We start from the raw sequence: 57671 nt of genomic DNA, 5'->3' as shown, positions 1-57671 counted from the left end.
CAATAGGCCAACCGACAAGAAAGCCGACGGCATAGATCAATCCGTCATAACCGACGCTCATGACCATAGCCGAAATTCCAAGAAAGGAAGCGGCAGACATAAAGTCACCGGCAATAGCCAAACCGTTCTGAAAACCGGTTATACCGCCGCCAGCGGTATAGAAGTCCGCTCGTGACCGGGTTCTGTTTGCAGCCCATTTGGTAATCCACAGGGTCAGAGCGACAAACACGAAAAACATGATAATTGCCGACCAGTTCGTGGCTTGTTTAGGAAGTTCTCCGCCAATGGCATCGGCTTTCGCATTGATGTTGTTCGAGAGAAAAATGAGGAAAGTACCTATCCCGAAGACGGGCTGCCTTTTTAAAAAACAAAAGAGGTTCATTGCTTAACCTCCTTTTTAATCTCGTCGATATAATGGTCGTAACTGCTATTTGCGATCAGAATATAGATTGCAGTTAAAAGCACCATGACAACAATCACACCTATACCAATCGGGATGGCTATCGTTGTGACGCCGGTACCAATGCGTAAACTCAGGAACTGCTTGTCAAAGGCAATGAGTGCAATCCAGCCATAATAAACAATAAGGGCAATAACGGTAAGAATGCCGCCCAACCTGTTGCGCTTTTTTCTCAACGTAATATAGGCAGGGCTTGCCTCTATCCGGGCAATAGTTTCTTTATCCATGACGGCTCCTCCTCCGCGACAGGAATGATTTTCAAATTCAGTCAGATATTGTTACTTGTAATCCGTGTCACTCATGGGGGGCAGAAGGCGCGAAACGGTTGCTCTCCTCTGATGCCGTTCCAATTTCAGGCCAATAGCTATCCCTGCCGTTCCAGACGTAGTAAAATACTCATATTTCACTTGATTTACTCTGAATTAAAGTAACTAACATGACTATCTTAGGTTTAAAAAATGATTTTTATTTGACACCTCCATAAAATAAATTTCATTCGATTTAAAATAATCATGCAAGTGATATGTTATGTCAATATTGTCAAAATTTAAATTATGTTTTTTGATGATTTTCGTATTCAATTTTTCGTATATATAAATTAAAATCTTTGCTTTGGATGTTTTGTCGCTTTTATGAAAAGCAGTAAGAGATGTGCCGCTGTGTCTAATGTGAGGGAAAATTGCGCAATTCCAATGGCTCTTAATAAGCCGATTCAACTGTGCTGTCGGTCGAGAAAAATCCAGGAAAAATTCTAGTAGGGGAATATCATTAAGCGTCTTATAATATTTAAAGCTTTTGATCTTTTTGAAGATGCACTATTTTGAATAATGGTATTCAAAACACTACCGGAATAAAACAGAATGAAGATAACTATCAAACGGATTTATGAACCATATTCGGAAAATGATGGTTGGCGGGTTTTGATTGATCGCCTCTGGCCAAGGGGGCTTTCCAAGGAGAAAGCCCATATTGATGATTGGCAAAAGGAATTGGCACCGAGCAATGAGTTGCGTCATTGGTTCAACCATGACGTTGCCAAATGGGAAGAATTCAAAAGCCGATATATTTCCGAGCTCGATGGTCAATTGGAAGCGATCGAACTTTTTCTTTCTTCCCTGAAGAAACATCCGCAAGTAACGTTATTGTATGCCGCGCATGATGAAGAACACAACAACGCGGTAGTACTTCTCAATTATCTGGAAAACCGTATTTCCCGGGATTGAGAATATTGTCAGGATCGAGAGCCTGTTTAATTGTCCACATGAAGTCGACAGCATCTCCAAGTTCCATACGCAAATATTTTATCTTGCGTTGTCCTATACCATGTTCACCTGTGCAAGTGCCCCTCATTGATATGGCCCGTTCCGACAGCCTCTCGGTAAATTCATAGATGCGTTTTTCTTCCCTCTCGTTGTCTTTCGGGTAACCGACAAAAACATGAAAGTTGCCGTCACCAACGTGACCGATGATGGGGCCGATCAGATTATGTTCTTTCAGGTCTTTTTGCGTTTCGGTGACGCAATCGGCAAGACGCGAAATAGGCACACAGGCATCTGTAGAAAATACATCGCATTCGGGCAAGCTTGCCTCGGCAGCCCATAAAGCACTATGGCGGGCTTTCCAAAGTTGGGCCCGTTTTTCCGGGTCGGTAGATTGCTGAAAATTGCTCGAACCATGGGCAGAGGCAATTTCGCTAAACGTGGCAGCCTGACTTGCAACACTTGCCTCGTCGCCATGGAACTCGACGCAAAGCGTCGGGCGTGGCTCCAAAGTTAAACCGGAATAGGCGTTGCACGCCTTGACCATGAACTCGTCCATCAGTTCGACACGTGCAAAGGGTATAGCACACTGGATGGATTCGATGACAGTATTACAAGCGTCTCCAATTGTTGCAAAAGTGCAAATGCCACTCGAAACGACTTCGGGTATCGGATGCAGCCTTATTGTGAGTTCGGTAAAAAGCCCGAGTGTGCCTTCCGAGCCAACGAGGAGGCGTGTCAGATCATAACCGGCGGCAGATTTTTTGGCTCTGCTTGCTGTGCGGATGAGGCGTCCATCGGCCATGACCGCCTCTGCACATAAAACCGCCTCTCTCATTGTTCCATAACGAACGGCGCTGGTACCTGATGCGCGTGTGGCCGCCATACCTCCGATTGAGGCATTCGCGCCGGGGTCAATTGGAAAAAACAAACCGCTATCACGCAACCAGCTGTTCAATTTTTCTCGCGTAATACCCGGTTGCACGGTGATTGTCATATCTTCCGGCGAAAAAGATACAACCTGATCCATTTTTGAAAAATCGATACTGATACCCCCATAAGGAGCATTCAACTGCCCTTCAAGCGAGCTTCCCACGCCAAAACCGATAATCGGCATTTTATGACAGGCGCAAATTTTGGCTGTCTTGACCACATCATCTTTTGACAAAGCATAAACAACGCCATCAGGCACTTCGTGCCGCAATTTTGTTTCATTGTGCGAGTGGGTATCTCGAACTGAAAGATTATCGCTGAAACGATTGCCGAAGGCCGTTTCCAATTCTTTACACACGTGATCTACGGTCTTCTTATCTAATTTAGCCATTCTCTACACTCCTCTCCCTGTATTGGATAGCTAATTTAAAATGTTGGCACGATCGAGAGATATTTTTCAATAAAATTATTCATAAAACAAATGTATTATATCAATTATGTATAATATATGTTTTCTTTTATTTGTATATGAGAACGATTTTATAAAAAAACGAAAAATGTATAAGATCAATATTGCAAGAAAAATAGTCTTGCTAACAAAAACGGAAATCAACAGCCTCCATCAGCACATGTTTTCCGAAAGGTTGTAGAATCATGTTCCACTGACAAACACTCGTTTTGTTATCATTTAAAAAAATGAAAAAGCAAAAATTACTTAATAAATTAAACGCAGTCATAAGTTTTAAAAGACGATTATGATATTCTGTTATGCGGATTGTAAGTTTTAATAAAATAAATAAACCCGAATAAAATCCCGAAAATAAAATAAGATCAGAAAATAAAAGAAAGCTGCCTATTTACTCAAAAACAGGCAGCCGATGATAAGTCAATTTTTATCAAATACACCGGAATGAAGCGAAGCTGAAAATTATTGTTTTGAATTCATTGGTTGAAGAGCCGCTTCACTTTTGATTGTCAATAGTCTTCAAAACCATATTTTCCGGGGTTGAGAATATTGTCAGGGTCGAGAGCTTTTTTAATAGCCCGCATATAATCGACAGCATCTCCGAGTTCGAGCCGCAAATATTTTGCTTTTCTTTGCCCGATGCCATGTTCGCCTGTGCAAGTTCCATCCATAGAAATTGCCCTTTCGGACAATCTTTCGGAAAATTCGTAGACCTTCTTTTCTTCTTCTTTATTACCTTTGTGATAGCCGAGAAGAACATGGAAGTTTCCATCACCGACATGACCGACCATTGGTCCGATGAGGTGGTGCTCCTGAAGGTCTTTCTGTGTTTCACCCACGCAATCGGCAAGCCGCGAAATAGGGACACAGGCATCAGTGGAAAATACATCGCAATCGGGCAGGCTTGCCTGAGCAGCCCAAAAGGCTTCGTGGCGCGCTTTCCAGAGTTCGGCGCGTTTATCCGGATCGGTCGAATGTTTGAAATCTTTTGATCCATGGCTTGCTGCTATTTCACCAAAGAGTGAAACTTGTGCGGCAACGCTGGTTTTATCGCCATGGAATTCGACACAAAGTGTGGGAAGGGGATCAAGTTTCAATCCCGAATAAGCGTTACAGGCTTTTGTCATGAATTCATCAAGAAGTTCAACACGTGCGAAGGGAATAGCGCATTGAATTGATTCAATAACTGCATTGCAAGCATCGGTTACAGTCGGGAAAGTGCAAGCGCCGCACGAAACGACTTCCGGAACCGGATGCACGCGCAATGTAATTTCGGTAAAAATACCGAGTGTCCCTTCGGAGCCAACGAGTAGACGGGTCAGGTCATAGCCGGCGGCCGATTTTTTTGCGCGGCTTGCCGTACGAATAATTCTCCCATCTGCCATAACCGCTTCAGCACTTAAAACAGCTTCTCTCATCGTGCCATAGCGCACGGCATTGGTTCCGGATGCACGTGTCGAGGCCATGCCACCAATAGATGCATCGGCACCGGGGTCGATCGGGAAGAAAAGACCACTGTCGCGCAACCAGCTATTCAAAGTTTCGCGGGTAATTCCGGGCTGGACAGTAATGGTCATATCTTCAGGTGAAAAAGAAACAACCTGATCCATTTTTGAAAAATCAATGCTGATACCACCTTTCGGGGCATTGAGCTGTCCTTCAATGGAACTTCCGGCCCCAAAGGGAATAATCGGCATTTTGTGCTTAGCGCAAATCTTTACGATCTTTACAACATCGTCTTTGTTGGTTGCATAGACAACGCCATCAGGAGTTTGTTGATAAAGTGCGGTCACATTATGGGAATGAGCCTGACGGACAGAAAGATTGCGGCTGAACCTATCTCCGAAAGCCGCTTTCAATTCTTCACAAACACGATCTATTGTCGCTTCATCGCAGTGTTTTGCCATTCTTTTTACTCTCTCTTTGGGTGGGCAATTTTCTTTTGCCACTTTCGCGCCAAGCGCAAGAAATTGCAATGATATTTCAAAATATTATGATTGATAATGGGCTTCCGCGATAATTTTTTTAAAGGATTGAAAATTTATTCCAAAGGAATAAGCGCATTTGTTTATCCATTGTGAAATCGTTTCTGTTAATACACACTGGTTCGATGACAAAATGTTTTGGTGAATGTCAACTTCACCCGTCATTCAAGCATGATTATTTTGGCTGTTCAAAGAGGATGCAAGTGACAGACTTAATTCACGTCTGTCTCCATGCTTTTTGTGAATGCTCTCACCTCTGGTCAATCCACTTTAAAACTCTTCATTCAATATGATGAGCGGCGAAGATTGACCCGATCTTCTAATAAGGTTGGTGAGAGCACTGTTAGCCTACAAACGGGGTCTGAAACGTTTCAAACGCAATGCATTGGAAAGCACAAAGACACTTGAAATTGCCATTGCTGCGGCAGATAGCATTGGCGATAATTGTACGCCCCAGACAGGATAGAAAATTCCGGCTGCAACAGGAATAAGCAAAACATTATAACCGAATGCCCAGAACAAATTCTGCTTGATGTTGCGGATTGTTGCTTTTGAAATGGCAATCGCATTGACAACGCCTGTCGGGTCGCCCGACATCAATACAACATCGGCACTTTCAATAGCAACATCGGCACCGGTCCCGATGGCAATACCGGTATCGGCAGCGGCAAGTGCCGGCGCATCATTGATGCCATCACCGACAAAGGCGACCCGCCGTCCAGACCCGCGAATTTTTTCCACAGCATCTACTTTTCCTGCCGGAAGCACTTCGGCGACGATTTCTGAAATACCGAGTTTTGAGCCGATTGTTTTTGCTGTGTTACGATTATCTCCTGTGACGAGCGCTGTTGCGACGCCCATGTTTTGAAGTTCGGCAATCGTTTTTCCCGAATTCTGTTTGACGGGATCTTCAACGGCAAAAATTGCAGCCGCGTTATTGTCTATTGCCGCATAAAAAGGCGTCATGCCTTCATTGCCGAAAATCTCGGCATCTTTGGAAAAGCCGGAGATATCAACATTTATCTCGTTCATATAACGGTCGGCCCCGATAATGACGTCTCGTCCATTTACTTTGCCGGAAATACCAAATCCGGGTTTGGAATTGAATTCTTCAACAGCCGAAAGGGTTATTCCGGCCTTTTTTGCAGCTTCATTCAAAGCCTCGCCAATCGGGTGTTCGGAGCGTAGTTCCACCGCTGCAACATCCGCCAATGTTTGTCTTTCATCAAATCCCTTGGCTGTGATTATTTTATGTAATACCGGTTTGCCCACCGTCAGCGTGCCCGTTTTGTCAAAGGCAACAACATTAGTATCACGCAAGGTTTGTAACGCATCGCCGCGACGGAACAGAATACCAAGTGTTGCTGCCCGACCTGTGCCCACCATAATGGATGTCGGGGTTGCAAGACCCATTGCACAAGGGCAGGCGATGATGAGTACCGATACGCCGGCAATAAGCGCATGCGGAAATTGTGGAGCAGGGCCGACAAAAAACCAGATAAAAAACGTAACAATTGCGGCTGCAAAAACAGCAGGAACAAACCAGCCGGTTACCTTATCGACCAAAGCCTGTATGGGTAGTTTTGCACTTTGTGCGTCTTCGACCATTTTCTGGATTTGTGCAATAAGTGTATCGCCACCGATCTTTTCAGCACGAAATGTCAAGGAGCCATTACCGTTGACAGTTCCGCCATAAACTTTGTCGCCTTCTTTTTTGGCAACGGGCAAAGGTTCGCCCGTCATCATGGATTCATCAACATTCGAGTTACCGCTTGTGACCGCGCCGTCAACAGGGAATTTTTCTCCCGGTCGCATAACAATAATGTCCCCGACGGCAACATCATCAAGCGCAATATCTGTTTCTTCGTTATCTCTTAAAACGCGTGCTGTTTTCGGTTTCAAACCGGCAAGCATACGGATGGCTTCACTGGTGCGTCCACGTGCGCCCGCTTCAAGATAACGGCCGAGCAGGATCAAGGTAACGATAACGGCCGCTGCCTCGAAATAAACATTGTTGGTTCCCTCAGGCATATAAGTGCCTGCGAAGGTTGCAACGGTAGAATAGGACCATGCAGCAAAGGAGCCAACAGCAACAAGCGAGTTCATATCCGGAGTCGCACGAAAGAGATTGGGAATGCCGGATTTGAAAAACCGCCAACCGGGGCCGAACAGAACCAGCGTTGTCAAAATGAATTCGACGAGGCGAGAAGGGAACATGCCGATGGTTGTCATAACAAAATGATGGAAGGGCGGTATGATATGGCCGCCCATTTCAAGAACAAAAACCGGAATGGTGAGAATAAGAGCTATAACCAGAGAGCGGCCAAGTTTATGCGCCTCGACAGCTTGTCTGTCGACTTCTTCATGATTATTGATGGGCTTTGCACCATAACCGGCTTTGGTTACTGCTTTTTCCAGCGCATCAATTGTCGTCACATTTTTGAGCATCTCGACATGGGCGCGGTTTGTTGCGAGATTAACAACAGCAGTCTTCACCCCGCCTACAGAGAGAAGTGCCTTTTCAACGCGCCGCACACAAGAAGCGCAACTCATCCCATCAATATCAAGGTCAACCGGTTGGTAACCCACTTCATAACCGGCTTTCTCGACAGCATGCACAAGCTCGTCAATGCCAAGTTTATTCCGGCTCGTAACGTCAGCCTTTTCTGTTGCCAGATTGACGACAGCATTGTCTACGCCTTCAACTTTTTTTAAAGCCTTTTCAACGTGGCGAACACAAGATGCACACGTCATCCCTTCAATATCAAGCTCTATATGAAATTTGTCTTTTGCCGGAGATTGACTGTTTTCTTCCGTTTGTGAAGTTGTTGTCATGAAACGCACCTTTCACATCAAGAGATAATGGTTACCCTCATGGGAAGGTCAAGAGAAAAAGATGAAAAAGAAAAAGCCTTATCCGGAATAAACCGGATAAGGCTCATATTGATAAAGTGTGAAATGCCGAAGAGGAAAAAATCAATATGTGTCGTTGATACGTGCAACAGCATGGAAGTCGATTGCACGACCGCTGAGTTCTGCAACCCGGGAGACTTCCTGCTTTTTCTCAAGACCGGAAACAAAGACCACATTCGGCACTTTACGCAATTCCTCGTCAGGAGCAATAGAACTGGCATCCTTCACAGTAATCGGTGCTCTGTTTTCAGCAATAATATTTTTGAGGTCATCTGTCGCCGGACGATCGACCTTCGGGGCAGTTTTAGGTGTTTCGGCAGCTTTTTCCGTCTCTACTGCTGCAACCGTGGATTTATCGGGTGATTGTGCTTCATCGGCATCGGCATAATCATCATCTTCCTCATAATCATCATCCGGTACAGCTATGATCTCGTTGGCTTCAATGAGCGCTGTCAGATCATCACCGGGGACGTTATCGGTTGGTTTACCCGATCCTGCACCATTATTGGCAATAGCAAGAGCAACCTTGTCGGCTTCATCCTGACGCAAAGGTCTTGCTTCGGGTAAAGGAATATTTGCAACCTTGACAGCGCCTTCCTCTTCCTCACCTTCATCAGGCTTGAACGTCGGTACAGGCACATTGGCATAGGCCATAACCGGTGCTTCGTTTGTCTTTTCTTCCTCGGGCGCCGGTTTCAAACCATTGGCACGCAATGGTGAAGATTCAGGAAGCGGAGCATCTTTTTTGGGTAACGAAACAACTGTTGTTTGTGGTTCCTCTGCTACAGCCGGAGCCTTAGGTTGTACTCTTGACGGTTGAGAAGGAACTTGTTCGTCGGAGTTTTTACGTCCGAACAGAGAACTGAAAAACCCATGTTTTTGTGTTGAGGTTGTTGCACTGGCATAGACAACCGGTGCACCGCGACGGGCGAGCCATTCGGCCTTTGCCTGGTCGTAGCCGGCAAGCGGTTTGCCATCGCTCGGGATATACATGGTTTTTCCATCGGGGAACAAAGCCATCAATTCGCTGCGGCTCATACGTGGCCAATGGCGAACATTGCCCACATCCATATGGACAAAAGGCGAGCCTGAACGAGGATAATAGCCGACGCCGCCAACTTGCTGTTTCAAACCGATAGCACGCAATTTGGCAAGATTGACATCAGGTAGATAGAAATCCATTGCATGGCCAAGTGTATGCTGGCTGTTTTTGGCAACGCCACTATCGGGCGAGCGAGAACGCAACATATTGTTGGTAGCCGGTGAACGGTATGCTGATACGACATTGATGTATTCGCGCGATCCGCTGGTGCGGTAGACAGACCAGATAAGGTCGAACAGACGTGGATCCATATTTGTCGGCTCATTACGACGCCAATCGCGCAAGAAAACGTTCAGCCGCTTCAAACCGGCCGGATCATATTTGCCATCACGTTTGAAAACGATTTCGGCTTTTTCACCTGTATGGACGTAATAGAGTTTCAAAGACCTAGTTTCAGCCTTTGCTGCTACCGGTGCCAACATAAAGGACAAAGCTGTACCCATTGCCATAAAGGCCAATGACAAACGACGAAATGTCCAAAATGATTTTTTCAAACCGTCAACCACCATTCGTAAAACCTGCCCTGTTACCCGCGGATGAGACGCGTTAATCAAAAACGTAGTGTTCAATTAACTCGCTCCCCGACCATCTAAAATCGGCTTTATAGTTAGCAAAGCCTAACCCAGAATGGTTAACAGCAGCTTTATATGTGATCCAGCAAACAATGATGCTGATCAAATACGACTATACCATGGCAAAAATGCCACAGAAGAGAACAAATATCAAAAATTCAGTAACATTTTGTTACGATGGTTAATTTTTTCTTTTTATTGACATATTCCTGCGCAGCATCTTGCCGCTTCAAGTTGAATATTGGGATTGAATAGGCTGAAAACAAGTCTTGCACACGTTGACAGACTTGTTTTTGACAGGGCGAAGAATTTTCAACAGAATTCGGATAAAGCTTCATTGTCTTTTATCCGGTTAGCTAATAGCAGGAGAATTTCGTGGTCAAAACGAATTTTTCTTTAAAAAAAGCCAAACACTACGCGCCGTGAGTAAAAAGGGGGTTGGAATTTTGCAGATGATAAAAAATGGATGAATAAGAAATTTCAGACCATCCGATTTTATATTTTCCGAATTTCGACTTTTTAAATTCTTCAGGCTTTCTTCATTGTTAAAAAATGATCCGATCAGCTGGATTACCTATGTTCTTCATAATCGCGATAAAAATCGGCATCCAGCAATCAAATGAGAAATTGAGGCCGACTATCAATTAAAAGGCCGTGTAGACTTTCGTCAAAATTTATTTTGCTCGTCGAATGCAGGATGCATTTCGTTTTTTTCAGTCAATGAAAGAACTACGGAACTGGCGAACTGCTTCGTTTGTCAGAGAAACAGTTTTTTTCTCATGTGGGGGCAAAAGCCTGCAACTTGCTCTACTCAATACTTAGTTTGAACCGGATAGAGATATCTATTGGCTTTTCATTCCGACAACTGGACAGAAAAAATATGGCGACAGTCGATCAACTGCCGCCATACAGATAGATTATAAGTGAGGTCGTAGGATCTATAGATCAGCTCGACTCTCGTGCCCCGTTCAGCTGGCGCGACGCAGTGCTTCCGACTCCTTCTGGTTCTCGGCGTGGTATTCGTCGAGTTTCCGATAAAGAGTTGAACGACCAATGCCGAGACGCCGGGCTGCTTCACTCATCCGACCACGATAATGGTGAACTGTGCGTTCTATAATCTCGCGTTCGAGTTCGTTATAAGCACGGATTTGCCCGTTATCATCAATAAGCTGAATACTATAACGGCTATTTTTTTCGGCTGTATCAATTGGCACATTACTTCTGAAATCCGTAACCTGATTTCCCGTAAGTTGCGGAAAATCACGGATTGTCAATAACGGCCCCTGACTTAACAGGACCGCGCGAAAGAGCACATTCTCCAGCTCACCAACATTTCCCGGCCAGTCATGTTGCAGCAAAAGTGACAATGCCGAACCTGCCACGCCATGCACATGCGGTTGACCACTTTCAACAACAATATGTTCAATAGCGCGCTGGGCAATATCGGAAAAATCATCACGCCGCTCACGAAGGGGGGGCACGATAACGTGACACTCTCGCAAGAGATCATAAAACTCCTTCAAAAACAGACCGTCTTCCACCAACCCTTGCAGACGGGACGTCGAAATAACCGTCAGACGGAACTTGGGTTCGCTGTCTTTTTCCGCTTCCTTGCGTTTTTTCAGGAAATCGATCCACCGTTTCTGCTGATTGATTTCCAGACGGTCAATTTCGCAAAGACAAATTGTCCCGTGATCAATCGAATGGATGTGTGGCAGAATTTTTGTCTCCCACTTTTTACTATCTTGCGCAGGGTCGGAAATCGGCACGCATTGGATGCGAACAAATTTGCCCGTTGCATAAGGACTTTCATGGTGAATAACGCGGGCAAGTGTTTCTCTTCCGGTTCCCTTTTCACCTTCAATCAGAAGATTTTTGGTTGACAAAGCAGCTTGCTTTGCCTGCTCGAAAGGCTCTTTCATCGCTTCACTGTTTGCGTAAAGATCGGAAAAACGCAAATGGTTTTCCTGCTGGCGACGAATGTAATGCACTTCGCGTTCATAGGTATTGTTGATCGACAGATTGCCCAGTGTCACGCTGAGTCTGAGCGATGTAATCGGATAAACGAGATAATCGACAGCGCCAGCTTTCAGACTTTTCTGAAGAAGCTCTTCATTCTCGACATCCGACATAACAACGAGTGGTGCGGCAAATCCGGTAACCCGAATTGTAGAAATGAGATCGGTTCCGCCAAGGTCACTCATCATCAAATCGACCAATGCAAATGAAATGTTACGGCGTCTGCGCAACAGATCAAGTGTGCGCAGTCCGTTTTCCGCTTCAATTACACGATAACCGAGGGCGCGAAGTATGGAAGAAGTGTTGGCTCGTTTACCATAGTCTTCGGCTGCTACTAGTATAGGACCCATCATTGCTTTCATCATCTCCTTTGTGATGACGAAAACGCACGGATAGGAGTTTGGTTGCAAAACATAGGTATACCTCGTTTGCCCCGCAAGCGGAAAACTACTATCAATCTGGTGATTACATGCAACAGAAAAGAGAATTTTTTTCAAAAAAAATGGTTTTCCGTTGATTTCCATCAAAACCGACATATTGATAGAACCATAACATGTTGTTACAGCTTTTTTCAGTTGTTGTTTTTCCGCTTGGTCGCGGTTTATTGGAGCAAACCAGATGAAACGTATTGCGCCCACTCTTTGTCTCACTGCAATGGCATTTGCCCTTTCAGCTTGTAATCTTTCACAAAATTACGGTCAGCGCCCTTCGGTGCAGAACATTCCTACCGGAATAGATGGCCAATGGGTTGACAAAAACGGTATCGTATCATCGTTCAGAAACGGTATTTTCGAGACTCGTTCTTCCGATACAAAAGAAAAGCTTTCTGAAGGAAATTACCGCTTCCGCAATCCGCAACTTGTAGAAATCGAAATGCGCTCGATTGTCCGCGGCACAGTTTCCCGCGTAAACTGCGCGGTTTCGAACAGCACGATGCAACTCTTGTGTACATCAAGCAACGGTTCGCAATTCTCGCTTAATAGAAAAATTTAGACTAGTAATACAGAACTCACAGATTGAGATTTAATGGAAAATAAAAAAAGTAAAGTTGGCGTCCTCCTGATTAATCTTGGGACGCCGGAAGGTACCGATTCGACAAATGTACGCAAATATTTGCGTGAATTTTTGTCTGATCGACGGGTAATAGAATGGCCACGCATTTTATGGTACCCGATTCTTTATGGAATAGTTCTCAACGTACGTCCGAAAAAGTCTGGTGCACTTTATAAGCGTATCTGGAATTATGAATTGAATGAATCGCCTTTGCGCACTTATACGCGTGCTCAGGCTGAAAAGCTCGGTCCACTTCTTAATGAACCGAATGTCGACGTCTATTGGGCTATGCGCTATGGCAAGCCTTCGATTGATGAAGTGCTCGGCGCAATGATCGAGAAGGGGTGCGAAAAAGTTCTGTTTTTCCCGCTTTACCCCCAATATTCTGCCACAACAACGGCAACCGTGCTCGACGCGGTTTTTGCAAGCCTTGAAAAACGTCGTTATCAACCGGCTATACGCTCTGTTCCACCCTATAGCGATGATCCGGTTTATATTGACGCGCTCGCCCATTCGGTCGAGACACATTTGAAGACACTCGAATTTGTTCCGGAAAAGATCATTGCGTCCTATCACGGTATTCCTCAATCCTACGCAAAACGCGGCGATCCTTATCCGGAAGAGTGCGTGCGCACAACCGAAGCTTTGCGTAAACGCCTTGGAATGGACGAGAACAAGCTCATTATGGCATTCCAATCACGCTTTGGCCCTGAGGAATGGTTGCAGCCTTATACAGCCGCGACCGTTGAAAAACTTGCGAAAGAAGGCGTCAAATCTATCGCAGTCTTCAATCCGGGTTTTGTCGTTGATTGTTTGGAAACAGTCGATGAAATGGGCCATGAAGCGCAAAAGACTTTCAAAGAAAATGGCGGAGTGAATTTTGTCCATATTCCCTGCCTGAATGACAGTGAAGACGGCATGAAAGTCATTGCCCATCTTGTACGAAGAGAACTTCAGGGCTGGATTTGAAGTATTGCTGACATTTTGAAACACTTGCATTGATCATTAAACGGGGGAAAGCTGGCTAGCACTGCTGTTTGCAGCTTTCCTTGATCAGGTAAAACTGCAACGATACCGCCACTGTTCTTAAGATTTACCCAAGGAGAGGAATGTGGTCGGTTTTAATATCGCTTTACTGTTGTTGGTTGTGCTGGTTGTTGCAACATTGTTTGCCGGAATTAAACAGGTTCCCCAAGGCTATCAATATACAATCGAACGTTTCGGCCGTTATACAAAAACCTTGATGCCGGGACTTAATTTGATTGTTCCGTTTTTTGACCGCATAGGCGCGCGCGTCAATATGAAGGAGCAAGTGCTTGATATTCCCACTCAGGAAGTCATTACCCGCGATAACGCAACTGTTTCGGTTGATGCAGTGGCGTTTTTCCAAGTGCTGAATGCTGCCCAATCTGCCTATCAGGTATCGGATTTGAATTATGCGGTCTTAAACCTCAATATGACGAATATTCGTACTGTTGTCGGTTCAATGGATCTTGACGAGCTTTTATCCAACCGCAACACGATCAATGAAAAGCTTTTGCATGTGGTTGATGAAGCTGCCCATCCATGGGGCTTGAAGATGACTCGTATCGAAATAAAAGATATCCAGCCGCCGCGTGATCTGGTCGACGCTATGGGCCGGCAGATGAAAGCCGAACGCGACAAGCGCGCACAAGTTCTTGAAGCCGAAGGCGATCGCAATGCCAATATTTTGCGGGCGGAAGGTTTCAAACAGGCACAGATTCTGGAAGCAGAGGGAAAGCGGGAAGCCGCCTATCGGCAGGCAGAAGCGCGTGAGCGTCTGGCAGAAGCAGAGGCAAAAGCAACATTGGTTTTGTCCGAAGCCATTGCGAAGGGAAATGTTCAGGCAATCAATTATTTTGTTGCGCAAAAATATACCGATGCCCTTGCCTCTATTGGTACAGCCAATAACCAGAAGGTTGTGTTGATGCCAATGGAAGCTTCTTCGCTTATCGGCTCTCTAGGCGGCATCGGTGCCATTGCAAAAGAAGTTTTCGGCTCGGCATCGCAAAAGAAATAAGGTTTCATGCAAAACCGGAAATTGTGTTTCTATCATGGTCGTCGCATGCGACTTAAACAAGTGGTTTTGAGCAGTCGGAATATGGTAAATCCCTCAGGAGCTTGACCGTTTGTAAACGGTTGAATTTTTAAACAAGCCGGCAAGCTTCATATGGTGAGTGTTACTTCATAAAGTGAGCGTTAAAAACTGGTGTTCAGAAGGAACAAGGATGTTTGATTTATTGATGACCTTGGGAGCATGGAACTGGGTGGTTTTAGGATTTATCCTGCTCCTTCTTGAACTCATTTTCCCAGGCGTATTTTTTGTCTGGTTCGGTTTCGGTGCTCTTTTAACGGCACTTGTTTCTTTGCTTTTTTACAACCTGCCATGGATTGCACACTGGGAAGTGGAAGTCATTTTTTTCCTGATATTTTCTATCATCATGGTGTTGATAGGTCGTAATTTTTTTCGCCGCGATCGCGAAACCGACGAGCCGTTATTAAACAGGAGAACCGACCAGATCATTGGCAAAAAAGTTGTTCTTGAGGAACCCGTTCGCGATGGCAAAGGGCGCGTCCGTATTGATGATACGATATGGCGCATCAAAGGGCCTGATCTTCCTGAGGGCACAGAAGTCAAAGTGGTTGCCTTCGATAATGGTGTTTTCACAATTGAAAAGGCCTGAATTCAAGGCCACCCATGATCGCGCAATTCTTCAATGTGTTTTGCTGAAAAGTCTTATCAATGTTGGACATTTTTTGATGTGCTTCATTTTCGACCGGTCAGGCTCTCCTCTTTTCCGACAAAGCTTCCGGATTTCATTTTTTAAACTGTGATAAATAAAGCGATCAACGTGATCTTTTTTTTCGTGAACGGTTTTCCTTTTTAATAAATTCGTTTATTCCCTGTACTGGAACATCAAGCAGGAATTGAAAAAACTATGCGACTGGGTGGGCGCCTTCAGGCGGCAATTGAAGTATTGCAGGATATCAAATCGCGCCGGCGGCCGGCTGCGGAAGCACTTAAAGACTGGGGGCTTTCGCATAGATTTGCTGGCGCAGGTGACAGGGCTGCAATCGGCAATATTGTTTATGATGCCTTGCGGGAACGTTATTTGCTTGAATGGCGTATGGATAGCGATGATCCTCATGACACAGCCTTTGGTGCAATGTTGGAAGATGGCGGGCTTTCGCTTGATGAACTTGCGCGTAGTCTTGATGGAGACCGTTTTGCACCGGAACCATTGAGTGAACATAGCCGCAATATGTGGCTCACCAAAAATATTGACGAAGCACCCGATTATATCCGGGGAAATTTGCCGCAATGGTGTGTACCTCTATTTCAGGATATTTTCGGCTCCCATTGGCTTGATGAAGCTGTCGCATTGGCAAAACGCCCACCACTTGATTTACGTGTGAACCGCTTGAAGGCAAAACCCGAAAAGATTGTGCGTGAACTGGCGGGAACAGGTGCAAAACCGGTCTCATGGTTTGATTGCGCTTTACGCATTCCACCGATCGAGAAATTAAAACGGCACCCCAATGTGCAGGCAGAACCGGCCTTCCAAAAAGGCTATTTTGAAGTGCAGGATCTCGGATCACAAATCGTGGCAAGACTTGCTGAAGCAAAAGCCGGCATGCAAGTGCTCGATTATTGTGCCGGCGCTGGTGGAAAAACATTGGCTATGGCGGCAGATATGGAAAACCGTGGTCAAATTCACTGTTATGACGCGGAAAAAGCCCGTCTTGCTCCGATTTTTGATCGTCTGCGCCGCTCCGGTGTGCGCAATGTTCAACCTCACGTCAATATAAGCGAACTCGACGCATTGAGGGAGCAAATGGATATTGTGCTGCTTGATGCACCTTGCACGGGTACGGGAACATGGCGCCGCCGTCCGGATGCCAAATGGCGCTTGACAGATGGCCAGCTTGAACGCCGTATTGCTGAACAGAAAACCGTTTTAAATGCAACTTTACCTTATCTCAAAACTGGCGGTCATCTCGTCTATATTACATGTTCGCTGCTTTCTTCCGAAAATGACAAACAAATAGCGGCTTTTCTTGCCGAGAATTCGCAATTCAAAGAAATCGACATGAAAAATTTGTGGAAGCAACATTTTGGGGATAAGGCACCGAAACCGGTTTTTCCTGCACATGGGCTGGTTTTATCTCCGGCAAGTACAGATACAGACGGCTTTTTTATATCGGTTCTTGAAAAACGTTAAATATAATGACGAGGTCAAGCATGTGGGGTGAAAAATCGGTTCTTTTTTTGATGGCAACCGAACTCGAATATGGCGAGCACCTCAAAAAGCTCATTAAGCCGCACATTATCGGCGTTGGGCCGATCGAGGCTGCCATCCATACAACAAAAATTTTATGTTCTATGAAAAACGGGAGCCGCTTGCCCGATCTTGTTGTTTCGCTCGGTTCAAGTGGCTCACAAAAGCTTAAACAAACAGAAGTTTATCAGGTGTCGTCTGTGAGCTGGCGCGATATGGATGCGACGGTACTCGGGGTTGAAAAGGGGGTAACGCCTTTTGTTGATCTGCCTGCAACAGTGGACATGCCCACACTGATACCCGATTTCCCGTCTGCAAGCCTATCGACCGGCGGCAACGTAGTCTCGGGTGATGGCTATAAAAATATAAAAACCGATATGGTTGATATGGAGACCTATGCCGTATTGCGAAGCTGCCAGACATTCAATGTTCCTTTGTTCGGATTGCGCGGTATATCCGATGGTCAAAAGGAGCTGGGACGTCCAATGGATTGGCGACAATATCTTCATATTGTTGATGAAAAACTGGCAAATGCGCTGAAGCTGCTTGATAAGGTGCTGGAACAACCGGAAAAATGAAATTGACGGGCTATCAAAATAACGAGCCATTATTTCGAAAGCTTTGCGGTTTAAAAACCTGTTTTCTTGTGTGACACCCGATTGCATTTATCCAAAAGACTCTTTAAAGGCTTTCTATGAGCACAACACATCCCGACACAATTCTGATTATAGATTTCGGTTCGCAAGTGACCCAGCTTATTGCACGCCGTGTGCGTGAAGCCGGTGTCTATTCCGAAATCGTTCCGTTCCAGTCTGCGGCACAAGCTTTCAAGCGTATCAAGCCGAAAGCAGTTATTCTCTCCGGTTCTCCCCATTCAACCGTTGATATAGGCTCGCCCAGAGCACCCCAAGAAATATTCGATGCAGGGATTCCTGTTCTTGGTATCTGTTATGGCGAACAGACAATGTGCGCGCAACTTGGAGGCAAAGTCGAAGCAGGGCATGAACGCGAGTTCGGGCGCGCAGATCTTACCGTTAAAGAAGATAGTGCTCTCTTTCAAGGCATTTGGAAAAAAGGAACCCATCATCAGGTCTGGATGAGCCATGGCGACAGGGTCACTGCTTTGCCGGAAGGTTTCAAGGTTATCGGCACCTCTAAAGGTGCGCCTTTTGCTGCAATTTCCGATGAAAATCGCCATTTTTATGCCGTGCAATTCCATCCTGAAGTTGTTCATACTTTGGATGGCGCCCGTCTTTTGCAAAATTTTGTCCACAATATCGCCGGTATCAAAGGCGATTGGTCGATGAAAACCTATCGCGAACAGGCCATATCTGCCATTCGCCGGCAGGTAGGGAAGGGGCGCGTTATTTGTGGCCTTTCGGGCGGAGTTGATTCGTCTGTTGCGGCGGTGCTTATTCATGAAGCCATTGGCAATCAGTTGACATGCATTTTTGTCGATCATGGTTTGATGCGCAAAAATGAAGCTGAAGAGGTCGTCTCGATGTTTCGCGAGACTTATAATATTCCGCTTGTTCATGTTGACGCTTCCGATCTTTTTATCAATGCGCTTGAAGGGGTGAGCGACCCTGAAAAGAAGCGCAAGATTATCGGGCGCCTTTTTATCGAGGTTTTTGAAAAAGAGGCCAAAAAGCTTGGTGGTGCAGAATTTTTAGCACAGGGCACACTTTATCCGGATGTAATCGAGAGTGTGTCATTCTCGGGTGGTCCCTCGGTTACCATCAAAAGCCATCACAATGTTGGCGGTTTGCCGGAACGCATGAATATGAAACTGGTTGAACCACTACGCGAACTGTTCAAGGATGAAGTTCGCGCGTTAGGACGTGAGCTTGGCTTGCCGGAAAAATTTATCGGGCGTCATCCTTTCCCTGGTCCCGGCCTTGCTATTCGTTGCCCCGGTGGAGTGACCAGAGAAAAACTCGATATTTTGCGTGAGGCGGATGCCGTTTATCTTGATGAAATTCGCAAAGCCGGCCTTTATGATAAAATCTGGCAAGCTTTTGCTGTTCTCCTTCCGGTACAAACGGTGGGTGTCATGGGTGACGGGCGAACATATGAATATGTTTGCGCACTAAGAGCTGTGACCTCGGTCGACGGAATGACAGCCGATTTTTATCATTACGATATGGATTTTCTGGCACAAGCTGCAAACCGCATTATTAACGAGGTGCGCGGCATCAATCGCGTCGTCTATGATATTACGTCCAAACCACCGGGAACCATCGAGTGGGAATAAAATAAACCGAATATTCGAGAATATTGTAAATGCCATTGAAGAACAGGTTTCCTCAATGGCATGTTAAATCAACGACATTAAAAATGTTATATGTTTGGGAATAAAGAAAAAATATTTGCAATTTATTTTTTCGGTTCATATAAATATTCACCTGATGGAATGCCGAATACAATCATCCTTTTAAATTTTGACGCGTTTATTAAATATCGTTCTATTTTGTAATGATACTGAGTAAGATTTTCGCTCATAAAATCGTCTAATTGAGTAAATATGTTTTTTTCTGTGCAAAAACTAAAAGACTTCACCCAACCGTAATATTTCTTTCCTATTTTATCTACGACATAAGATTTAGTATAGAATTTATTTAAGTCAGTATCCTTTTGTAGATATTCACGTATGTGTTTTAACGATATATCAAATATTTCTCTTACTTCTTTTTTTAAGTTTTTGATAGATTGAGCGCTAGGAACACATCGGTTTTTTTGCAATGTACAACCGAGAAAGTTAATGCCGTTAGAACATTTTCCAGTTTCGGCTTTATTATTATTTTTGTCAGGTTCGTATAAATCGAATCCAAGATTAACAACTTGTGATTTGGCATATGAAAATGCTTTGAGTAGGTCAGATTCATTTTTGGAAACCATTAATATATCGTCAATGTATCTCACACAAGTAACATTCATTTTATTTATTTCATGATCAAAATCATATAATAAAACATTTCCTGCAAACGCGGATAAAGAAGAACCCTGAGCTACACCAATCCCATTGTGAGGAAAAAGGGAAGCGTAAGAATTTAATTCTTTTTCGTTGCTTAGTTCAACACTGAGTGCTTTTTTGAATAATTCAGATAGTTCGATATCGTTTGTTTCTGTTCTTACGATATTAACAACTGTATCGACAGGAATTTTTGTGAAAAATGCTTTTATATCTGATTTATAGAAATACTCACATCCGTTTTTAATCGCATCATTTATTAAATTAATTGCAGGGCGGACACCACCATACGGCGAGAGTAGACCACCAACACCATAAAGAGAATTATTTATTTTGTTTATCTTGCCTAATCGGACATCTTGTATCGCTGTAGAACTATTTTTAGTCAACGCCGAGTTGCGTGGTTGGAGAACTTGTAAAATTGCGCGAGCAACCACCCTATTTTTGATACTTCCAATAGCTATCGGGCGCGGATCTTTTCCTTCTCTTTGTCTTTTACGTTTGTCTTTCAAAACGCCTTTAACAGGGTCGAATTTAAATTTTTTTTGTCTCAGTTGGGTGATAATGGTCTTTAAATATCTCTGGTGGTCAGTTTCAAAATTGATCGCTTCTGCCTGAATATCATGATTGCTTGAGCGAAGCGCACTCTCTTTAACATGTCGCCATGCAGAAAACATATTACTTTCAGAACGAACTTCGTTATAAAGTGAGGTTTTCATTCTCAAATCGAGCTCTCCCTTACATACTCACCCGATCATTGAAGCAACACATCGTCTAATGAGCACGGAAATACCGAGCAGCAAGACACCGAGGCAGCACAAGCAACCTTGGCGTGTTCAACATGAAGTGTAACCTGAAAGTTTATATTCATGGTCACAACGTGAATCATGCCAAACGATATGACATGAGTATATAATTAATTAAGATAATTTTCAAGTTAAATAAAAATATTTTAAGAATTATGCTGAAACATACCGCATCAATAAAGCATAATTCAATTGCACATCTTCGGGGATGGGAATGTAGACAATATGCCCATCACCGGGTGCTACAGTAATGTCTTCGTTCTTTTTGTTTTTCAGCGATTTTATCGCAAAATTGATATTGCCATCCGGTGTCATCATTTCCACTTTATCATTCAATTCAAAGCGGTTTTTGACAGCGACTTCCGCAAGCCCGTTTACGCGTTTTCCGGTAAATTCGCCAACAAATTGCTGGCGGCCGGGAAGCGAGGAGCCGGTTGCATAATTCTGGTATTCTTTATGTTTATGGCGTTGCAAAAAGCCTTCGGTATAACCACGGTGGGCTAGGGATTCCAGAACCACCATCAAATTGTCGTCAAAGGGGCGGCCGGCCAGAGCATCATCTATTGCCTTGCGATAAACCTGTGCGGTTCGGGCAACATAATAATGCGATTTCGTGCGCCCTTCGATTTTTAACGAATTGACACCGATATTGATCAGTTTTTCGACATATTGGACAGCGCGAAGGTCTTTCGAATTCATGATATATGTACCATGCTCGTCTTCAAACGCAGTCATTTCGGCTTCCGGTCGATTTGCTTCATGAAGCACAAATACCTTGTCGGTGGTTGCCCCTTCACCAAGATCGGGTTGAATTTCCCCGCTTACCGTCTCTTCAACTTTGACAATTTCTCCAAGTTCATTCTCGACGCCTTCTTCGACACCGTATTTCCAGCGACAGGCATTCGTGCACGTTCCCTGATTGGCATCGCGGTGGTTGATATAGCCCGAAAGAAGGCAACGCCCTGAATAGGCCATGCATAACGCGCCATGAACAAAGACTTCCAATTCGATGTCGGGAACATTTTCACGGATTTCTTCAATTTCCTTCAGTGACAATTCCCTTGAGAGAATGACGCGTGTCAATCCCATACTTTTCCAGAACTTGACCGTTGCCCAATTCACTGCATTCGATTGTACCGAAAGGTGAATATCCACATCGGGAAAATTTTCCCGCACCATCATAATCAATCCGGGATCGGACATGATGAGAGCATCGGGATTCATGTCGATAACCGGTTTTAACTCGCTCACAAAGCTTTTAAGCTTGCTGTTGTGGGGGGCAATGTTGACGACAACATAGAATTTTTTGCCCTCGGAATGGGCTTCGTCAATGCCTATCTTCAAATTTTCTTCATGATTGAATTCATTATTGCGCACCCGCAAGCTATAACGGGGCTGGCCTGCATAAACCGCATCCGCGCCATAGGCAAAAGCGTAACGCATAGATTTCAATGTGCCCGCAGGACTTAACAATTCGGTTTTATGAAGTTTTGACATTGATTGAAAGAGCCTCGAAAATTGAGCTGTTGTTTAGCAGAACTGGCCTATCCGTTCAACCTGTCAGGAAACATAATTTCTCGAGATTAATCTTCATTGCCACATACGGTTCTAGTGGAATTGAAAGTTAAAGCGAGAGTAAACAGCATGCAGATTTTTAAAAAAATATAATTTAAAATATGCGGGTAAAAATACAGCGCTGAAACTGCGAGAGTAAAAGCGCGGGCAAAGAAAATATGCGTTCTAACGATCAAACTTTTTATTCAGGCAGAAATCATCATTATACGCCATAGACGGCCACGGCTTAGGTGGCCAAGTTGGTGGACACGGCTTAGACGGCCGATTTGATTGAAGCAGGATGAAAGTAAACCTCAATCACAAAAATAAGCCCATTGGAGAAGTGCCTGACGCTGGCGCGGACGACAGAAAAAATCATCGGGTTCACAGTTTTTTCTGAGCTGTGCGACATGGCGGTGCATCTGCTTCCAACGTTTGATCTGCCGCTCATCTTCGCCTTCGATACGGCGGCCCGAATAATAACGGCAATACCACTGGAACCAGCCGCGAGGGTCATTGTCATAAATCCAGCCTTTAGCCTTCCAATAGGAAAGCGGTTTTCCGGCCAATACACCATAATAATTCATGTCCGCCCGTTTGCCTTCGGGTGATAATTTTGCGTTTTCAAACCAGTTGGAAGGAAACTCGTTTCTGCAATCGGTCATATATTTACCGCCGAAAACGCCCATTTCCAACATTTGCTTAGGGGTTAACTGCGGTTCAAAATCGGCTGAAAAGTTCTTTCCCTCTTCACACACGCGTTCATAGCGATAGCCGTGTTGCATCTTATCGTTAACCTCTACCCATAAAGACATGGAATATTGCCCCATTGTTTGAACGAATAAATGAATAGTTATGTCGGAAGATAAAAAGTCCAGTGTTTGGATAAAAAGAGAATGAACGCGGAATTGTCATTCAGGGTAATTGAGGTTTTCGGTTTTTCAACCGGAACGGACTTCAAGGATTATTCCCCATCGCATGGATGAAGAACGATCCCTCTTCAAACTCAGAATTTAATTCTCAAACCTACTGTGCCGCCAAAACTGTAATTATCGCTGACGTTTTTGAACGCACCGCGTATATTTGTTTCGCCATAGAGTGACCAATTATCATTATTCCAATTATAACTGCCACCCAATCCAAGTCCGGCTTGAAAATCTTCATTTTCATTCCGGAACGAAGTGCCGGAAACATTCACTTTCGTTCCATCGAGAAATTCGTAATAAAGATTACCTATGCCATATAGAAGTGTGCGACGCCGGTCTCCGCTATCGGATATCCACGTTTTATCTCTGCTGAAAGCGATACCGGCACGGCCTTCCAGACTGTCACCATCTTTCAGAGACACTTTTGTATTCAAGCCATCACGAAAACTGTCAAAATCTATCGACGAATAAGAAAGTTGGATTTGCGGTGTTATATCCCATGTTTCTGTCAATTTTAACCGATGACCGGCCTCTGCCGAAAGAGCATAGCCGAAACCGTTTTGGTTTTCAGTATCCGAACGGGTAAAATTCTTGGAATTGAAATCGGTTTCATACCAGGTGGATTGCGATTGTAAATCGACATAGCTGCCATTGAACCCATACCAAGTCGCTGCAGCCCCTATACCATATCCGTTCGCCTCGACTTTGCCATGCCCGTCATCGGAGCGGACAGATGCTTCCGCACGACCGAAATGACCGCTCAAAGATCCAATCATGATCCCGTTGGCATTTTCTACGAGTGCACCATCAATCCCGCTTTGCATGCGCCATAGATCAAGACCGTAATTTTCATCGGTCAGCGAGCGTGAGGGGGTTACTTTGCCTGTGCTCCCTTCCATGCGGCCCCAAAAGCCGTTGTGTTCAATAAGCGTCGAGGCTTGATCGGAAAGATGAACTTCATTCACCGTATTATCGGTTCCATCCGCCCAAAAGCGGTTACCAACTCGTTGCTGCAACGTCGACAAACGATTGAGACTCGTCAGAACTTGTGGATATGCTTCATAAAGCGGGACTGACGGGCCATAATAAGGTTTCGCCTGTTCCGGTCGGTCTGTACCTGTACCACCTTGATTGCTTCCCCCGCCATGCGAGCCGTTGCTGTTGTTACCGCCGTCGCCACTGTTACCACCGGTATTGTTGTTATCGTCGTCGGAATTATTTGAATTATCTTGTCCGCTTCTAAGATACCAATCGTATGCGTATTCGTTGTCGTTATAGGCGTCGTGATCGCGCGCTTTCTTTAGAGGACCACGGGCAAGTGTATAGGCATAGGCAGTGTCGGATCCGGCAACAGCCATCACACCGTCGTCGCGCCGGTAGCCACGTCCCCAGCCGGCACCGATAACAAAGCTATCTTCCGCAGTTGTTGCGCCATTTATTGCATCAACGACTTTTATTCCTTCATATTTTGTGATTTCACTTTTCTGGTTATCGAAGAGATTGTCGATGAAAAGGGTTGTCGTACCGGAAACAGTCCCTCCATCAATAACAACCATATCGGAGGGAGCTCCATCGTTTCCAAGACTGCTATTTAGCCGGATAGAGCCATTATCACTATGGTAATTGCCTTTGATGACCAGTTTGTCGGTAATGCCGTCGGGTGTTTTGTTCCCCATATCAATGAGACCGTTATTTGTCAGTGCCAAAGTTCCGGCTTTTCGAGTGATATCTGCCTCGCTATAAAGCGTTGGCGCTTCGTCCGTACCGCGATACTTGGTGTGGTCGACGATCAATGTACTTTGCTTGCCGATTTCAAAATCAAGATCGCCGTTTGTAAAAACATTATCTGTCAAAGTTAAACGGGTGCCGTCGGTAAGAGCAATTTTATTCCAATCCGCGCCAAAATTTACGCCTTTGGATAAATCATCCTGATTGAATGAACCACCGGTTATGGTTGTGGTTTGAAGTGTCAGTTGCTTGTTATTGCCTTGGCCGGCCAATGCATGGCTGAATTTGCTTGTGTCGACGGGGCCGGAAATCGTTGCATTGTCATTATCTCCTTCTCCCATATCGAAACCGCCTTCCCAACGTCCACCCGACCAGATAAGGCTATCCGATCCTTTGCCTGCTTTAAGAAGTCCACGTACGTTTGAAGTGCTGTTTGTAAAAATGAAGGTGTCGCCAAGTTCACTTCCCCGTACTGCAACAGAAGTGGCTGATTGGGCAGTTAATTGCCCCGTATTAATGAATGTTGTTCCGGAAGAAGCGTTGGTCGGCCTATTTGCGAGGTCGACCAAAAGACCGTTGGCACTCTTCGAGTCAAGGACTCCGTCATTTTGTACTTTGGAAGCTGTACCGGCAAGCCAGGCAGTGCCGGTAGCACCTTCTTTTAACAAAACAGTTGACTGGTTGGTGACTTCGCCGCTGGTATTGGTACGCAAACCAATCGCATGATCGGATGCATTGATTGTATAAGCCGGCCCGATTACGGCATTCGACTGAAGAACCGGATCGGATAAATTTGCGTTTCTTAAATCATAACCGACACCGTTGGCGCCAACATTGATTGTGACGTTAGACACTTGCGACACATTATTCTCATCCAAATAATGCGTAACAAGACCAACGGCAGTACGAATACCGGAACCGCTACCCTCGACATTGATTGTTGCCTGTTTAAAAGCGATTTCGGCAGCGAATTCAGGGTCATTTGAAACGATGTTATTTTCTACACCATTACCATTTCCGCCAGCCGAAATAGTTATTTCATCAACGCCGAGAACAATTCCTTTTGCATCCGAATTCAGCAAAACGCCATGGGCACTTCCCGAAACTATAATCTTACCCTGACTTCCGGTCGCATTTAAAAAAGCATTCTTTTCCAGATAGATGCCGGCTTTTCCATCATTTACTGTTATAGTGCTGGCATTTGCAACATTTGCGCGCGTATCGGTGCCTATGAGGCCCTCTATATGCAGTCCGACACCGTTCGAGACAGTAATATCACCATGATTTTCCAAACGCCCACCCTCAATGACATGGATGCCGGTGGCATTCTCAGTGTTTGTCATGGTGATAACGCCATAATTGACAAGAAGACCACTATTGCGCGCAATGAATCCTGTTACATCTGGTGAATCGGTGTTGATTTTGGCGTAATTAACCAACTTTGTGTTCAGGTCTACTTCTTCGGTATAGGTCGCATCAATCCGGTGATAACGACCATCAACAATCCCTCCGATGGCACCTTCTCCTGAAAGATAAATCTGGCGTTCTGTGTTACCTTTTTCGCTAATTTCTCCATAAGCTCCGCCATTGATTAATACAGCCGCCGCACCTTTTCCGGTAACTGTGAGCTTCGCGTCCTTGGTAATTATTTGACTAGCCGTATCGGAAGCTCTTCCTGCCCCTTCCAGAATGACGCTATTTTCACCGGAAGCTGTTAACTCTTCTCCTTGTCCCAAAAAGCTTGCACCACCGTCAATACGGAAAAGATTTGATGCAGCTGTCGTTACATTCATCGCTTTTGTGCTGTTTACAATTTTGCTTTGCACACCGTAGACATAAAAACCGATCTGTTGTTTGCCGCTTACAAATTGCGGATTGGCATGTTCTGTAACATCCGCTTGGCCGCCATCCTTGACATAGACACCGACCGCGCCGTCGCCTGCCAGTTCTATCGTTCCATCAATTTTGGCGCGAGCATAATACATGTCGTTGGGGCGGCCTTCCACCCAGACGCCGTAATTTCGTATCAATGGGCCGTTCTGGGTGGGGCTGGAAATTTTTATGACGCTGTTTTTGGTAAGCGTGGCCAAGGCATCATTGGCGTTAATTGAATTACCGGATGTCGCGAGAACATAGACGCCAACACCGTTATATCCATTAAGTTCGATAAGGCCATTATTGGTAACTTCGTTATCCAAGCCGTTATTAATCGTTTTCATACCGAAGTTACGGGCACTATTTAACTGGGAACCGTTGTTGACAGCACCATTGATGATGATGGTTCCGTTATTTATCAGTTTTAAATTAATCGCTTGTTTGCCGGGATCTGTCGGAACATCGGCAGCCATAGCTGAAGCATTTTGCATTTTTGAACCGATGATGATTTTTCCGTTATTTATAGCTTCAGCTTTGTCATATGCCCTGATACCATAAAATTCGGCATTATTACTATTGCTTGTATCAGCCGTTTCTTCCGGCGTTATTGTATCATATTGTGCAGCCCGTCCGATATAAATAACTCCGGTTTCGCTATTCGTAAATTTTGAATAGTTGCTTTCGATGGCGACGCCGACATATCGACCGTTCAGGGGATCATTGTTGACGCCGATGTTTATAATACCATTGTTTGTTCCAGTGCCGACTTTATACAGATAAAAACCGTTACTATAAGCAAAGGGGGTTTCTTCTCCGCGATTGCCTGCTACATTAATGATGCCGTTATTCTCAATAGTTCCACCATAAAACGCTTCGACAGCAGTGCCATAAGAAAATTCCTGACTGTCTTGTGTGGTGTCATGTATACGGGATTCTCTGAAGCCCGAATTGACCACACCGTTATTGGTACCGAAAGTATGAGCTTTGGAAACTTCATTATCCTTACCGAGGATAATTGTGGAATTTCGTCGTGACGAGACAATGGCACCAGACTCGACCTCCACAATGCTCCCGCCTTCTGCGACGAGTGTACCTGCCATTTCCCCTTGGTCAAACTCGGTATCGATCTGGCCACCCGATTTGACAATTATCTTACCGCCATTACTGGCATACATTGCGCGCGTATTACCTGTGGGCTTAAATATTTCATCACTTTTAGGATAATCGCTTCCCGGACCTTGTATGGCTTTTTCTATGGATTTCGGATTGGCTTTGTTAAAAGCATCATTATAAGCCTGTTGGGTTTTAAAATCGGGATAATCCTTGCTTTGGAGTGCAGCTATAAGTTCTCTGTTGTAAGCTTTCAAATCATCGATAGAATTAATGGTCCGCATTTCCCCTTTGTAATCGGTAAAACTGTGCGGAAATTCCGGGACATTAATCCGGTTGATAATGTCATCATCCGGGAGGTAATAAGCTCGTGATTCAAACGAATTCTTTGAATGCCATTCTACGACACTGCCGGAACCGTCTGCCCATGTCAAATTCGAGTCTTTCAAAGCAAGATATACGGTCTTATCGTCACCGTACTTGTTGTTTCCCTTGAAATCATCAAATTTTACATCAATGTGACCGCCGTTTTCAGCTTTTCCAAATCCTGAACTTACATATTGCTGGTCTCCGACCGATTCCGTTACCAGAACTTTTTCGTTACCCCAATCAGAAACAGTAAAAGAACTGTCTGTATACACATTGACCGTATAAGATTGACCGGCGTTATCAGTCACACGAACAGCTTGCGTTCCACCTAAAACGAATTTGGTCTGGCCTTTAGTGGCTGGATCGTAATTTCCCAGATCGTCAAGTTGACTAATACCGGATTTTCCGTTGTTGATATCCGAAAGATTACCATTGATTGTCAGTGCTTCACCTGGTCCGGAAGCAAGAGCAGCGCCCCAATAATTGTCGCTATCTTCCGGATTGAAGTTTTCATTCGTTACCGTACAACTATTGTTGGTTGCAATCGTACCGGAAGTCCAGCCGCCTTGCGTTTTACAATAATTTTCAGCATAGACATTGCTTATCAAGCTTCCTGCAAAGATGGCAGAAGAGGCAGCAAGTGTGGAAAGTTTGCGTTTTAATCCCGATTTTGTGGCAAGAAAAATTCGATATCCTAGACCCTGATCGCAAAATTTTTTGTATTGTTTTTTTAACTTCGACATTACCGTCGGCCCCTTTGAATCTTGTGATTTTGCGTTCAAAATCATGGAATTACGGGTTGATCTTTGCAGTAAAACGAAAACTTCCTTCCCCCTATTTTACAAGGTAATTACGGCATAAAGAAGTATTGCATTATATATATGTAAACTATTATTAAACAACATACAGTTTAATATCAAAAAACATTTAAATACACATAAATCGTGTGTCATATTACTTGATAAATATCAATAGGTATTTAAAACCGGCGCGTGATGTCTATTTGATATCCGGCATAACCGGTTCGTCGGGATGATTTATTATTGTACCGGATCGGAAAATTATGATCCGGATTGCCTATTTTGTAGGGTAAAAATATAACTCGAAAAACGCGTAGCAATTTTGAAATTGAACGATGAAATTGGTAGGTATTTATGTAAAACTTATTAGATGGATGCCACCTCTGCCGAACTGTTCTTTTAAAAGAAAAATCAATAAATCCTATGATTGTAGTTTCAGTTTCCATAATAGCTGTTTGATAAGAATGCTGTTTAAAGAGCCGACAGACGGCCTCCTTCAAGAATGATCCATTATAACTTTATTGTTTGAATCATTTTCGGCACACCACAATTAATGCAATTAATAGGTTATTTTCATCGTCAGGATTTTTGTAAACAATGATGTGCTCAAAAATTATAAATAATTGTTGAGCTTCAGGCGACTTGACACTAAATCTTTTTTGTCAAAGAAGAGTATGACCTATCCGCTTTGTGCCGGCGCGGTTTAACATTTTTTGCTGTAAATAATCTCTTACTCGTCGGATTTTTCATTTTTATCTTCAGAATTATATTCCGGCATAGATATTCTTGAAAGGCAACGGAAAATATAGTTATCAGTCACAGCTTGATTGTTACTTCGAAGCCTCGGGAACTTCCTTCGCGTGGAGATGAATATGAGATTCCGATAGGCATCGTCTTAGCTAAAGCCTCGACTATGGATAGTCCCAATCCGGATCCTTCCTTGTGGTTCTCTCCGCGATAAAAACGTTGACTTAGCAATTCGATTTTTGATGGGGAAACAACGGGGCAATCATTGGCTATAACGATTTTATCTTTATTGATCGAAATATCGACAATTGAACCTTCAAAACTATAGTTCAATGCATTTTCTAACAGATTGCGTATGATGACGCCGAATGCATCACCATTAAGGTGTTTTTCGAGAACTGTTACATAATAGGTCGTAACAAGCCGGCCTTTCGTAATATTGGCGCGATTGAAATCCTCTATAACAGCGTCGATAAACGGAATAAGATCAACAGGTTTTTCACTTGTACCAAGTTGGGCGTCCGCGCGGGCAAGTTGCAGAAGCTTTTCGCTTAAACGACGCAAACGCTGCAAAGCATTTTCAACTTCTTTGGCTCGCGGATGATAAAGTGTCGGCGTTTCTTCAATCAAAACTTGCGTATGAGCTAATGCCGCTGCGATAGGCGTTCGTATTTCGTGTGCACTGTTGGAAGTAAACGATCGCTCCGCTTCCAATGCCGCTTTCAGCTTTGCAAGCAGGCTATTGACCGAACCGATAATAGGTTGGAATTCATCCGGCATAGATCGCGATTCAATGGCTTGCATATTGCCGGTGTCTTTTGTTCCTATTGTTTCACTTAATTTTTTGATTGGGCGCAATTGGTTGCGAACAATAAAGCCGATTGCAAGCATGCTGAGCGGAATAATCAGTAAGGCAGGAATAAGCATTGCTGTCATTGCCTCGCGAGCCGCTTCACGCCGCTCTGAAAGCCTGTCGGCAACTTGAATGAGATAATCACCATCCTGACTGACGAGCGAATAAACACGCCATTTTTTTGTTTTGAAAAATCCTGTTGTCAAAGGAACGCCATAAGGATTGGAAGGCGCATCTTCCGAACGCATCACCATTTTTCCGTTGCGGTCAAGTACCTGATAGGTTGTGTATTCTGCCGGTGTGGAGTGATTATCGGTTTTAACCAGAAGGTCGGTATCCTTGTCATTATCGCGAACATCTTGAAGGGCTAATGGAAGAAGCCGTTCTGCGGTCACCTGCAATGTGCCGTCAAAGGATTCGCCATATTCTTCATACATGACAAAAGCGGCCATGAGGCAGGCGATCACCCAAAAAACCAGATTGGCGCATGTGGCTGAAACGATGACACGCCTTGTCAGGCTTTTTTTCTTATGTCTGAAATTCAACATAAGCTATACCCGCGTCCATGATGTGTCTTGATGCGGTCCTTGCCGATTTTTTTGCGTAGACGGCTGATATAAACTTCAACTGTATTGCTTTCGACTTCCGAACCGAACGCATAGATTGTATCTTCAATTTGAGCTTTGGTGACGAGCATATTGGGATGGGTTGCCATATGTTCTATAATGGCCCATTCGCGTGAACTCAATTCGACTTCCTTGTTGTCGATGAAAAGTCTTTTGTTTTCCATGTCCAAAGTCATCGAACCAATTCTTATCTCGGATTTCGAAAGGCCGTTTGTCCGGCGTGCAACAGCGCCAATTCGGGCGGTTAGCTCATAAAGGTCGAACGGTTTTACAATATAATCGTCCGCACCGCTGTTTAATCCTTCAATCCGCTCGCTAATCTGATCATGTGCAGTGAGAATAACAACCGGTGAGCCAAGGTTTTTTGCACGGATATTTTTGAGAAATTCCAGTCCGCTTCCATCTGGAAGACGCAAGTCCAACAAGATAAAATCATAATGCGTAGTTGCAACGGCGGAATAGGCATCTTCGAGGGTCTCAGCCCAATCGACAGCATTATTCTGGTTGATCAAATGGTCGCGCACAGCACGACCAAGTGATTTGTCATCTTCAATCAGCAATACACGCATTGTTTATTTTTCCATTGCTACCTGACTGGCTTGACAAGATTTGAAAATATCAAGTCGATCATCTTTAAGCGTTGTTTTTACATTCATCATAGTCAGGACGGAAGGAAAAAGATTGTCGTGGGACATTTGTCTAATGTCGGAGTCTCTTTTCACACAGCCGAGATCCAGTTTCATCGTATTGGCAAAGGCTGGTGATATCCACAAAATAAAAGGGATATGCGTTTGTTCTTTAGGCGCTATGGAATAGGGCATTCCATGAAGATATAGGCCGTTTTCGCCTAACGATTCACCGTGATCCGACATATAAAACATGGCAGAATCGAATTTTTCTGCTCTCTCGTTAAGTGCGTCGATAATCGCACTTAGGAAATAGTCTGTGTAGAGAATGGTATTGTCATAAGCATTGCGGATTTCTTCGGGCTTGCATTCACTGAAAACGGTTTTCCGGCAATCGGGGCGAAAATGCCTGAATGCTTCCGGATAACGCTCGAAATAGGCAGGCCCATGACTGCCCAGTTGGTGGATGAACAATACACTGTCGTGATCGATGTGATCGAGCCATTCTCCCAATTGCTTGAGCATGATGCCATCCTGACATTCGCCGTCAATGCAGAATGTCGGGTTTTTCGAACCGTAAAAAGAAACAGTCTTCACGCGGTCGGCAACGCCTTTGCTCCCCGTATTGTTTTCCCACCATTCTACATTCACGCCGGCAATTTGCAAAATATCGGGAAGACTATTTGTTGAAACAGCACGCGCGATCGTAAATTCTTTTCTTGGATAGGGAGAAAACATGCAAGGAAGAGATTGGGCCGTGGCGGTGCCGCATGATGTCGTATGCGGAAAATAGATGATATCCCGTTTTTTTAGTTCCGGATTGGTTTCTTTATCATATCCTTGAAGTGAAAAATCTTCCGCTCGTGCTGTTTCACCGGCGACAACAACCATTACACGCGGGCGATGATTCTGTGGTTCTAAGGGCACGACCTTGGCATCAAGCCCCACCTGTTTGAAAACATGGGTTTTTGCGTGTTCTCTGCGGGCGACATATTTGACTGCATTACCGATTGGCAGAATGGGGTTAACAATACGAACAATTTCATTGTGTTCGCGCAAAGTCGAAATCAGTTGGCGGGATGTAATCAGCGTACAGAACACTGCAATCAACAGGCAGGGAACAATGACAGAAAGGTTGAAAAGCACTTTTTTCAGAATTGGAAAATGTTTGACCTTAACCCATAATATCAGTAGGCACGGGAGAACACCGGTCAGGAAAAGATGGGAAAAGAACATTGGCGAAAGCAGGTTGGAAGCTTCGGCCGGGGTGGTTTCTACAGCATTGGCAATCATATCGCGGTCGATTATTGTTCCGAATTCATCGGTGAACCAGCTTGCGACACTTCCCGCAAGAATAAAGATTATGAATACCGGCTTGATAAGATATTTAATCGAAACTGTGACTGTCAAAGCAATGAAGAGACAGGCGACACCAACAGCAATTGCTGTGATCGGTGCAAAATCATAGTTAAAGGCCTGAAAAACATGTTGCCAGAAGGTCCGGTTGAACACCACAAGCATATAAAGTGCAACGATGATTGACAATGTCACGCTACTGATTGCGGGGCGATATTTCATAATCGGGCGAAACATAATTTACCTCACAACATCAGCGGAGTAGTGACGGGATAAAGACATTCTGATAGAAAATGGTTTGACGTATTCGGCAGGAAATTTTTCGCATTTTGCGTTGACATCGGGCGATTTTTCCAGTTTTCCCATTTCACTTCTTGCGTTTGATAGATCATCTTGGAAAGCCGGAAGCTTTTTCAAGCGGTTAACGAGTTTTTCGGAATAATCTTCATCGACTTCGACAGCACTGACGCTGTGAACGCCGCAAATCACCCGGCTTTCAGCAAAACTGCGTGCATGTGCAAAGATTGCCGCACGACGTTCGGGAAAAAATTCAACAAGTAAACGTGCCAAGGTCCAACCTTCCATGGCATGACCGGACGGATAATCATATCCCGCCGACGTCTTACAAGAAGCACCACCATAAGCAATATAAGGACGAGGGATTTTGAATTCTTTCTTGGATTTTCGTGTTAATCTCTCTGCGTCATCATTAATTTTTGTAAAGAGCTTAACGAAATTCGGCATATTTTTCGGCTCTAACCTATATCCCGTTGCACACCCGAAACTTTGAATAAGCTCCGTTTGTGTCGCGTCAGCGTCGTTTATAGCCTGTTTCCAACGCGCACTGTCTTTATACGTACGGGTCTTTAAAAAAACTTTTTCGTCACGTTGTTGTTCAGCACTACCCACGGGGGGCGGGGTAATGTTGAGCACCATGCGTTGTTCGCCATAACGGTTAAGGTAACCGCCGCCACCCATATAATAACCGCTACAAAACAATGTTGCACAACCAAGAACAGCAATAGTGAGTTTTTTAGTTTTGCGCATTCGTGGAATCCTCGTTTGATCCCTCATCTAAATGCCAAAACTGACAGTATCCTGAACGGAAGAAATAAACTTTGAATTGATATCTAACGAAATCGGTAGCGGATTTTTGAAGCAATGCTTTGTGGTTATGCTAAAAATGCCAACGTTTACAACGAAAACGGCTTGAAAAGAAGCAATAATTTTTTGTGACGTGTTTTTTAAATTTGACAATACAAAGAGAAAGTTGCGTGTAATTTTTCACCAAAATTGCTTGTTCCTAATTCATGAAGCACCCGGTAAGAAGCCTTATTCTTTAGAAATGGATTTCATAAATCCCGAAAACTTCATAGAGAACAATTGCCAAAAAGGATGTCATTTATGAGTTAAGCCACATTAACTTGTTAGCATTGAATAATTATCGGCTTTCTTTCTTGAATATTTATAGTGATTTCACTAACACATTCGGGGTGTTGCGGCGGAGAGATAGATAATGCAGAACAGTTCGTTAAAACAAGGTCTGAACAAGCGGCACGTTTTCTTTATAGCCCTCGGTTCTGCAATCGGTACGGGATTATTTTATGGCTCGGCCGGAGCTATCAAAGTTGCCGGTCCCAGTGTTCTTCTCGCTTACTGCATCTCAGGTGTTATGGCTTTTATGGTCATGCGTGCATTGGGCGAAATGGTGCTTCATAATCCGCTTCCTGGTTCGTTCGGCCGCTATGCCTCCAATTATATGAGTCCGTTTTCCGGTTTTCTTACCGGCTGGACCTATGTTTTTGAAATGGTGCTCGTTTGTCTTGCCGACATTACCGCTTTTGCAACTTATATGGCGTTCTGGTTTCCTGAAGTTTCGCCATGGTTATGGACGCTCGGCATTACGCTCGTCATAACAGGACTGAATCTCACTGCTGTGAAAATTTATGGTGAAATGGAATTCTGGCTTTCGGTGGTAAAAATTGCGGCGATCATTGCCATGATTATCGCCGGTTTCGGCATTATGTTATTCGGCTTCGGAACAGCAACACATGAAGCAACCGGCATTCATAACCTTTGGAGCAATGGCGGTTTCATGCCGAATGGCTGGGGAGGCTTCATTGCTTCTTTCAGTGTGGTTGTTTTCGCTTTTGGAGGAATTGAAATTATCGGCCTTATGGCGGTCGAGGTTAAAGATGCCGATCGTAATATCCCAAAGGCAATCAATGCCATTCCGTTCCGGATATTGTTTTTCTATGTCGCAACTCTTGCTATTTTGATGTCGCTTTATCCTTGGAATAAAATCGGCCTTGAGGGGAGCCCGTTTGTTACAATTTTTGAAAGTCTCGGCATTAAATATGCAGCCAATATTCTCAATATTGTTGTGATCACGGCGGCAATTTCTGCAATCAACAGTGACTTATATGGGGCAGGCCGCATGTTGCATGGCCTTGCCGAAGATGGTCATGCTCCTAAAAAACTTAATTTTGTTTCCAAAAACGGAATTCCGGTTTTGTCTGTTCTGGCAATGTTTTGCGTTCTCGTCATCGGTGTGGCGCTTAATTATTTTATCCATGACAAGCTGTTTTTCCTGATTGCAGCTATGGCAACATTTGCTACCGTCTTTGTCTGGCTGATGATTTTGCTTTCACAAGTTTGCATGCGCCTTAGAATGTCAAAAGCCGAACAGAAGAACTTGCGTTATCAAATTCCGTTCTGGCCGGTTGGTCCGTTTGTTGCGATCCTTTTCATGATTTTTATCATTGTACTTCTGGGATTTTTTGAAGACACAGCACCTGCACTTGTCGTCGGTATCATATGGATCGTTTTAATGTTTGTCTGCTATTTCATTATGAAGCGGACAGGCAATGAAGCAGGGCATGCCAAATTAAAATAATCCTTAAAATGGAAGCAAGCAATTGTCGGGCATAAAGTGGTCTTGCACTTCGCAACAAGGCAAATCCAAAAATTTGACGAAATGAAAATATAGGCTGTTCAAGCACTGTTTGTCATATTTCCATTTTTTTAAGATTTTCTGCAAAATTCTAAATTGGCTGAAGCCTTGGCGGTGGAATGATTAAATCCTTCTCGTAAATCGTCGAAAGGCTCGGTCTCATTCTATTTTGGAAGTGTTCTATTGCAAAACCATATGTTGGTGACTTGCAATGTGATGACAAAACGCGCTTCGGAATAGGGCAGGTTTAGTTAAAGGCAGGGTCTGTGCACTTATCCGAAGACAGAAATTATTCGGAAGTGCAAAAACAGACATAAGCACTATAGCGAATGGTTTTAGATCAAAACCGCTACTAGATGTCAGGTGCTCTAACGGGTGCTACAAAGCGATATTATTCGTTTCAGCATATTTCACGAGCCAGTGCCGCAACGTTACGGTTGTAGTTTTATCAAGTTCGGCAAGCATCGCTTTTTGCAAATCACCGATATCAAGTCTGAGCAACATGGCCTTGATGGGCCCGATAGCTGAGGGTGTCATGGAAATGCGGGTAAAGCCAAGGCCCAAAAGTGCCAATGCCAGTAATGGTTTACCGGCCATTTCGCCACATAAGGTCACCGGTGTGTTATTGCGTTCACCGGCTTCGATGATTTTGCGTAATGCACGCAGGAACGGCGTCGAGAGCTGGTCAAACCGATAAGCAATTTCCGAATTGCCACGGTCGATCGCCATCATGAACTGAAACAGATCATTAGAGCCAACAGAAACGAAGTCTACAACTTGCATAAGTTCGTCAAGCTGGAACAAGAGAGCCGGTACTTCGACCATTGCTCCCAATTTTAACCGCGTTGGCATAACGTAACCGAAACGCGTAAGATAGGCCACCTCGCGGTCGATAAGCTTGCGCGTGTGGTATATTTCACCGACCTCTGTCACCATTGGCAGCATGACGCGCAATTCCCGCCCGCCGGATGCTTTGAGGAGCGCGCGCAATTGCGTTCTCATCAATGCCGGTTTGTCGAGCGTAAGGCGGATGGCGCGCCAGCCAAGGGCAGGGTTTTCCTCTTTGCCCTTGCTGCGGAAATAGGGCAATACCTTGTCACCACCGATATCCAACGTCCGGAAAGTGACAGGCTTGTCACCGATTTCCTTATAGACATTGCGATAAAGTTTTTCCTGTTCATGGGCGCGCGGAAATGTCGAGGCAATCATAAACTGCAATTCAGTGCGAAAAAGGCCGATGCCTTCTGCGCCCGATTCATCAAGTTGAGGTAGATCGACAAGAAGACCCGCATTGATAAGCAAGGTAATGTGGCGGCCATCTTTGGTATTGGCCGGGACATCCCGCAAATCGCGGTAGAGTTTTTGTTTACGAGCGCGAAATCTGGCTTTTTCAACGAAAGCACTTTCAACATCCGGTACAGGGCGCAGATAAACCTTGCCGTCATCGCCATCAATGATCAGCGGATCCCCGTTTTCGGATAAGGATACCGCACCTTTCACCTGTCCCACAACAGGTATAGACATAGCCCGCGCCACAATAGCAACATGGCTTGTCGATGCCCCATCTTCCAAGACGAGACCGCGGACCCGTTCGCGCGGATAGTCCAACAATTCGGCTGCTCCCATAGAGCGAGCCACAATAATTGAATCGGTGGGCAAATCGGCATTGATGGTTTCGCGCGTGCGCCCCATTAGCTGGTAAAGCAAGCGATTGGCAAGATCGTCAAAATCCGAAAGCCGCTCGCGTAAGTAGGGATCCGTCAAGTGGACCATACGTGCGCGCGTATCACTTTGTACTTTTTCAACAGCAGCCTCGGCCGTCAAACCATTTTTGATAGCCTCTTCAAGCCTTCTTATCCAACCGCGATCATTGGCGAACATACGATAGGTTTCAAGAATTTCACGGTGTTCGCCTTCGCTTGCAACATCGCTTCTCGAAAGCATGTCGTCGATTGAAAGACGTAACGAGTTGATTGCTTTCGTGAGCTTCTCTATCTCGGCACCGCTATTTTCATTGAAAAGATTGGTCACAACAAGGCGCGGTTCATGAAGAACAATATGGCCAAGGCCGATGCCTTCGTTGAGTGATTGGCCAACAAGTGTAAACGGGCGACGCATATCAACATCGACATTGGGGCGGGTAAGTCGGGGTAGATCACCTGCAGCAACCATTTCCGCAAGAACCATGGCAACCGTCTCGAGTGCTTCGACTTCCTCGTCGCTATAACCCCGTTTGTTGCGGTTCTGGACAACAAGAACACCCAGAGTGCGACCGGCGCGTAAGATTGGAACACCAAGGAATGAAGAATATATCTCTTCACCTGTTTCGGGAAGATAGGTGAAGGCAGGATGTTTTCTGGCGTCAGTCAGATTGAGCGGACGGGCCGTGGCAGCGATCGTTCCAACCAGACCTTGCCCCAACCGTAATTCGGACAAGTGCACAGCTTCCGGGTTAAGACCTTCAGTGGCATAAAGTTCCAACATATTGTCGGAACGCAAAACATAAAAGGAGCAGACCTCTGCATCCATATTGCGAGCAATCTCGCGGACGATGAGGTCAAGTCGTTCTTGTGAGTCCATGGCGCGCGCCATAAACTCGCGTAGTCGCTTCAGAATAACTTTGGGGCCTACATGGGTCTCCCGCATAATTTATCATATCTCCCATTATGATAGTTAAGTCTCATGCTCATGCTTTTAAAAGGTCAACCCGCTTTTCATTTTTCCCGAGATAAAACCGGATGTTTATACCTCAACCTTTATCCAAGCCGTAGACGGTATGTAGTGTTCTTACAGCCAATTCGGTATAGGCATTATCGATCAAAATTGAAATCTTGATTTCAGAAGTTGTGATCGCACGGATATTAATGCCTTTTTCTGCAAGCGCTTTGAAAGCAGTGGCTGCAACGCCTGCATGGCTACGCATCCCTATGCCGATGATCGAAACTTTCGCGAGGTCTGTTTCCGACTGGATAACATCAAAGCCGATTTCTTTTTTATTGGCTTCAAGCGTTGCTACGGCTTTTTCTATATCGGTCGCCGGAACAGTGAATGTCATGTCGGTTTTGGAACCATCTTCCGAAATATTCTGCACGATCATATCGACATTGACATGCTCTTCCGCGAGCGGGCCGAATATTGCTGCAGAAATTCCCGGTCGGTCGGCCAAACGGCGTAAAGAAATTTGTGCCTCTTCTTTGGCAAAAGCAATGCCTGTGACAACTTGTTGTTCCACGATTTCATCCTCGTCGCAAATGAGTGTTCCGGGTGGATTGATAGGGTCGCCCATGCCCGGAGCATCGGGATCCTCGAAACTTGAACGCACAAATGTGCGTACCTTGTGAACCATAGCAAGTTCTACAGAACGCACCTGCAAAACTTTTGCACCAAGGGAAGCCATCTCCAGCATTTCCTCGAATGCCACTTTCGGCAGACGACGTGCCTTGGGGTCAATTCGCGGGTCTGTTGTGTAAACGCCGTCAACATCGGTATAAATATCGCACCTGTCAGCTTTGACTGCTGCAGCAACGGCAACGGCACTGGTATCGGAACCGCCGCGGCCAAGTGTCGTAATACGTTTATCCGGTCCAATGCCCTGAAAACCCGCGATAACGGCAACCTGCCCGTCTTTAAAACGCTGGATTAATTGCGAACCGTCGATTTTTGTAATGCGCGCAGCACCGTGCGCATTGTCTGTCTCGATCGGAATTTGCCAACCGAGCCACGAGCGCGCATTGATTCCCATGGATTGCAGGGTGATGGCTAAAAGTCCGGCGGTTACCTGTTCACCCGAAGCAACGACCACATCATATTCCCGTGCATCATGCATTGGCGAAGCTTCACGTGTCCAGCCTACGAGCTCGTTTGTTTTACCGGCCATCGCCGAAACCACGACAGCAACTTCATTGCCGGCATCAACTTCACGTTTGACATGGCGCGCAACATTTTTGATACGCTCGATATTGGCGACTGAAGTCCCACCGAATTTCATTACTATGCGCGCCATTTAAACAACTCTCGCCTCTAAATTTTGAAATTGTTCTGAAGCCAAGCATTGCGCGCTTGGCGGCTATGCTGACATAGCCAATATTGAGAATTTAAGCAAGACTGACATATTTACTTGTTTGTCTCTTGACTTTGCCCCATTTAAGACAGAACTGATAAACGTAATCTTTTAGGAGAGACCCCATGGCAGAAGCCCACCGTACTACGATAGATCAGGCCGAAGTTGACCATTTCTCGCGTATTGCAGCTGAATGGTGGAATCCACAGGGAAAATTCCGTCCGCTTCATAAATTCAATCCGGCGCGTCTTTCCTATATCAAGGAAAAGGTTTGTGAAGCTTTTGACCGTGATCCCAACGATGCAGAACCGTTCAAGGGAATACGTTTTCTTGATATCGGCTGCGGGGGCGGGCTGTTATGCGAGCCGATGGCGCGTTTGGGGGCTGAGGTTGTGGGGGCCGATGCATCGACGACGAATATCGAAGTTGCAAAAATCCATGCGACTCAGTCCGGTTTGAATATCGATTACCGTGCAACGACTGCCGAAGAGCTCGCAAAAGCCGGTGAAAAATTCGATGTCGTTTTGAATATGGAAGTGGTTGAACATGTGTCTGATGTCGACCTTTTCATGTCGGAAAGTTCAAAAATGGTCAAACCGCAAGGATTGATGTTTGTTGCAACACTCAACCGCACTTTGAAGTGTTGGGGGCTTGCGATTATCGGAGCCGAGTATGTGTTGCGGTGGTTACCTAAAGGAACACACGATTATAACAAGTTTCTGACGCCTGATGAAATTACAGAAAAATTGAATACAGCCGGTCTCACAGTGATAGACAAACTGGGCATCACCTATAATCCGCTTAAAGATAGCTGGAACAGATCCAAAAACATGGATGTCAACTATATGCTGCTTGCCCGCCGCCTAAAATAAAGGGCTGTTTTTAAAAAGTTACCAGTGTTAGATAATATGTTTCCGGAAGATCAATTTTCATCTTCCGGCAATGTTGCAAGCGGCATGACAGGAATACCGTCATCAACGAGTGAAGAGACCTCTTCTGAACTGGCCTCGCCATAGATGGGGCGTTCTTTCACTTCCTTGAAATGAATGCGTCTTGCTTCTTCGGCAAAACGGTCACCGACATATTCCGCATTCTTGCGGACTTTTCGGGTGATTTTGCGCATTTCCTCAAGCATCTTTTTCTGCTCGCCCGTCATTCCCGTTGCTACTTTTTCCCGCTCTCTTGAAGTCGCAACAGCCGGCGCCATCAATGTTTTTTCAATCAATGTTGAATCGCAGACAGGACAGCGGATAAGTTTGGATTTTTTTTGTTCCAAAAAATCATCATTATTGCGGAACCAGCCGTCGAACTCATGAGCCTTGTCACAATGAAGCGAAAAACGGATCATTATTTGTTCCCGGAAAGCAGTGTGTCGAGCCTACCGCTGTGATCAAGCTCGTAAAGATCATCGCAACCGCCGATATGGTTTTCGCCAATAAAAATTTGCGGAAATGTATTGCGACCATGTGCACGTTTCACCATTTCTGCGCGTCTTTCACCAGATCCATCAATTTCTTCAAACTGAACGCCTTTCGATTGCAACAATTCCATGGCACTTTCGCAATAAGGGCAGTGAGGACGGGTGTAAATCGTTATATGCGGCATTTCTTTCTCCATTCTCGCTATATAAGTGTCTTTCATTTTTTCCTCAAGAGGATGGATCTTCATACATCTCCGGCAACACGCGTGAAAAAGTCAGCACATCAACGCTTTTTGCTCCCCCTCTCAGGAGCGCCTTAGTTGCCGATCGGACGGTTGAACCGGTTGTAAAAACATCATCGACAAGCAGAATATGCTTGTCTTTAATTTTTACCTTTTCCCCTTCGGGGACGATAAAAGCCCCGATCATATTTCGTTGTCGGGCTTTTTTTAGTAGTCCCACTTGCTGGCGGGTATTTTTTTGTCGCTTGAGAACAAAAGGCTGCAAAGGTTTTCCTGTCCTTTTGGCAATATTGCGGGAAAGTTCGGTTGCCTGATTGTAAGTGCGTTTTAAAAACCTGCGGTAATGGAGGGGGATCGGCACAATCATGTCGGCACTCTCGATCAGCTCTTTTCCGGCAATGGTCATCCATTCGGCCATGAATGGCGCAAGTTCGGTGCGGTCGCCATATTTAAGTCGTGTTACGAGACTTCGGGCAAGGCCAAAGTGAGCGACAACCGAACGCGCCCGGGCAAACGGAGGTGGAAATTGTATAGCTTCCCCGCTTAGAAAACCGTCTCCTGGATCATAAGTGAAAGGCGTTCCCATAACAGGGCAATAGGGCTTGGTTATGAAATGTAATTGTTTCCAGCATTCCGGACATATCGTGCCGGTTTTTTCAACAAAAACACCACATCCGGGACATGTCGGTGGAAACAGCAGATTCATGACATGTTCGCCGATTTTTAGAAAAGTTCTCTTGTCAGGATAATGTGCCTTCGACAATCTTTTCACCCTACCGATACAACTGACGGGAAAACAGAATTTTCACAGATATTGTTAAAGTCAACGGAATGGATTTAATCTTTCAATGGCAAAGAATATGCTGTAGCTTTTTAAGCTTAAACGGTTACGGTTAAAATACAATATGTTGAATGGTGACAATTTATAGCGAATGATGATTATAGCGAATGATGACAGATTCCCGGATTTTTGATCAGATTAGAATTGAGAAATTTCGAAGCCGCGCTTTTACCCGTTATGGTAAAAAGGGTGATTTTTTACTTAACCGTTTGTGTGAAGAATTGCAGGAACGGTTGCTCACGGTCGACCGGAAATTTTCTCATGCGGTTGACCTTTTCGGTCATACCGGAGCGGGAACGGAAGCGCTTGTCAACACCGGAAAAGTTGCCGTTGTCGATAGTGTCGAGAGTGACAGGCGCTATACAAGCGGTAATCATGCGTTTTTGCAGCGTGGACGCGAATTGATGGATTTACCGACCGGCTCTTATGACCTTGCTATTTCACTCATGTCCTTAAGCGTTACCAATAATGTCCCCGGAGTGCTAAACCAGATTCGCAAAAGTTTGAAACCTGATGGTCTTTTTCTCGGCGTTATGGCTGGAACAGGCACTCTTGGAGAGTTGCGGGAAAGTTTGATTGAAGCAGAAACCGAACTTTATGGCGGAGTGAGCCCCAGAGTCTACCCGTTCACTGATATTCGTGATGCCGGTAGTTTGCTGCAAAGAGCGGGGTTTGCTATGCCGGTAAGCGATGTCGAGAACTTGACCGTTCGCTATGACACGATTTTCCAACTCATTGATGACCTGCGCGCTATGGGAATGCAAAACGGGCTTACCGGAAGGTCTCGTCGCCCTGTAAGCAGAAGGTTTTTTGAACGTGCTGCGGAAATTTATGCAAAACGGTTTAGCGATCCGGACGGGCGCATCCGCGCGAGTTTTTCTTTCATCTGGCTCTCCGGTTGGGCACCGGATAAAAGCCAGCAAAAACCGGCCCGCCCGGGAACTGCAACAATATCTCTCGCTGATGTTTTAGGCGATAAATCGACCCATTAGTGCAAAATGCTGTATTGATAAACCGGGTTCATGAAGGGGGCTTGGTACTCTTCCGAGCCTTTCCGGACGAGGTCAATCAATGTGTCAATAAAGCACTATAAATCAATACCGTCCCTTAATTATGAAAAGATTTCATGAGTAAGTTGTTTGTAACGGATATCGGAACAGTCATATTCGACCAAAAATATTTTTAAAAACCTACGACATTTGTGCACAGGCACACAATGTTTTTTGGGATTTTTGATGAGAATGATTAAATCTGAAAAATAGTCGAGCTTTATAGAGCTGTAACAATTGGTTTTTAGTCAGATTTTTTTAGAAAATGACAAATGGCCAACAACGTCGGATAAGCGGGAAATCGTATGAAAAGTTTTTTATGAGAATTTATATTTTTTAAGGCAGTGTGTATTCATTATCGAAAGACATGCATTTTCTATTTTTCGGATTTTTTAAATAATGCGCTTAGTCGTCGATGATCGAGTAGATTTTATTGAGTAATTGCAAGCCGATAAAAACACTATTTTTTAAATACCCAAAAATGTGAGTTTCCACGTGGAAAGGCCGATGCGGTTGTTCAACCGACCGTGTTGTTATTCACCAACGAAAGAGGCCGGAAACACCAAATATGGTGTTCAATTTCATTCGTGTTATGCCTTTCTCGTGTTCAAGTATTGGTCAATTTCTTATCATTATCCGAGTCAAAAATCGATTTATCGGTTTCGCGTAAAATTTGGCTTGTAATTGTTGCGGCAGTCATTGCGCCGTTCACATTCAAAGCTGTGCGCCCCATGTCGATTAACGGTTCAATTGATATCAGCAATGCAACGAGTGTGACAGGCAGTCCCATCGTGGGGAGAACAATCAAGGCAGCAAATGTTGCACCGCCACCGACACCTGCAACGCCGATCGAACTTAATGTTACAATGCCAACGAGTGTCGCGATCCAGACCGGATCTAGCGGATTGATGCCAACGGTGGGGGCTACCATGGTGGCAAGCATTGCCGGATAAAGGCCGGCGCAACCATTTTGACCGATTGTCGCGCCGAAGGAGGCGGCAAATCCTGCAATCGACTGCGGAACGCCGATGCGTTCGGTCAAAGCTTCGATATTCAAAGGAATACTGGCAGCACTTGAGCGGCTGGTAAAAGCAAATGTCAGGACCGGCATAACTTTTGAAAAGAAACGGAGTGGGTTAATGCCCGAAATTCCAAGCAGAAGCCCGTGAATGCAAAACATGATTGCAAGCCCGAGATAGGATGCGACGATAAACGCCAATAATTTCAGAATATCTGCTGCATTGGAAGTTGCAGCAACTTTTGTCATGAGAGCAAAAACACCGTAAGGGGTAAGCAGGATAACAATACGGACCAATTTCATGACCCAGGCTTGTAATGTATCAATCGCAGAAATGACGCCGTTTCCTTTTTCGGGATTGTCTTTCATCAAGCGTATGGCTGCAGCACCAAGAAATGCCGCGAAAATAACGACACTTATAATAGAAGTAGGATTGGCACCGGTGAGATCGGCAAACGGATTTTTCGGTATGAAAGAAAGTATGAGTTGCGGAACACTCATGTCAGCAACTTTGGACATGTAATTGGTTTGAATAGCGCTCAGTCGGGCACTTTCGGCGCTACCCTGAACAAGACCTTCGGCCGAAAGGCCAAAGAGATTGACCATCATCACACCAACAAAAGCTGCAATTAACGTAGTAAACAACAAAATGCCTATTGTGATAGTGCTGATTTTGCCGAGCGACGAAGCCGAATGAAGACGCGCAACTGCCGAAAGGATGGATGCGAATACCAGCGGCATAACGATCATCTGTAACAGCAGAACATAGCCGTTGCCGACGATATTGAACCATTCGACCGATTTTTTCAGTTGCAGATTTTCCAAGCCGTAAATGGACTGCAATATAACCCCGAAGATGACGCCAATCACAAGTCCGATCAGAACACGGCGGGAGAGGCTCCATCCGGTTCTGGACATCTTGGCGATTGCGACGAGTAACAGAATGAATATGACGAGATTGGCAATAAATCCGATGATCATTAAAAGCTGTCCTATGGTCGGGTATAAAAACAAACCGATTGCATCAATGTACCCCAATCATGTGATATAGGGGACAGCACCCATGATCTCAAAGAAAAATATTTCAATAATAAAGATAATTAAGCGAAAATATGCTATCCAAAAACAATTATTGAGGATCTTTTACCGTGTCGACTTGAGGGATAGCAGACTGGTTCACCGAACCCGTCATAGTTGTGTAATCCACTTTATTCTGGAAAATTGATTGTGTCAGCTCGGCATCCTTACGATCACCCAACATCGGGACGAGGATGAGACCAAGCGCGATGGCAACCGAACCAAAAAGCAATACTATTCGCAAAACACCTGTCCCTGCTGATTGAGTAAGGTCGTTACGGTTTGTTTTTAAAGACTCTTGGTGGTGCATTATAATTACTCCAGAGTAACCGTCTACCAGACTAAAAGTTACCTGTTAATAAGGATTTAACGCGCGACTTGGGCGCGACACTTTTGTCAAACAACGTAAAGAAATTGTTAAAAAAGAATGTCTTTTAAAATAGGTATAAGCGGTTTATCGGCAGGCGGCATCGGATAGTGATCAAGATTGGAAGCCGAAACCCATTTAAGGTTTTGTCCTTCGGCTCCCTTTGCTATTCCCTCATAACGTCTGCAAATATAAAGCGGCATCAATAGATGGAATTTTTCGTAAGTGTGACTTGCAAAAGTCATCGGTGACAGACAAGTTTCATTTACAGTGATTTCCAACTCTTCATGAAGTTCGCGAATGAGAGCATCTTCGGGCGTTTCCCCGGGTTCGATTTTTCCTCCGGGAAATTCCCATAATCCGGCCAGTGTCTTTCCCTTCGGGCGCTCTGCCAGTAACACGCGATTGTCGGCATCAATCAACGCGCAGGCGACGACGAGAAGAATAGGTTTTGAATTGGTCAAACGCCTGGTCTCCAATATTGATAATGGTAAATTGTTTTGAAACCTGCATCGGTATAAAGGCGCCATGCTGCACTGTTCAAAGTTTCCACCTGCAACCACAGACATTCAATGGGGACTTCAGCCGACTTCCGGCTGACCGTGCTGATCAGGCTTTGCAATGCTAGTCCGCCAAGGCCGCGCCCTCGCAAACCCGGAACGATTGCAAAATCGATAAGCCCTACCTGACCGAAATCGTTTACAGCAATGATATTGCCGATCACTTGACCATCACGGTCGAGTTCAAAAAATGAAGGCTTTCCTTTGATACGTTTTAAAAGCTTGAAATAAATCTCGGCATAGCGATTTTCATGGGTGTGGTTCAGCACAGTCAATTTGCTATAAGCTTCGACATCAATGGCTTTCAGTTTGACATCCGATCCAGAAATATGGGGAAGTGGTTTAAGAGCCATCACAGCCACATCTTTGAAATTTGCCCAACCGTTTTGCTTGAGCTCGTCGAAAAGCTCGAGCGGGGCAAGTGGTGTCATACGCAATGGCCGCTTATAGACGCCGTTGTCAAAACAGAGGTGTTTGACCCGTTCCCTCATATTTTTGTTATCATCAGGATCAAGCGGGGTCACCGAATTGATGCGGTCTGATGGAAAATCCGGCGTTGACCGGCAAGCCCAGACACCATCATAAAATTCTTTCTCTGTCGGCCACGCACGGGCAGAAAGTGCTTCAAGCCGGCGTATCTCGGCCAGAGTTGTACTCCGGCGATCCAAATTATCAACTTCTGTAGTCACCATTAATCTCGACATATTCTTTGGTCAAATCGCATGACCATATCGTTGCACAGCCATTACCCAAGCCAATATCGGCTTTAATGACTATATGGGAGCCTTTCATGTAGTTCGAGGCTTCCTCTTCACTATAACGGGGATCACGTTCGCCATCAACGGCCAAGCGGTGGGTGCCAAACCAGATTGACAATCGGTCGCGGTCGGCTTCCATTCCGGCTTTACCGACTGCCATAACCACGCGTCCCCAATTGGCATCCTCACCGGCTACTGCGGTTTTTACCAGTGGCGAATTGGCAATGGAGCGGGCAATGGTCCTAGCCGCTTCATATGTCGTTGCACCTTCGACTTTAACTTCGATCAGATGATGGGCGCCTTCACCGTCAGCGACAACTTGCAAAGAAAGTTCGTGCAGAATTTCATAAATGCCATCGGCTAGAATTTTGTAACGCGGGTCATTTTTTTGATTAAGCGGTTTGATGTTTCCCTCGGCTGTACCGGTAGCAAACAAAAGAAGGGTATCTGATGTCGAAGTATCACTATCAACTGTAATCGCATTGAAGGTATCGCGCACTTTATCGGATAATATATCCTGTAAAATTGCCGGATGCACGGGAGCATCTGTCACAATAAATGAAAGCATCGTTCCCATATCGGGGGCAATCATTCCGGCACCCTTGGCAATGCCGTTAATGATGATCGGGTGACCATCAAAATCGACGGTTCGCGTTGCAAGTTTCGGATACGTATCCGTTGTCATAATGGCTTTGACGGCCTCAAGCCATTTGTCTTCTTTGGCATTTTTTGCCATTTCAGGTAGCAAACCGGTAAAGCGCGAAGCATCCATTGGTTCACCAATAACGCCGGTGGATGCAAGATAGATTTCTTCCGGAGTAGCACCCAATGCCTCGGCTGCCGCTTTCGCCGTGGCATCCGTCGTTGCTATCCCTTTTTTGCCGGTAAATGCGTTGGCATTACCGGAATTAACAACAACGCCACGCGCCACCCCATGAGAAAGAATTTTTCTGCAATGATCGACAGGGGCAGACGGACATTTTGACCGAGTGAACACTCCGGCGACACTTGTTTCATTATCGAAGACAATAAACAGGAGGTCGGTACGGCCTTTATATTTGATATGCGCTTCGGCAGTATCGAGACGGACGCCTTTTATTATCGGCATTTCGGGATAAGCCTTTGGTGCAAGGGGAGAAATTTTGCCAACCATAGCAACCTCTTGAAAAATGGAAATTTAAAAAACAATAATGCCGGACAAAGCATTTGAAAAGCTAATTGTCCGGCATTTATCATAAAATCAAAAAGAAGCTTATTGGTCTTCTTCCTCGGGCTGTTCTCCGGGAAGATCACCCGTATCGCTATCGGGCTTCTGCATCATTTTAGCGACATCTTCATCGGGATATTTGACGTCCATTTTCCCACGCAGATCACCAATCATTTTGACGTAGCGTTCGCGTGCAATCATATTACGAATACCGTCTTTGACATCGGCCAATGCAGGGGGCTGTTTTTCGCGACGGTCTTCAACCTTGATAATGTGCCAGCCGAACGGGCTTTCAACCGGTGTTTTTGTATATTCGCCAACTTTCAAAGCAAAGGCAGCGTCTTCAAACGGCTTGACCATTTGCCCACGGCTGAAGTAACCGACATCGCCACCAGTTGTAGCAGCCGATTTTTCGCTTGATTTTTCCTTGGCAACCTCGTCGAATTTCGCACCTTTATCGAGGCTTTTGATAATATCTTCAGCTTCTTTCTTGGTTTTTACCAGAATATGGCGGGCGCGAACTTCCTGTTCCTTGGGAAGACCAGCGATTTCCTTTTCGTAACGTGCTTTGACATCGTCATCGGTAATTTTATCAACAATGGAATTTTTGAAATAAAGCTGCTGAAGAACATTATCGCGCATAATAGCCATGCGTTTTTCGTATTCGGGTGTTTTGTCGAGCCCGTCTTTCAACGCTGCATCGGACAATGTCTTCATATCGACGTAAATTTTTAAAACGGTAATCCGGCGTTGTTGGTCGGGTAGACGGGCAAGTCCCGGATCAATGTCATTGGCCATGGCGTCAAGGTCGCCGGCAGTCACATTTTTGCCGTCGACGACAGCCATCACATGTGACGGATCAACCGGTTTTTCAGGCTGTGCTGCGGGTGCTCCTGAAGGATCCGGCAATTTGGGCTGGGCCGGAGCGGCAGCGTCCGGTGTGCTCTGTTGAGGTTGAGGAGCATTCTGTGCTGACGATGTCAGGCTGGTGCCAAGAAGCAGAGCCGACGACAGCAATAGGGTTAGGGGAATGGATTTCATAAACGGTCTCCTTGCGAACAGACAAGATGTTCTGGACTGAAATTTTGGTTAAATTCGGGACATTCATATCATGTTGTTTGACAAGTTGATAAAAATGTTTGGAATTTTGGGCAAAATTCACATCTTTTCTGTGGCTATTATGATATTCGGGTGTTGTCGCACTTTCCAAAATATGTGCAAAGTGAGCCGAAACGGGTGTAAAATTTGGAAACTGTGCGGTTTTTTATCCATATTTCTCATGGATATAAACTTCGGCCTCAATGTTGACAGAAAAAGTCGCGACACCTATCTGTGTCGTAAATATTGGGTATACTTCAGGTTTTAAGACTTTGTCGGCATTCTTGCAGCCATAGTCTGTTGCATGCTCTGCCGTTGAAGGTTAAAGCGTGTACGTCATTCAACCGGCGTTCATCAAGCGCCAGTAACTAACATCGGAAAGGACCAGAAATGGTCAGTTTAGGCGGCCTTGCGCGCAAATTATTCGGTTCGGCTTTTGAACGTCGGGTAAAATCTCTTCGCCCTAAAGTTGCAGAGATCAATGCACTCGAAGAACAATTCAAAAAATTGAGCGATAGTGAATTGCGGCAAAAAACCGATGAATACCGCGCAAGATTACAAAAAGGAGAAACACTTGATTCTCTTTTGCCAGAAGCTTTTGCAACTGCAAGAGAAGCCTCCAAGCGCGTTTTCGGTTTGCGACCGTTCGATGTCCAGCTTATTGGCGGTATTGTTTTGAATAATCGCGGCATTGCGGAAATGCGTACCGGTGAAGGTAAAACATTGATGGCAACCTTGCCGGTCTATCTCAACGCTTTGGAAGGCAAAGGGGTGCATGTCGTCACAGTCAATGACTATCTGGCAAAACGCGATGCCGAGACGATGGGTAAGCTCTACGGCTTTCTTGGCCTTACAACCGGCGTTATTGTTCATGATCTTGATAACGACCAGCGTCGGGCTGCTTATGCCTGTGATATTACTTATGGCACCAACAATGAACTCGGTTTCGATTATCTGCGTGACAATATGACGTTTGATCGTAGCCAGATGGTTCAGCGCGGCCATCATTACGCAATTGTCGATGAAGTTGATTCTATCCTTATTGATGAAGCAAGAACGCCGCTTATCATCTCCGGCCCGCTTGAAGACCGTACCGATTTTTATAAACGGATTGATACTTTCATACCGCCTCTCAAGCCGGAAGATTATGAAATTGACGAAAAGCAGAAGACTGCGACTTTCACAGAAATCGGCACCGAAAAAGTTGAAAAAATGCTTGCCGAGGCAGGGCTATTAAAAGGCCATGGCCTTTATGACATCGAAAATGTCAAGATTGTGCATCACATCAACAATGCGTTGAAAGCCCATAAACTGTTTACGCGCGACAAGGATTATATCGTGCGTAACGGCGAAGTTATGATTATTGACGAATTTACCGGCCGTATGATGCCGGGGCGTCGCTATTCGGAAGGGCTTCATCAGGCTTTGGAAGCCAAGGAACATGTTGCTATCCAGCCGGAAAACCAGACGCTTGCCTCCATTACATTCCAAAACTATTTCCGCATGTATGACAAATTGGCCGGTATGACCGGTACTGCGGCAACAGAAGCCGAAGAATTCGGCAACATTTATGGCCTTGAGGTCATCGAAATTCCGACCAACCTGCCGGTCAAACGTATCGACGAGAATGATGAAGTCTATCGCACTGTCGAAGAAAAATATCAGGCAATTGTTCGCGATATCCGTGCCTCCCACGAACGCGGGCAGCCTATTCTGGTTGGTACTACATCAATCGAGAAATCCGAACATCTGGCTGATCGCCTGCGGAAAGATGGTATTACCGGTTTTAATGTATTGAATGCCCGTTATCACGAACAGGAAGCTTATATCGTGGCACAGGCCGGAGTGCCCGGTGCAATTACAATTGCAACTAATATGGCAGGTCGCGGTACCGATATCCAGCTTGGCGGCAATGTCGATATGCGTGTTGAACAGGAATTGAAAGATGTTCCTGAAGGTCCCGAACGCGAAGCAAAAATTGCGGCAATTAAAGAAGATGTTGCAAAATTGAAGGAAAAGGCACTTGCCGCCGGTGGCCTTTACGTTCTGGCGACAGAACGCCATGAAAGCCGGCGTATTGATAACCAGTTGCGTGGTCGTTCAGGTCGTCAGGGTGACCCCGGACGGTCGAAATTCTATCTGTCATTACAAGATGATCTTATGCGCATTTTCGGTTCCAACCGCATGGACGGAATGCTCCAAAAACTCGGCCTGAAAGAAGGCGAGGCAATTACCCACCCGTGGATTAATAAGGCACTCGAAAAAGCGCAGAAAAAGGTCGAGGCGCGCAATTACGAAATTCGTAAAAATCTCCTGAAATATGACGATGTCATGAATGACCAGAGAAAAGTTATTTTTGAACAACGTATGGAGGTTATGGATTCGGAAGATCTGACAGATATGATCGCAGAAATGCGCGATGAAGTTATAGAGGATCTCGTTGAAAAATACGTGCCGCATGGAACTTATTCCGAACAATGGGATGCTGTCGGACTGCGTGACCAATTACGAGAATTGTTCAACCTCGATTTACCGGTTGAAGATTGGGCAAAAGAAGAAGGCATTGCCGAAGAACAGATATTGGAACGCGTCAAGAAAGCGATGGACGAAAGGGCAAAAGAGCGTGCGGAACGGTTCGGCCCGGAAGTCATGGCCTATTTCCGCAAAGCTATGTTGCTTGAAAGTATTGATACATTATGGCGTGAACATCTGGTCAATCTTGACCATTTGCGTTCTGTCGTCGGATTCCGCGGTTATGGTCAGCGTGATCCGCTCAACGAATATAAAACTGAATCTTTCGAACTCTTTCAGGCAATGCTTTCCAATTTGCGGCGTGACGTGGTTTCCAAACTTATGCGCTTTGAAATCGTTGAACAGCCGAGCGAACCGGCTCCGCTTCCGGAAATGCATGCTGATCATCCGGAATTTAACGGTCAGGACGACGCTGATGGCCTGGTTTCGGTTAGCGCGCAGGACGACACTGTCGTTGCACCATCCAAACGTGATCCGAAAGATCCGACAACATGGGGGAAAGTCGGACGTAACGAACTTTGTCCTTGTGGATCAGGCAAAAAGTATAAACACTGCCATGGATCGTTTGTTTAAACGATAAAACGGCATCGCCTTTCTAATTTGTGCGATACAAGATAAAAATTCCGGTTACAAAAAATCGGAATTTATTCGCTCGACATTCTGAAAATTTAAATTGACGCAAAATTGCGTCTATTTGTGCTTGTAGAAAATTTTTGTAATGGTTGGAAAATATGAATAAATATTTGAAAGCCGGATTGGTCAAAAAGAGTTTTATTTAGAACGTGGTGCAAGCTTAACTTGTCCGGTTATTTTAGGTTACATTCAGGGGTTTTAATAAACTTATATGCAAGTTATAAAATCTGAATGAAAAACTCTTTTTTCTTTTACGCAATCAGATGAACGGTTCAGTAGTTATCATGGAAGATAAGCCCGATTATGAAAAAGAATTACGCAAAAGCGGCCTCAGGATTACGAGGCAACGGCGTATTATTCTTGGTCTTCTTAATAATAATCTGGATCACCCGAACGCGTTCGAGCTCTTCAAACGTGCGAGTGAAAAAGATCCGACAATTTCGTTGTCAACGGTCTACCGTACAATGAAGGCTCTGGAAGAAGTCGGAGCAATCGAACGGCACGAGTTTGAAGGTGGGCCATCCCGTTTTGAACAGAAAGATCGCGAGCATCACGACCACCTCATTGATATCGACACCGGCGATGTTATTGAATTCCGCTCCGACCTCATTGAAAAATTGCAAGAAGAAATTGCCCATTCATTAGGCTATGACATTATTCATCATCGCTTTGAACTTTATGGGAAAAAACGCAAGCGCTAGATAAGAGGTTTGTTTTTAAAAAACGTGTCCATCTCAAGATGAATGGTGCAAAAAGACGCTTGTTTTTCAAATTCACGTCGAGCAAATGCCGTTTTGGCATTGGCAAGCAGCTTGTGGTGCATTATCAAAGATTTGACCGGTCTTAGTCAGTGATCGGAACGATTGATCCATATAAATATATAGGCCTTTGAAAAATATGGTTGCATTACCGCAAGAGCGTATGAATCAACTCGAAAAGCATTTCGAGATGATCGAAAGTGAAATGGCGAATAATCCGGATGCCGAGACCTATGTAAAACTCGCCTCGGAATATTCCGAATTGCAACCTGTTGTCGGTCTGATACGCGAACTTAATAAAGCTCATCATGAAGCAAATGACCTTGAAGCCATGTTGAAAGATCATTCAATTGATCCGGAAATGCGTGGTCTTGCCGAAGAAGAACTTCCCGGCATGAAAGACAAAATTGCAAAATTGGAACATGATGTCCAAATCGAGCTATTGCCGAAAGATGCTGCTGACGAAAAAAGTGCAATTTTGGAAATACGTGCAGGTACCGGCGGGTCGGAGGCTGCTCTTTTTGCAGGTGATCTTTTTCGCATGTATGAACGTTATGCGAGTTTGCACGGTTGGAAAGTGGAAGTGGTTTCCGCAAGCGAAGGGGATGTCGGAGGCTATAAAGAAATTATCGCTTCTGTCACAGGAAAGGGCGTGTTTTCGAGGTTGAAATTCGAGTCGGGTGTGCACCGTGTTCAACGTGTTCCGGAAACGGAAGCCGGTGGGCGCATTCATACCTCGGCGGCAACCGTTGCGGTTTTACCTGAAGCGGAGGAAATTGATGTCGAAATCAAACCGGAAGATATAAGGATTGATACAATGCGGGCATCAGGCGCTGGTGGCCAGCATGTCAACACAACAGATTCCGCTGTGCGTATCACTCACCTGCCAACCGGTATTATGGTTGTGCAGGCCGAAAAATCCCAACACCAGAACCGCGCACGCGCGATGCAAATTTTACGGGCACGACTTTATGATCTGGAGCGACAAAAGGCCGACAGTGAACGCTCTGCTTCCCGTAAAAGTCAGGTCGGTTCGGGAGACCGTTCCGAGCGCATTAGAACTTATAATTTTCCGCAAGGTCGTGTGACAGATCACCGGATAAATCTTACGCTCTATAAGCTTGACAGAGTTATGGAAGGTGAACTTGACGAGTTGATTGACGCATTAATTGCCGATCATCAGGCGAGTTTGCTTGCAGAACTCGGCAATAACGGCTGATTATGGCAAGTCTTTCTGACGTTTTGAAAAAAACAAGAAAACTGTTTCGCAACAGAAAATTGGACAATGCCGATCTTGATGCTCGCCTACTGGTCGAGTTTTTCACATCGACGACGCGAAAGGATGAAATCCTCAATGCCAATTTTCAAGTGAGCGAAGACGCCTTGCAACGGCTTGATAAGGCAATTGTTGAACGTCTGAATGGTAAGCCGGTCTACCGGATTATCGGAAAACGGGAATTTTACGGGATAGAATTTCATCTGTCCGCTGATACTCTTGAACCAAGAGATGATACAGAAGCGCTTGTCGATCTGGTGTTCCCGGAAATTCGCTCTATTGCTGATCGGTACGAGGAAGCCGAAATTGTCGATATGGGAACTGGAACAGGGGCCATTGCAATTGCTCTTCTAGCAAATGTTGACGGGCTTAAGGCAACGGCTGTCGATATCAGCGAGGACGCCTTAAAAACAGCATCATTGAACGCGGAAAGCGCAAGAGTAGCAGATCGTTTCAGCTCATTAAAAAGCGACTGGTTTTCTGGTTTGTCAGGAAAGTTCGATATGATTATATCGAACCCGCCCTATATTCCGGAAAGCGAAATTTCCATCCTTGCAACCGAGGTGAAAAAATATGACCCGCTCAGAGCCTTGTCCGGCGGAAAAGACGGACTTCAATTTTATCGGAAGCTCGCCGAAGAAAGCCGACCATTTTTGAAACCGCATGGAATGATTGCGGTTGAAATTGGCAAAGGTCAGGAAAAAGACGTGATTGCTCTTTTTTCAGAGAATGGTTTTGAATTGAAAAAGACGCGCAAAGACTTGAATGGTATTTTGCGCGCCTTGTTGTTTTGCTGACCGTGAAACTCACGTTCTTAGCATTTGCTTCATTTTTCTATAGCAATGAAAAATTTAAGCCAGTTCACGGCGCCGTAACAAATAGCAGAATATAAATGCAATGATGACGAGCGTGCCGGTAAAGGCGATGACCATGTCCCAGCCGCCATGGAACCAGAACCAGCCGCCAAAAGCACCGATGAAGCTCGATCCCATGTAGTAGAACAGAAGGTAAAGTGCTGTCGCATGCCCTTTTGCTCCAACTGCAATGCGCCCAACCCAACTGCTTGCCACCGCATGAGCGGAGAAAAAACCGATTGTTACGCACACGATACCGACAATAAACCAGAACAGACTGTTAGTGAGAGTCAAAATCAGCCCTAAAGCCAGAATCGCAACGGAAATGAACAATAGCGAGCTGCGGTGATATTTATTGGTCAGGTTCCCGGCAATCGGCGAAACGATAATACCTGAAACATAACTCAGGAAGATAAAGCCGATCTCAGTCGGGCTAAGGAAGAACGGTGCTCCGCTCATACGAAAGCCGGTATAGTTCAAAATCGCAACGAAATCACCGAACACCAAAGCGATGAAAAGATAAATGTAAAGCAACCGTATCGAGCCGATATGGCCTATCCATGCTCTTATGTGGTGATGGATATTGATGCCGTGTACGGCGACGAAGTTCTTGGATGGTGGCAACAGAAAATAGAACGCAATGGCTGCAATCAAATCGATAATACCGATAATAGCCAACGCCCATTGCCAATTGAACCACTCGATAAGGCTGCCCATACCAACCCGGCCCATCATGCCGCCGAATGCCGTACCACCGACATAAAGCCCCATGATTTTTCCGAATCCTCGTGGTGCAATTTCTTCGGCAAGGTAGGCCATCGCAACGGCCGGCACGCCCCCTAAGAGAATGCCTTCCAACGCACGTGCGACAAGAAGCCAATGCCAGCTCGACGCAAAAGCTGCGACTATGTTCAGAACAGAAGCACCTATCATCGACGCGGTCATCAAACCGCGGCGGCCGAGCGCTTCGGAAAAAGCACTTGAAAGAAGAATGGAAAAGGCGAGAAAGCCCGTTGATATAGAAAGCGCCAACGAACTGTTCGCTGGCGTTATATGATAGTGGTTTGCGAAAGATGGTAGTAGTGGCTGAACGCAATAAAGAAGAGAAAAAGTTGCGAAGCCGGCAAAAAACATTGCCACGCTTATGCGCTTATATAAAGTCGTTCCGCTTTGTACACCAGGTTCAGCCTTAGTGGCTGTTGAGGTAGTCATTTTATACTCCGAGTATCTACCTCCCCCCGATTAACTCTCCGCTATTATGGCGGGTGGCTCTAATGTAATTTCATAAAAATCTAAATTCAATTTATATAATTGAACCGTCAACAAAAAGTGACATTGTAAAAGGGAAATTTGCGTGATCCCTTTTTCGCAAAACGCGTAAAAATTGTATATAATCTGACTTGGCTTTTTAAAACATATTGACGCAAATTTCATGAGTGATACTAGATATTGTGTTCAGGGTTCTCTTTGATTCGAATTTTGAGATTCGAAATCGGATGAAAGAGCTAAGAGGGAATTCGGTAATTTATTAGAAAGCCGAAGCTGCCCCCGCAACTGT

41 protein-coding genes, 1 pseudogene and 1 riboswitch (2 of these 43 cut by a window edge) are annotated in these 57671 nt (G+C 45.1%); of the genes and pseudogenes, 15 read left to right on the top strand and 27 right to left on the bottom strand.

Going from position 1 to position 57671, the window contains the following annotated elements:
- Together H3V12_RS05770 and H3V12_RS05765 are read right to left on the bottom strand one after the other, a co-directional pair.
- On the bottom strand, window positions 1-382 hold the 5' portion of the coding sequence (locus H3V12_RS05770; RefSeq protein ID WP_198213443.1) for a cation acetate symporter. 1364 nt of this gene lie to the left of the window's left edge; only the first 382 of its 1746 coding nucleotides appear in the window; it begins with the start codon at window positions 380-382; its stop codon lies beyond the left edge, outside the window.
- Window positions 379-687, bottom strand: coding sequence for a DUF485 domain-containing protein (locus H3V12_RS05765; protein ID WP_198213441.1), 309 nt, complete (start codon window positions 685-687; stop codon window positions 379-381). Before H3V12_RS05765 ends, H3V12_RS05770 begins: the two co-directional genes overlap by 4 nt.
- A 633-nt stretch (window positions 688-1320) precedes the next feature.
- Between H3V12_RS05765 and H3V12_RS05760 the strand changes: the two genes are divergently transcribed.
- Window positions 1321-1683, top strand: a complete 363-nt coding sequence (locus H3V12_RS05760) for a DUF488 family protein (RefSeq protein WP_198213439.1) — start codon at window positions 1321-1323, stop codon at window positions 1681-1683.
- On the opposite strand, the gene H3V12_RS05755 is transcribed toward H3V12_RS05760, so the two are convergent.
- The 5 genes from H3V12_RS05755 to H3V12_RS05735 form a co-directional block, all read right to left on the bottom strand.
- Window positions 1649-3043 carry an FAD-linked oxidase C-terminal domain-containing protein gene (locus H3V12_RS05755; RefSeq protein WP_198213437.1) on the bottom strand — a complete coding sequence of 465 codons (1395 nt, stop codon included), beginning with the start codon at window positions 3041-3043 and terminating at the stop codon, window positions 1649-1651. The genes H3V12_RS05760 and H3V12_RS05755 overlap by 35 nt on opposite strands.
- Window positions 3044-3627: 584 nt before the next feature.
- Window positions 3628-5025, bottom strand: a complete 1398-nt coding sequence (locus H3V12_RS05750; RefSeq protein ID WP_198213435.1) for an FAD-linked oxidase C-terminal domain-containing protein — start codon at window positions 5023-5025, stop codon at window positions 3628-3630.
- Between the two features lie 426 nt (window positions 5026-5451).
- On the bottom strand, window positions 5452-7938 hold the full coding sequence (locus H3V12_RS05745; RefSeq protein ID WP_198213433.1) for a heavy metal translocating P-type ATPase: 2487 nt from the start codon (window positions 7936-7938) through the stop codon (window positions 5452-5454).
- 141 nt (window positions 7939-8079) lie between these two features.
- Complete coding sequence (locus H3V12_RS05740) at window positions 8080-9567, bottom strand: DUF882 domain-containing protein (protein WP_246787517.1); 1488 nt, start codon at window positions 9565-9567, stop codon at window positions 8080-8082.
- 1091 nt (window positions 9568-10658) lie between these two features.
- The gene (locus tag H3V12_RS05735; RefSeq protein WP_075870438.1) at window positions 10659-12062 is read right to left on the bottom strand and encodes a sigma 54-interacting transcriptional regulator; all 1404 of its coding nucleotides are present in this window, start codon (window positions 12060-12062) and stop codon (window positions 10659-10661) included.
- 265 nt (window positions 12063-12327) lie between these two features.
- On the opposite strand from H3V12_RS05735, the gene omp10 reads away from it, so the two are divergent.
- The 7 genes and pseudogenes from omp10 to guaA all read left to right on the top strand — a co-directional run bounded on the left by omp10 (window position 12328) and on the right by guaA (window position 19317).
- Complete coding sequence (gene omp10 / locus H3V12_RS05730) at window positions 12328-12702, top strand: outer membrane lipoprotein Omp10 (protein ID WP_075870232.1); 375 nt, start codon at window positions 12328-12330, stop codon at window positions 12700-12702.
- A gap of 33 nt (window positions 12703-12735) precedes the next feature.
- A complete protein-coding gene (hemH, locus tag H3V12_RS05725; protein WP_198213431.1) occupies window positions 12736-13731 on the top strand; it encodes a ferrochelatase in 996 nt (331 codons plus the stop codon).
- A 142-nt stretch (window positions 13732-13873) separates the two neighbouring features.
- Window positions 13874-14782, top strand: a pseudogene (locus H3V12_RS05720) (SPFH domain-containing protein); the annotation flags it as partial.
- A 229-nt stretch (window positions 14783-15011) separates the two neighbouring features.
- A complete protein-coding gene (locus tag H3V12_RS05715) occupies window positions 15012-15467 on the top strand; it encodes an NfeD family protein (RefSeq protein ID WP_198213428.1) in 456 nt (151 codons plus the stop codon).
- A gap of 255 nt (window positions 15468-15722) precedes the next feature.
- Entirely contained in the window at window positions 15723-17006 is a 1284-nt protein-coding gene (locus H3V12_RS05710; RefSeq protein WP_198213426.1) for an RsmB/NOP family class I SAM-dependent RNA methyltransferase, read from the top strand.
- A 5-nt stretch (window positions 17007-17011) separates the two neighbouring features.
- Entirely contained in the window at window positions 17012-17641 is a 630-nt protein-coding gene (locus tag H3V12_RS05705; RefSeq protein ID WP_246787487.1) for a 5'-methylthioadenosine/S-adenosylhomocysteine nucleosidase, read from the top strand.
- A gap of 116 nt (window positions 17642-17757) precedes the next feature.
- Window positions 17758-19317, top strand: a complete 1560-nt coding sequence (guaA, locus tag H3V12_RS05700; RefSeq protein WP_198213424.1) for a glutamine-hydrolyzing GMP synthase — start codon at window positions 17758-17760, stop codon at window positions 19315-19317.
- A 122-nt stretch (window positions 19318-19439) separates the two neighbouring features.
- Here guaA and H3V12_RS05695 read toward each other — a convergent pair whose 3' ends face one another.
- From H3V12_RS05695 to H3V12_RS05660, 8 genes are all read right to left on the bottom strand, one after another.
- Window positions 19440-20753: a reverse transcriptase domain-containing protein gene (locus tag H3V12_RS05695; RefSeq protein ID WP_198213422.1), complete on the bottom strand. Its 1314-nt coding sequence runs from the start codon at window positions 20751-20753 to the stop codon at window positions 19440-19442.
- 240 nt (window positions 20754-20993) lie between these two features.
- Window positions 20994-22337 carry a tRNA 5-hydroxyuridine modification protein YegQ gene (gene yegQ / locus H3V12_RS05690; RefSeq protein WP_198213420.1) on the bottom strand — a complete coding sequence of 448 codons (1344 nt, stop codon included), beginning with the start codon at window positions 22335-22337 and terminating at the stop codon, window positions 20994-20996.
- A 371-nt stretch (window positions 22338-22708) separates the two neighbouring features.
- Window positions 22709-23209, bottom strand: coding sequence for a hypothetical protein (locus tag H3V12_RS05685; protein WP_198213418.1), 501 nt, complete (start codon window positions 23207-23209; stop codon window positions 22709-22711).
- Window positions 23210-23400: 191 nt separating this feature from the next.
- Window positions 23401-29145 carry an autotransporter outer membrane beta-barrel domain-containing protein gene (locus tag H3V12_RS05680; RefSeq protein WP_198213416.1) on the bottom strand — a complete coding sequence of 1915 codons (5745 nt, stop codon included), beginning with the start codon at window positions 29143-29145 and terminating at the stop codon, window positions 23401-23403.
- A gap of 873 nt (window positions 29146-30018) precedes the next feature.
- Window positions 30019-31350 (bottom strand): ATP-binding protein, encoded by a 1332-nt coding sequence (locus H3V12_RS05675; protein WP_198213414.1) that lies wholly within the window; start codon window positions 31348-31350, stop codon window positions 30019-30021.
- The gene (locus H3V12_RS05670) at window positions 31344-31997 is read right to left on the bottom strand and encodes a response regulator transcription factor (protein WP_198213412.1); all 654 of its coding nucleotides are present in this window, start codon (window positions 31995-31997) and stop codon (window positions 31344-31346) included. Before H3V12_RS05670 ends, H3V12_RS05675 begins: the two co-directional genes overlap by 7 nt.
- A 3-nt stretch (window positions 31998-32000) precedes the next feature.
- Window positions 32001-33647 carry a phosphoethanolamine--lipid A transferase gene (locus tag H3V12_RS05665; protein WP_198213410.1) on the bottom strand — a complete coding sequence of 549 codons (1647 nt, stop codon included), beginning with the start codon at window positions 33645-33647 and terminating at the stop codon, window positions 32001-32003.
- Between the two features lie 3 nt (window positions 33648-33650).
- Window positions 33651-34457 (bottom strand): phosphatase PAP2 family protein, encoded by an 807-nt coding sequence (locus H3V12_RS05660; RefSeq protein ID WP_198213408.1) that lies wholly within the window; start codon window positions 34455-34457, stop codon window positions 33651-33653.
- A 469-nt stretch (window positions 34458-34926) separates the two neighbouring features.
- Between H3V12_RS05660 and H3V12_RS05655 the strand changes: the two genes are divergently transcribed.
- Window positions 34927-36306 (top strand): amino acid permease, encoded by a 1380-nt coding sequence (locus H3V12_RS05655; RefSeq protein ID WP_198213406.1) that lies wholly within the window; start codon window positions 34927-34929, stop codon window positions 36304-36306.
- A gap of 435 nt (window positions 36307-36741) precedes the next feature.
- Here the strand turns inward: H3V12_RS05655 and ptsP are convergent, their stop codons facing one another.
- The gene (gene ptsP, locus H3V12_RS05650; RefSeq protein ID WP_198213404.1) at window positions 36742-39009 is read right to left on the bottom strand and encodes a phosphoenolpyruvate--protein phosphotransferase; all 2268 of its coding nucleotides are present in this window, start codon (window positions 39007-39009) and stop codon (window positions 36742-36744) included.
- A gap of 103 nt (window positions 39010-39112) precedes the next feature.
- The gene (locus H3V12_RS05645; protein ID WP_075916079.1) at window positions 39113-40366 is read right to left on the bottom strand and encodes an aspartate kinase; all 1254 of its coding nucleotides are present in this window, start codon (window positions 40364-40366) and stop codon (window positions 39113-39115) included.
- A 182-nt stretch (window positions 40367-40548) separates the two neighbouring features.
- Between H3V12_RS05645 and ubiG the strand changes: the two genes are divergently transcribed.
- Window positions 40549-41295 (top strand): bifunctional 2-polyprenyl-6-hydroxyphenol methylase/3-demethylubiquinol 3-O-methyltransferase UbiG, encoded by a 747-nt coding sequence (gene ubiG / locus H3V12_RS05640; RefSeq protein WP_198213402.1) that lies wholly within the window; start codon window positions 40549-40551, stop codon window positions 41293-41295.
- Between the two features lie 50 nt (window positions 41296-41345).
- Here ubiG and H3V12_RS05635 read toward each other — a convergent pair whose 3' ends face one another.
- Genes H3V12_RS05635 through H3V12_RS05625 form a run of 3 tightly spaced genes read right to left on the bottom strand, consistent with a single transcriptional unit; the run spans window position 41346 to window position 42848 of the window.
- Window positions 41346-41771, bottom strand: a complete 426-nt coding sequence (locus tag H3V12_RS05635) for a DUF1178 family protein (protein WP_198213400.1) — start codon at window positions 41769-41771, stop codon at window positions 41346-41348.
- On the bottom strand, window positions 41771-42028 hold the full coding sequence (gene grxC, locus H3V12_RS05630; protein ID WP_198213851.1) for a glutaredoxin 3: 258 nt from the start codon (window positions 42026-42028) through the stop codon (window positions 41771-41773). The genes H3V12_RS05635 and grxC overlap by 1 nt, the downstream gene beginning before the upstream one ends.
- Window positions 42029-42071: 43 nt before the next feature.
- A complete protein-coding gene (locus tag H3V12_RS05625; protein ID WP_343211550.1) occupies window positions 42072-42848 on the bottom strand; it encodes a ComF family protein in 777 nt (258 codons plus the stop codon).
- Between the two features lie 188 nt (window positions 42849-43036).
- On the opposite strand from H3V12_RS05625, the gene H3V12_RS05620 reads away from it, so the two are divergent.
- Window positions 43037-43918, top strand: coding sequence for a methyltransferase domain-containing protein (locus H3V12_RS05620; RefSeq protein WP_198213848.1), 882 nt, complete (start codon window positions 43037-43039; stop codon window positions 43916-43918).
- Between the two features lie 664 nt (window positions 43919-44582).
- Here H3V12_RS05620 and H3V12_RS05615 read toward each other — a convergent pair.
- The 6 genes from H3V12_RS05615 to H3V12_RS05590 form a co-directional block, all read right to left on the bottom strand.
- Window positions 44583-45974, bottom strand: a complete 1392-nt coding sequence (locus tag H3V12_RS05615) for an L-cystine transporter (protein ID WP_198213398.1) — start codon at window positions 45972-45974, stop codon at window positions 44583-44585.
- A gap of 148 nt (window positions 45975-46122) precedes the next feature.
- Window positions 46123-46380: a hypothetical protein gene (locus H3V12_RS05610; RefSeq protein ID WP_075870211.1), complete on the bottom strand. Its 258-nt coding sequence runs from the start codon at window positions 46378-46380 to the stop codon at window positions 46123-46125.
- 107 nt (window positions 46381-46487) lie between these two features.
- Complete coding sequence (locus H3V12_RS05605; protein ID WP_246713061.1) at window positions 46488-46901, bottom strand: (deoxy)nucleoside triphosphate pyrophosphohydrolase; 414 nt, start codon at window positions 46899-46901, stop codon at window positions 46488-46490.
- Window positions 46898-47689 (bottom strand): GNAT family N-acetyltransferase, encoded by a 792-nt coding sequence (locus H3V12_RS05600; protein WP_075914872.1) that lies wholly within the window; start codon window positions 47687-47689, stop codon window positions 46898-46900. The genes H3V12_RS05605 and H3V12_RS05600 overlap by 4 nt, the downstream gene beginning before the upstream one ends.
- A complete protein-coding gene (gene argJ, locus H3V12_RS05595) occupies window positions 47670-48908 on the bottom strand; it encodes a bifunctional glutamate N-acetyltransferase/amino-acid acetyltransferase ArgJ (protein ID WP_198213394.1) in 1239 nt (412 codons plus the stop codon). Before argJ ends, H3V12_RS05600 begins: the two co-directional genes overlap by 20 nt.
- Before the next feature lie 99 nt (window positions 48909-49007).
- Entirely contained in the window at window positions 49008-50003 is a 996-nt protein-coding gene (locus H3V12_RS05590; RefSeq protein ID WP_075870208.1) for a peptidylprolyl isomerase, read from the bottom strand.
- A gap of 447 nt (window positions 50004-50450) precedes the next feature.
- On the opposite strand from H3V12_RS05590, the gene secA reads away from it, so the two are divergent.
- From secA to prmC, 4 genes are all read left to right on the top strand, one after another.
- A complete protein-coding gene (secA, locus tag H3V12_RS05585; protein WP_198213392.1) occupies window positions 50451-53165 on the top strand; it encodes a preprotein translocase subunit SecA in 2715 nt (904 codons plus the stop codon).
- Window positions 53166-53509: 344 nt separating this feature from the next.
- Window positions 53510-53926, top strand: a complete 417-nt coding sequence (locus H3V12_RS05580; protein ID WP_075870434.1) for a Fur family transcriptional regulator — start codon at window positions 53510-53512, stop codon at window positions 53924-53926.
- Window positions 53927-54122: 196 nt separating this feature from the next.
- Window positions 54123-55202, top strand: a complete 1080-nt coding sequence (gene prfA / locus H3V12_RS05575) for a peptide chain release factor 1 (protein WP_075870206.1) — start codon at window positions 54123-54125, stop codon at window positions 55200-55202.
- On the top strand, window positions 55199-56056 hold the full coding sequence (gene prmC, locus H3V12_RS05570) for a peptide chain release factor N(5)-glutamine methyltransferase (RefSeq protein ID WP_198213846.1): 858 nt from the start codon (window positions 55199-55201) through the stop codon (window positions 56054-56056). Before prfA ends, prmC begins: the two co-directional genes overlap by 4 nt.
- Window positions 56057-56110: 54 nt before the next feature.
- Here the strand turns inward: prmC and H3V12_RS05565 are convergent, their stop codons facing one another.
- On the bottom strand, window positions 56111-57325 hold the full coding sequence (locus H3V12_RS05565; protein ID WP_075916065.1) for an MFS transporter: 1215 nt from the start codon (window positions 57323-57325) through the stop codon (window positions 56111-56113).
- Between the two features lie 229 nt (window positions 57326-57554).
- Window positions 57555-57671: riboswitch (cobalamin riboswitch) on the top strand; it runs 102 nt beyond the window's last position.

The organism is Bartonella sp. W8167, assembly GCF_016100335.1.
Lineage (GTDB): Bacteria > Pseudomonadota > Alphaproteobacteria > Rhizobiales > Rhizobiaceae > Bartonella > Bartonella apis.
Note: the sequence above shows the minus strand (reverse complement) of the source record. Positions and strands in the feature narration are given on the sequence as shown.

Coding starts and splice junctions, on each gene's coding strand:
- H3V12_RS05765 (WP_198213441.1), bottom strand. CDS start 687: ATGGATAAAGAAACTATTGCCCGGATAGAGGCAAGCCCTGCCTATATT.
- H3V12_RS05760 (WP_198213439.1), top strand. CDS start 1,321: ATGAAGATAACTATCAAACGGATTTATGAACCATATTCGGAAAATGAT.
- H3V12_RS05755 (WP_198213437.1), bottom strand. CDS start 3,043: ATGGCTAAATTAGATAAGAAGACCGTAGATCACGTGTGTAAAGAATTG.
- H3V12_RS05750 (WP_198213435.1), bottom strand. CDS start 5,025: ATGGCAAAACACTGCGATGAAGCGACAATAGATCGTGTTTGTGAAGAA.
- H3V12_RS05745 (WP_198213433.1), bottom strand. CDS start 7,938: ATGACAACAACTTCACAAACGGAAGAAAACAGTCAATCTCCGGCAAAA.
- H3V12_RS05740 (WP_246787517.1), bottom strand. CDS start 9,567: ATGGCAATGGGTACAGCTTTGTCCTTTATGTTGGCACCGGTAGCAGCA.
- H3V12_RS05735 (WP_075870438.1), bottom strand. CDS start 12,062: ATGATGGGTCCTATACTAGTAGCAGCCGAAGACTATGGTAAACGAGCC.
- omp10 (WP_075870232.1), top strand. CDS start 12,328: ATGAAACGTATTGCGCCCACTCTTTGTCTCACTGCAATGGCATTTGCC.
- hemH (WP_198213431.1), top strand. CDS start 12,736: ATGGAAAATAAAAAAAGTAAAGTTGGCGTCCTCCTGATTAATCTTGGG.
- H3V12_RS05715 (WP_198213428.1), top strand. CDS start 15,012: ATGTTTGATTTATTGATGACCTTGGGAGCATGGAACTGGGTGGTTTTA.
- H3V12_RS05710 (WP_198213426.1), top strand. CDS start 15,723: ATGCGACTGGGTGGGCGCCTTCAGGCGGCAATTGAAGTATTGCAGGAT.
- H3V12_RS05705 (WP_246787487.1), top strand. CDS start 17,012: ATGACGAGGTCAAGCATGTGGGGTGAAAAATCGGTTCTTTTTTTGATG.
- guaA (WP_198213424.1), top strand. CDS start 17,758: ATGAGCACAACACATCCCGACACAATTCTGATTATAGATTTCGGTTCG.
- H3V12_RS05695 (WP_198213422.1), bottom strand. CDS start 20,753: ATGAAAACCTCACTTTATAACGAAGTTCGTTCTGAAAGTAATATGTTT.
- yegQ (WP_198213420.1), bottom strand. CDS start 22,337: ATGTCAAAACTTCATAAAACCGAATTGTTAAGTCCTGCGGGCACATTG.
- H3V12_RS05685 (WP_198213418.1), bottom strand. CDS start 23,209: ATGTCTTTATGGGTAGAGGTTAACGATAAGATGCAACACGGCTATCGC.
- H3V12_RS05680 (WP_198213416.1), bottom strand. CDS start 29,145: ATGTCGAAGTTAAAAAAACAATACAAAAAATTTTGCGATCAGGGTCTA.
- H3V12_RS05675 (WP_198213414.1), bottom strand. CDS start 31,350: ATGTTGAATTTCAGACATAAGAAAAAAAGCCTGACAAGGCGTGTCATC.
- H3V12_RS05670 (WP_198213412.1), bottom strand. CDS start 31,997: ATGCGTGTATTGCTGATTGAAGATGACAAATCACTTGGTCGTGCTGTG.
- H3V12_RS05665 (WP_198213410.1), bottom strand. CDS start 33,647: ATGTTTCGCCCGATTATGAAATATCGCCCCGCAATCAGTAGCGTGACA.
- H3V12_RS05660 (WP_198213408.1), bottom strand. CDS start 34,457: ATGCGCAAAACTAAAAAACTCACTATTGCTGTTCTTGGTTGTGCAACA.
- H3V12_RS05655 (WP_198213406.1), top strand. CDS start 34,927: ATGCAGAACAGTTCGTTAAAACAAGGTCTGAACAAGCGGCACGTTTTC.
- ptsP (WP_198213404.1), bottom strand. CDS start 39,009: ATGCGGGAGACCCATGTAGGCCCCAAAGTTATTCTGAAGCGACTACGC.
- H3V12_RS05645 (WP_075916079.1), bottom strand. CDS start 40,366: ATGGCGCGCATAGTAATGAAATTCGGTGGGACTTCAGTCGCCAATATC.
- ubiG (WP_198213402.1), top strand. CDS start 40,549: ATGGCAGAAGCCCACCGTACTACGATAGATCAGGCCGAAGTTGACCAT.
- H3V12_RS05635 (WP_198213400.1), bottom strand. CDS start 41,771: ATGATCCGTTTTTCGCTTCATTGTGACAAGGCTCATGAGTTCGACGGC.
- grxC (WP_198213851.1), bottom strand. CDS start 42,028: ATGCCGCATATAACGATTTACACCCGTCCTCACTGCCCTTATTGCGAA.
- H3V12_RS05620 (WP_198213848.1), top strand. CDS start 43,037: ATGACAGATTCCCGGATTTTTGATCAGATTAGAATTGAGAAATTTCGA.
- H3V12_RS05615 (WP_198213398.1), bottom strand. CDS start 45,974: ATGATCATCGGATTTATTGCCAATCTCGTCATATTCATTCTGTTACTC.
- H3V12_RS05610 (WP_075870211.1), bottom strand. CDS start 46,380: ATGCACCACCAAGAGTCTTTAAAAACAAACCGTAACGACCTTACTCAA.
- H3V12_RS05600 (WP_075914872.1), bottom strand. CDS start 47,689: ATGGTGACTACAGAAGTTGATAATTTGGATCGCCGGAGTACAACTCTG.
- argJ (WP_198213394.1), bottom strand. CDS start 48,908: ATGGTTGGCAAAATTTCTCCCCTTGCACCAAAGGCTTATCCCGAAATG.
- H3V12_RS05590 (WP_075870208.1), bottom strand. CDS start 50,003: ATGAAATCCATTCCCCTAACCCTATTGCTGTCGTCGGCTCTGCTTCTT.
- secA (WP_198213392.1), top strand. CDS start 50,451: ATGGTCAGTTTAGGCGGCCTTGCGCGCAAATTATTCGGTTCGGCTTTT.
- H3V12_RS05580 (WP_075870434.1), top strand. CDS start 53,510: ATGGAAGATAAGCCCGATTATGAAAAAGAATTACGCAAAAGCGGCCTC.
- prfA (WP_075870206.1), top strand. CDS start 54,123: ATGGTTGCATTACCGCAAGAGCGTATGAATCAACTCGAAAAGCATTTC.
- H3V12_RS05565 (WP_075916065.1), bottom strand. CDS start 57,325: ATGACTACCTCAACAGCCACTAAGGCTGAACCTGGTGTACAAAGCGGA.